This window comes from Streptomyces sp. NPDC093252 (assembly GCF_040683675.1).
In the GTDB taxonomy this organism is placed as follows: Bacteria; Actinomycetota; Actinomycetes; order Streptomycetales; family Streptomycetaceae; genus Streptomyces.
Map to the genome: position 1 here is coordinate 490,831 of NZ_JBFBEM010000003.1, position 57,671 is coordinate 548,501.

Annotated in this window: 46 protein-coding genes and 1 tRNA gene (1 of these 47 running past the window's edge); 25 read left to right on the top strand and 22 right to left on the bottom strand. The window is 72.9% G+C overall.

Annotation, left to right across the window (positions count from 1 at the left end):
• The first annotated feature begins 69 nt into the window (after positions 1-69).
• Together AB0O01_RS08235 and AB0O01_RS08240 are read left to right on the top strand one after the other, a co-directional pair.
• The gene (locus AB0O01_RS08235; protein ID WP_365311651.1) at positions 70-1,014 is read left to right on the top strand and encodes a glucosyl-3-phosphoglycerate synthase; all 945 of its coding nucleotides are present in this window, start codon (positions 70-72) and stop codon (positions 1,012-1,014) included.
• A gap of 95 nt (positions 1,015-1,109) precedes the next feature.
• Complete coding sequence (locus AB0O01_RS08240) at positions 1,110-2,501, top strand: trehalose-6-phosphate synthase (RefSeq protein ID WP_365311652.1); 1,392 nt, start codon at positions 1,110-1,112, stop codon at positions 2,499-2,501.
• A 376-nt stretch (positions 2,502-2,877) separates the two neighbouring features.
• On the opposite strand, the gene otsB is transcribed toward AB0O01_RS08240, so the two are convergent.
• Genes otsB through AB0O01_RS08255 form a run of 3 tightly spaced genes read right to left on the bottom strand, consistent with a single transcriptional unit; the run spans position 2,878 to position 5,342 of the window.
• The gene (otsB, locus tag AB0O01_RS08245) at positions 2,878-3,747 is read right to left on the bottom strand and encodes a trehalose-phosphatase (protein WP_365311653.1); all 870 of its coding nucleotides are present in this window, start codon (positions 3,745-3,747) and stop codon (positions 2,878-2,880) included.
• A gap of 29 nt (positions 3,748-3,776) precedes the next feature.
• Positions 3,777-4,073, bottom strand: coding sequence for a DUF3263 domain-containing protein (locus tag AB0O01_RS08250; RefSeq protein ID WP_365311654.1), 297 nt, complete (start codon positions 4,071-4,073; stop codon positions 3,777-3,779).
• A 39-nt stretch (positions 4,074-4,112) separates the two neighbouring features.
• Positions 4,113-5,342 carry an extracellular solute-binding protein gene (locus AB0O01_RS08255; protein WP_365311793.1) on the bottom strand — a complete coding sequence of 410 codons (1,230 nt, stop codon included), beginning with the start codon at positions 5,340-5,342 and terminating at the stop codon, positions 4,113-4,115.
• Positions 5,343-5,565: 223 nt separating this feature from the next.
• On the opposite strand from AB0O01_RS08255, the gene AB0O01_RS08260 reads away from it, so the two are divergent.
• The 3 genes from AB0O01_RS08260 to AB0O01_RS08270 all read left to right on the top strand — a co-directional run bounded on the left by AB0O01_RS08260 (position 5,566) and on the right by AB0O01_RS08270 (position 9,057).
• On the top strand, positions 5,566-6,534 hold the full coding sequence (locus AB0O01_RS08260; protein ID WP_365311655.1) for an ROK family protein: 969 nt from the start codon (positions 5,566-5,568) through the stop codon (positions 6,532-6,534).
• Positions 6,534-7,748 carry an N-acetylglucosamine-6-phosphate deacetylase gene (gene nagA / locus AB0O01_RS08265; RefSeq protein ID WP_365311656.1) on the top strand — a complete coding sequence of 405 codons (1,215 nt, stop codon included), beginning with the start codon at positions 6,534-6,536 and terminating at the stop codon, positions 7,746-7,748. Before AB0O01_RS08260 ends, nagA begins: the two co-directional genes overlap by 1 nt.
• A 346-nt stretch (positions 7,749-8,094) precedes the next feature.
• Positions 8,095-9,057, top strand: a complete 963-nt coding sequence (locus AB0O01_RS08270; protein ID WP_365311657.1) for a 1-phosphofructokinase family hexose kinase — start codon at positions 8,095-8,097, stop codon at positions 9,055-9,057.
• On the opposite strand, the gene AB0O01_RS08275 is transcribed toward AB0O01_RS08270, so the two are convergent.
• Both AB0O01_RS08275 and cdgB read right to left on the bottom strand, forming a co-directional pair.
• Positions 9,047-10,003: a carbohydrate-binding protein gene (locus AB0O01_RS08275; protein ID WP_365311658.1), complete on the bottom strand. Its 957-nt coding sequence runs from the start codon at positions 10,001-10,003 to the stop codon at positions 9,047-9,049. The two genes, AB0O01_RS08270 and AB0O01_RS08275, sit on opposite strands and share 11 nt — an antisense overlap.
• Positions 10,004-10,133: 130 nt before the next feature.
• A complete protein-coding gene (gene cdgB, locus AB0O01_RS08280; protein ID WP_365311659.1) occupies positions 10,134-11,810 on the bottom strand; it encodes a diguanylate cyclase CdgB in 1,677 nt (558 codons plus the stop codon).
• A gap of 566 nt (positions 11,811-12,376) precedes the next feature.
• On the opposite strand from cdgB, the gene AB0O01_RS08285 reads away from it, so the two are divergent.
• Entirely contained in the window at positions 12,377-12,895 is a 519-nt protein-coding gene (locus tag AB0O01_RS08285; RefSeq protein WP_365311794.1) for a flavin reductase family protein, read from the top strand.
• A gap of 198 nt (positions 12,896-13,093) precedes the next feature.
• Here AB0O01_RS08285 and arfB read toward each other — a convergent pair whose 3' ends face one another.
• Positions 13,094-13,531, bottom strand: a complete 438-nt coding sequence (gene arfB / locus AB0O01_RS08290; RefSeq protein WP_365311660.1) for an alternative ribosome rescue aminoacyl-tRNA hydrolase ArfB — start codon at positions 13,529-13,531, stop codon at positions 13,094-13,096.
• 263 nt (positions 13,532-13,794) lie between these two features.
• Between arfB and AB0O01_RS08295 the strand changes: the two genes are divergently transcribed.
• Both AB0O01_RS08295 and AB0O01_RS08300 read left to right on the top strand, forming a co-directional pair.
• Positions 13,795-14,370, top strand: a complete 576-nt coding sequence (locus tag AB0O01_RS08295; RefSeq protein WP_365311661.1) for a TerD family protein — start codon at positions 13,795-13,797, stop codon at positions 14,368-14,370.
• A 225-nt stretch (positions 14,371-14,595) separates the two neighbouring features.
• A complete protein-coding gene (locus tag AB0O01_RS08300) occupies positions 14,596-15,219 on the top strand; it encodes a helix-turn-helix domain-containing protein (protein ID WP_365311662.1) in 624 nt (207 codons plus the stop codon).
• A gap of 107 nt (positions 15,220-15,326) precedes the next feature.
• Here AB0O01_RS08300 and AB0O01_RS08305 read toward each other — a convergent pair whose 3' ends face one another.
• The gene (locus AB0O01_RS08305; RefSeq protein WP_365311795.1) at positions 15,327-16,685 is read right to left on the bottom strand and encodes a M1 family metallopeptidase; all 1,359 of its coding nucleotides are present in this window, start codon (positions 16,683-16,685) and stop codon (positions 15,327-15,329) included.
• Between the two features lie 80 nt (positions 16,686-16,765).
• Between AB0O01_RS08305 and AB0O01_RS08310 the strand changes: the two genes are divergently transcribed.
• Positions 16,766-17,266 (top strand): hypothetical protein, encoded by a 501-nt coding sequence (locus AB0O01_RS08310; protein ID WP_365311663.1) that lies wholly within the window; start codon positions 16,766-16,768, stop codon positions 17,264-17,266.
• 24 nt (positions 17,267-17,290) lie between these two features.
• On the opposite strand, the gene AB0O01_RS08315 is transcribed toward AB0O01_RS08310, so the two are convergent.
• Positions 17,291-18,016 (bottom strand): pentapeptide repeat-containing protein, encoded by a 726-nt coding sequence (locus tag AB0O01_RS08315; RefSeq protein ID WP_365311664.1) that lies wholly within the window; start codon positions 18,014-18,016, stop codon positions 17,291-17,293.
• Between the two features lie 278 nt (positions 18,017-18,294).
• Between AB0O01_RS08315 and AB0O01_RS08320 the strand changes: the two genes are divergently transcribed.
• The 3 genes from AB0O01_RS08320 (at position 18,295) to AB0O01_RS08330 (ending at position 22,301) form a co-directional block, all read left to right on the top strand.
• The gene (locus AB0O01_RS08320; protein ID WP_365311665.1) at positions 18,295-19,488 is read left to right on the top strand and encodes an NAD(P)-binding protein; all 1,194 of its coding nucleotides are present in this window, start codon (positions 18,295-18,297) and stop codon (positions 19,486-19,488) included.
• Between the two features lie 202 nt (positions 19,489-19,690).
• A complete protein-coding gene (locus tag AB0O01_RS08325; RefSeq protein WP_365311666.1) occupies positions 19,691-20,671 on the top strand; it encodes a zinc-binding dehydrogenase in 981 nt (326 codons plus the stop codon).
• 124 nt (positions 20,672-20,795) lie between these two features.
• The gene (locus AB0O01_RS08330; RefSeq protein ID WP_365311667.1) at positions 20,796-22,301 is read left to right on the top strand and encodes an MFS transporter; all 1,506 of its coding nucleotides are present in this window, start codon (positions 20,796-20,798) and stop codon (positions 22,299-22,301) included.
• A gap of 373 nt (positions 22,302-22,674) precedes the next feature.
• On the opposite strand, the gene AB0O01_RS08335 is transcribed toward AB0O01_RS08330, so the two are convergent.
• Positions 22,675-24,102, bottom strand: coding sequence for an FAD-dependent oxidoreductase (locus AB0O01_RS08335; RefSeq protein WP_365311668.1), 1,428 nt, complete (start codon positions 24,100-24,102; stop codon positions 22,675-22,677).
• Positions 24,103-24,220: 118 nt separating this feature from the next.
• Here AB0O01_RS08335 and AB0O01_RS08340 point away from each other — a divergent pair, with 118 nt between their 5' ends.
• Complete coding sequence (locus AB0O01_RS08340; RefSeq protein ID WP_365311669.1) at positions 24,221-24,655, top strand: aminoglycoside phosphotransferase family protein; 435 nt, start codon at positions 24,221-24,223, stop codon at positions 24,653-24,655.
• Positions 24,656-24,805: 150 nt separating this feature from the next.
• The gene (locus tag AB0O01_RS08345; RefSeq protein ID WP_365311670.1) at positions 24,806-26,341 is read left to right on the top strand and encodes a carboxylesterase family protein; all 1,536 of its coding nucleotides are present in this window, start codon (positions 24,806-24,808) and stop codon (positions 26,339-26,341) included.
• 87 nt (positions 26,342-26,428) lie between these two features.
• Here the strand turns inward: AB0O01_RS08345 and AB0O01_RS08350 are convergent, their stop codons facing one another.
• The gene (locus tag AB0O01_RS08350) at positions 26,429-29,821 is read right to left on the bottom strand and encodes a tetratricopeptide repeat protein (RefSeq protein WP_365311671.1); all 3,393 of its coding nucleotides are present in this window, start codon (positions 29,819-29,821) and stop codon (positions 26,429-26,431) included.
• A 216-nt stretch (positions 29,822-30,037) separates the two neighbouring features.
• On the opposite strand from AB0O01_RS08350, the gene AB0O01_RS08355 reads away from it, so the two are divergent.
• Entirely contained in the window at positions 30,038-32,242 is a 2,205-nt protein-coding gene (locus AB0O01_RS08355; RefSeq protein WP_365311672.1) for a tetratricopeptide repeat protein, read from the top strand.
• Positions 32,243-33,019: 777 nt separating this feature from the next.
• Here the strand turns inward: AB0O01_RS08355 and AB0O01_RS08360 are convergent.
• A complete protein-coding gene (locus AB0O01_RS08360; RefSeq protein WP_365311673.1) occupies positions 33,020-34,237 on the bottom strand; it encodes a hypothetical protein in 1,218 nt (405 codons plus the stop codon).
• Between the two features lie 369 nt (positions 34,238-34,606).
• On the opposite strand from AB0O01_RS08360, the gene AB0O01_RS08365 reads away from it, so the two are divergent.
• The gene (locus AB0O01_RS08365) at positions 34,607-34,870 is read left to right on the top strand and encodes a hypothetical protein (protein ID WP_365311674.1); all 264 of its coding nucleotides are present in this window, start codon (positions 34,607-34,609) and stop codon (positions 34,868-34,870) included.
• Positions 34,871-34,991: 121 nt separating this feature from the next.
• On the opposite strand, the gene AB0O01_RS08370 is transcribed toward AB0O01_RS08365, so the two are convergent.
• Positions 34,992-35,429 carry a hypothetical protein gene (locus AB0O01_RS08370; RefSeq protein WP_365311675.1) on the bottom strand — a complete coding sequence of 146 codons (438 nt, stop codon included), beginning with the start codon at positions 35,427-35,429 and terminating at the stop codon, positions 34,992-34,994.
• 1,198 nt (positions 35,430-36,627) lie between these two features.
• On the opposite strand from AB0O01_RS08370, the gene AB0O01_RS08375 reads away from it, so the two are divergent.
• Positions 36,628-36,951, top strand: a complete 324-nt coding sequence (locus AB0O01_RS08375; protein WP_365311676.1) for a hypothetical protein — start codon at positions 36,628-36,630, stop codon at positions 36,949-36,951.
• A 455-nt stretch (positions 36,952-37,406) separates the two neighbouring features.
• Here the strand turns inward: AB0O01_RS08375 and AB0O01_RS08380 are convergent, their stop codons facing one another.
• A complete protein-coding gene (locus AB0O01_RS08380; protein WP_365311677.1) occupies positions 37,407-37,736 on the bottom strand; it encodes a thioredoxin domain-containing protein in 330 nt (109 codons plus the stop codon).
• Between the two features lie 42 nt (positions 37,737-37,778).
• Complete coding sequence (locus AB0O01_RS08385) at positions 37,779-39,797, bottom strand: alkyl sulfatase dimerization domain-containing protein (protein WP_365311678.1); 2,019 nt, start codon at positions 39,795-39,797, stop codon at positions 37,779-37,781.
• Between the two features lie 730 nt (positions 39,798-40,527).
• Here AB0O01_RS08385 and AB0O01_RS08390 point away from each other — a divergent pair.
• The 4 genes from AB0O01_RS08390 to AB0O01_RS08405 all read left to right on the top strand — a co-directional run bounded on the left by AB0O01_RS08390 (position 40,528) and on the right by AB0O01_RS08405 (position 44,556).
• Positions 40,528-41,112, top strand: coding sequence for a sigma-70 family RNA polymerase sigma factor (locus AB0O01_RS08390; RefSeq protein ID WP_365311679.1), 585 nt, complete (start codon positions 40,528-40,530; stop codon positions 41,110-41,112).
• Between the two features lie 38 nt (positions 41,113-41,150).
• Positions 41,151-41,933, top strand: coding sequence for an anti-sigma factor (locus AB0O01_RS08395; RefSeq protein ID WP_365311796.1), 783 nt, complete (start codon positions 41,151-41,153; stop codon positions 41,931-41,933).
• A gap of 232 nt (positions 41,934-42,165) precedes the next feature.
• On the top strand, positions 42,166-43,767 hold the full coding sequence (locus AB0O01_RS08400; protein WP_365311797.1) for a sulfite oxidase: 1,602 nt from the start codon (positions 42,166-42,168) through the stop codon (positions 43,765-43,767).
• A gap of 111 nt (positions 43,768-43,878) precedes the next feature.
• A complete protein-coding gene (locus tag AB0O01_RS08405; RefSeq protein ID WP_365311680.1) occupies positions 43,879-44,556 on the top strand; it encodes a fasciclin domain-containing protein in 678 nt (225 codons plus the stop codon).
• 274 nt (positions 44,557-44,830) lie between these two features.
• Here AB0O01_RS08405 and AB0O01_RS08410 read toward each other — a convergent pair whose 3' ends face one another.
• Positions 44,831-46,159 (bottom strand): cation:proton antiporter, encoded by a 1,329-nt coding sequence (locus tag AB0O01_RS08410; RefSeq protein ID WP_365311681.1) that lies wholly within the window; start codon positions 46,157-46,159, stop codon positions 44,831-44,833.
• A gap of 384 nt (positions 46,160-46,543) precedes the next feature.
• Positions 46,544-46,617, bottom strand: a tRNA-Thr gene (locus tag AB0O01_RS08415).
• 216 nt (positions 46,618-46,833) lie between these two features.
• On the opposite strand from AB0O01_RS08415, the gene ugpC reads away from it, so the two are divergent.
• From ugpC to AB0O01_RS08430, 3 genes are all read left to right on the top strand, one after another.
• Entirely contained in the window at positions 46,834-47,922 is a 1,089-nt protein-coding gene (ugpC, locus tag AB0O01_RS08420) for a sn-glycerol-3-phosphate ABC transporter ATP-binding protein UgpC (RefSeq protein WP_365311682.1), read from the top strand.
• A gap of 268 nt (positions 47,923-48,190) precedes the next feature.
• Positions 48,191-48,646 (top strand): hypothetical protein, encoded by a 456-nt coding sequence (locus AB0O01_RS08425; protein ID WP_365311798.1) that lies wholly within the window; start codon positions 48,191-48,193, stop codon positions 48,644-48,646.
• A 156-nt stretch (positions 48,647-48,802) separates the two neighbouring features.
• Positions 48,803-49,552: a nucleotidyltransferase family protein gene (locus AB0O01_RS08430; RefSeq protein ID WP_365311683.1), complete on the top strand. Its 750-nt coding sequence runs from the start codon at positions 48,803-48,805 to the stop codon at positions 49,550-49,552.
• A gap of 242 nt (positions 49,553-49,794) precedes the next feature.
• On the opposite strand, the gene AB0O01_RS08435 is transcribed toward AB0O01_RS08430, so the two are convergent.
• The 6 genes from AB0O01_RS08435 to AB0O01_RS08460 form a co-directional block, all read right to left on the bottom strand.
• Positions 49,795-51,597: a DoxX family membrane protein gene (locus AB0O01_RS08435; RefSeq protein ID WP_365311684.1), complete on the bottom strand. Its 1,803-nt coding sequence runs from the start codon at positions 51,595-51,597 to the stop codon at positions 49,795-49,797.
• A gap of 141 nt (positions 51,598-51,738) precedes the next feature.
• Entirely contained in the window at positions 51,739-52,683 is a 945-nt protein-coding gene (gene rlmB, locus AB0O01_RS08440; protein WP_365311685.1) for a 23S rRNA (guanosine(2251)-2'-O)-methyltransferase RlmB, read from the bottom strand.
• A 128-nt stretch (positions 52,684-52,811) separates the two neighbouring features.
• Positions 52,812-54,212, bottom strand: coding sequence for a cysteine--tRNA ligase (gene cysS / locus AB0O01_RS08445; protein ID WP_365311686.1), 1,401 nt, complete (start codon positions 54,210-54,212; stop codon positions 52,812-52,814).
• Positions 54,213-54,321: 109 nt separating this feature from the next.
• Positions 54,322-54,819, bottom strand: coding sequence for a 2-C-methyl-D-erythritol 2,4-cyclodiphosphate synthase (gene ispF / locus AB0O01_RS08450; RefSeq protein ID WP_365311687.1), 498 nt, complete (start codon positions 54,817-54,819; stop codon positions 54,322-54,324).
• On the bottom strand, positions 54,809-55,561 hold the full coding sequence (gene ispD, locus AB0O01_RS08455; RefSeq protein ID WP_365311688.1) for a 2-C-methyl-D-erythritol 4-phosphate cytidylyltransferase: 753 nt from the start codon (positions 55,559-55,561) through the stop codon (positions 54,809-54,811). The genes ispF and ispD overlap by 11 nt, the downstream gene beginning before the upstream one ends.
• Before the next feature lie 322 nt (positions 55,562-55,883).
• Positions 55,884-56,366 (bottom strand): CarD family transcriptional regulator, encoded by a 483-nt coding sequence (locus AB0O01_RS08460; protein WP_003953493.1) that lies wholly within the window; start codon positions 56,364-56,366, stop codon positions 55,884-55,886.
• Positions 56,367-57,102: 736 nt separating this feature from the next.
• On the opposite strand from AB0O01_RS08460, the gene AB0O01_RS08465 reads away from it, so the two are divergent.
• Positions 57,103-57,671 carry the 5' portion of a DUF461 domain-containing protein gene (locus AB0O01_RS08465; protein WP_365311689.1) on the top strand. Its footprint extends 100 nt past the window's final position, so 569 of the gene's 669 nt are visible here — the first part of the coding sequence; its start codon is at positions 57,103-57,105; the stop codon falls past the right edge of the window.

The following is a 57,671-nucleotide window of genomic DNA, read 5'->3' on the forward strand; positions in this document are numbered from 1 at the left end:
ACCGCGAGATGGATCACATACGGGTACGAGACACTCCCGAGTGGTCCGAACAGTGAGGAGCCGCAGACCGTGGTGGAAGAAGTCGAGCGCTGGCTGATGACCCGCACCTGGTCCCTGTCCGACCGCCCGCTCCATCGCATCATGGCCGCCAAGCGCGCCACCGGCCAGTCGGTCAGCGTGGTGCTGCCCGCGCTGAACGAGGAGGCGACCGTCGGCGACATCGTCACGGTCATCCGCCATGACCTGATGGAGCGGGTCCCGCTCGTCGACGAGATCGTCGTCGTGGACTCCGGCTCCACCGACCGCACCGCCGAGGTGGCCGCCGCCGCGGGCGCCCGGGTGGTGCACCGGGACTCGATCCTGCCCCGGATCCCGGCCGTCCCCGGCAAGGGCGAGGTGCTGTGGCGGTCGCTGCTGGTCACCGGCGGTGACATCGTCTGCTTCATCGACGCCGACCTGAGGGACTTCTCGTCGGACTTCGTCTCCGGCATCGTCGGCCCGCTGCTGACCGAGCCGGGGGTGGATCTCGTCAAGGGGATGTACGACCGTCCGCTCGCCGGGGCGGCCGGGCAGGGCGGCCGGGTGACCGAGCTGATGGCCCGCCCGCTGCTGAATCTGCACTGGCCGCAGCTCGCCGGTTTCGTCCAGCCGCTGGGCGGCGAGTACGCGGCCCGCCGCTCGCTGCTGGAGCAGTTGCCCTTCCCGGTCGGGTACGGGGTCGAGCTGGGCATGCTGGTGGACTCGCTGCACCTGGTCGGCCTGGACGCGCTGGCGCAGGTCGACGTGGGGGTGCGCAAGCACCGGCACCAGGACGGGCAGGCGCTCGGCCGGATGGCCGCCGCGATCTACCGCACCGCGCAGCTCAGGCTGGCCCGCGGGCATCTGGTGCGGCCGTCGATCACCCAGTTCGAGCGGGGTGAGGACGGCTTCGAGGCGCGGACGTACTCGGTGGACACCGAGGAGCGCCCGCCGATGGCGGAGATCGCCGAGTACGCGGCCCGGAAGGTGGCCTGAGCAACGACGATGTGACGGGGTGGCCGTATACGGCGGGTGGGCATGTGCCGGAACCGTACGTTTGAGCGTTTACAGCGCGGGCTAGGTTGAGGCGTATGGCCGCAACCTCTCCCGGCGCCGCGCGCGTACTGGTCGCTTCCAACCGGGGTCCCGTGACGTACGCCGTGCGCGGTGACGGGACCCTCGACGCCCGGCGCGGAGGCGGGGGGCTGGTCTCCGGGCTCTCCGCGATCGGGCCCGAGGCCGACGCCCTGTGGGTGTGCTCCGCGCTCGGCGACGGCGACCGTGAGGCGGTCCGGCGCGGGGTGGGCGAGCCGGGCGTGCGGATGCTGGACATCCCGGCGGACATCCACGCCGACGCGTACAACGGCATCGCGAACTCGGTCCTCTGGTTCGTCCACCACATGCTCTACCAGACCCCGCTGGAGCCGCTCTTCGACGCGGAGTTCCGGCGCCAGTGGGCGTCGTACGAGACGTACAACCGCGCCTTCGCCGGGGCGCTGGCCGAGGAGGCGGCGGAGGGCGCGGCGGTTCTCGTCCAGGACTACCACCTGAGCCTGGTCCCGGGGATGCTGCGGGCCCTGCGGCCCGATCTCCGCATCGGCCACTTCTCCCACACCCCCTGGGCGCCGCCCGAGTACTTCCGGATGCTCCCCGACGACATCGCCGGGCAACTGCTGCGCGGGATGCTCGGCGCGGACCGGCTGGGCTTTCTCACCCGGCGCTGGGCGGACGCGTTCACGGCGTGCTGCGAGGCGTTCGCGGGGGGCACGGGCGGGACCGGGATCGGGGTGCACGGGCTCGGCGCCGACGGGGACTTCCTGCGGCGGCGCTCGCACGAGCCGGATGTCGCCGAGCGGATGGCGGTGCTGCGAGAGCGGATCGGCGGGACGGACCGGCGGACGATCGTCCGGGTGGACCGCACCGAGCTGTCCAAGAACATCGTGCGGGGGCTGCTGGCGTACCGGCAGTTGCTGGACGACCACCCACAGTGGCGGGAGCGGGTGGTGCACATCGCCTTCGCGTACCCCTCCCGGCAGGACCTCGCGGTGTACCGGGAGTACATGGCCGAGGTGCGGCGGCTGGCGGAGGAGATCAACGCGGAGTACGGGACGGCGGGGTGGACGCCGGTGCTGCTGCATCTGGAGGACGACTTCGCGCGCTCCCTCGCCGCCTACCGGCTGGCGGACGTGGCCCTCGTCAACCCCATCCGGGACGGGATGAACCTGGTCGCCAAGGAGGTGCCGGTCGTCTCCGACGAGGGGTGCGCGCTGGTGCTGTCGCGGGAGGCGGGGGCGTGGGAGGAGCTGGGGGAGGACGCGGTGGGGGTGAATCCGTACGACGTGGTGGGGACCGCGGGGGCGTTGCACGCGGCGCTGTCGATGTCGGCGGGGGAGCGGGGGGAGCGGACGAAGCGGTTGGCTGCCGCGGGGACGGCGTTGCCGCCGGGGCGCTGGTTCTTGGACCAGCTACGGGCCCTGGGGTGACCGTCCCGGTGGTGCGGGTGCGGGTGCGTGGTCGCTTTTCGCGCAGTTCCTCCCCCAGAGGGGGTACCCCCAGCGCCCCTGAAGGGTGGGCAGGTGCGGGTGCGTGGGGGTGGGGGTCCTTCGCGCAGTTCCCCGCGCCCCTGAAGGGCTGGGTGGGCGAGTGCGGGTGCGTGGGGGCTGGTCGCGCAGTTCCCCGCGCCCCTGGGGGGGGTGGCCCTCCCGTCGGTCGGCAGGAGCGCCCCATAGGGGCGCGGGGAACTGCGCGAAAAGCGACCACCGACCCGCACCCGACAACGGCGCTGCCCCTTCCAGGGGCGCGGGGAACTGCGCGAAGAGCACCCACCGGGCCGCACCCGGCGACGGCGCCGCGGCGCGGTCAGCGCAGCGCGGCTGCCAGTGAGGTCAGCAGACGCACCACCCCCGGAGGGCCCCCCACCACCACATCCGCCCGCTCCCGCAGCCGCGGCACCTCATCGCTCCCGCTGCACACCAGCACCCCCGGCACCCCCTCCCCCCGCAGCGCCTCCACCGCCGCGTACGCCGGGAGGTCGCCGAGGTCGTCGCCCGCGTAGAGGACCGAGCCCGCGCCCGTCTCGCGGACGTGCTCCGTGAGGGCGACCCCCTTGTCCATGCCCGGGGGGCGCAGTTCCAGCACGAGACGGCCCGGCTCGACCATCAGGCCGTGCCGCGCGGCCAGCGCGAACAGCGGCTCGCGCAGGGTGTCGAACGCCGCCTGCGGATCCGGTGCCCGGCGGGTGTGCACCGCCAGCGCCCTGCCCTTGTCCTCGATCCACGCCCCCGTCCGCCCCACCACCCCCGGCAGTTCCTCCCGTACCGCCGCGACCCCCGGCGGCGGCTCCGGCGCCGTCACCTCCCCGGTCGCCGCGTCCCACCGCTCCGCCCCGTACGCGCCCAGGACGACCAGATGGTCCAGGCCCGGCACCCCCGCGAAACCCCCGTACCGCACCGCCACCTCCGCCGGGCGGCCGGTGATCACGGCGATGGAGGCGACCTCGGGGGCCAGCGCCACCAGCGCGGCGAGGGCGTCGGGGTGGGCCCGCGCCAGCGCCGGGTCGGAGACGATCGGCGCGAGCGTACCGTCGAAGTCGAGGCCGATCACCGCCCGCCCCGGCGCCGCCAGCAGCGCCCGCACCCCCTGCCGCCCGGCCTCGGTGACCGGCGTCGGAAGACCACCGGTGGCGGAATCGGTCGCGGAGTCGTTCGCGTCACTTTCGTGGCTGCCCATGGCACCCGAGCCTAGCCAGGCCCGGCCCCTCAGCGCTCCGCGCGCCGCGACTGGCGGACCCTTCTGAGCCGGTTGACCGTCACCGGGTCGTGGGCCAGGGCTCTGGGGTCGTCGAGGAGGGCGTTGAGGAGCTGGTAGTAGCGGACGGGGGCGAGGCCCAGTTCCTCGCGGATCGCCCGCTCCTTCGCGCCCGGCCCGGGAAAGCCGCGCCGCTCCAGGGCCAGCACCCGCCGCTCCCGGTCACCGAGCGACGCCTGCGCCCGGTCACCGGGCGACTCCTGCTCGGGCACATCCCCGTCCCCGGCCCTCTCCCCTTCCCTTTCCATGACCCCACCGTAGCCCCGGCCACCGACAACCGGTCGTCGCTAGCGGCTCTCCGCTCTCAGGGCCGTCGACTGGAGTTGCTCCAGGACCGCCGCGGGGTTGCCGCCGGGGGCGACCGCGGTGCCGATCTCCGTCTTGACCTCGGCGCTCACCGTCGCCCAGGACGTCCGGCTGACCGGATACAGCTCGGAGAGGGGGAGTTCGTCGAGGAAGGGCCTGAGGTCGGCGTCCTCCTTCGCGGCGGTCATGATCTCGGACGCCGAGTCGGTCACCGGCAGCAGGTCGTAGCGGCGGGAGAAGTCGAGGACATTGCGCTCGCTGTAGACGAAGTTGAGGAACTCGCCGATCTGGTCCCGGTGGCCCCGCTCCTTGAAGGCCATCATCCAGTCGGCGACCCCCATGATGGCCTCGCTCGCGCCCTCGACGCCGGGCATCGGGACCATGCCGAACTCCACGTCCTTGGCGGCGGCCATCTTCATCAGGGACGGATGCCCGTTGAGCATGCCGACCTCGCCGTTGGCGAACGCCTCGAAGGCGTCCGCGCGGTTCAGCTTCCCCGGTGCGACCGGCCCGGTCAGACCCTCGCCGACGAGTTCGTCGCGCAGCCAGGTGATCGTCTCGACGTTCTCGGGGGAGTCGATGGCGTAGGAGCCGTTGGTGTCCACATAGCCGGCGCCTCCGCTGAGCAGCCACTGCATGGTCTCGGCCTGGGCCTCCTCCGCGCCGAGCGGCAGCGCGAACGGGTACTTCACGCCCCCCGCCTTCAGCTCCCCGGCGGCGGTGGCCAGTTCCTCCCAGGTGGTGGGCGGGGTGAGACCGGCGTCCTGGAAGAGGGACTCGTTGTAGAAGAGCAGCCGCGTGGAGGCGGCGAACGGCATCCCGTACTGCACCCCGTGCACCTGCCCGGCGAGGGCGAACTGGTCGGCGAAGTCCGCCTGGACGGGTATGGAGAGCAGGTCACCGGCCTGGTAGAGCAGATCCTGATCGGCGTAGTCGGCGTACGCGCCTATCTGCGCCAGGTCCGGCGGGTCCCCGGCGTCGACCATCTCCTTGACCTCGCGGTCGACGTCGGTCCAGGCGTGCACCCGGACATCGACGGTGACCCCCGGATGATCGGCCTCGTAGCGCTCGACCAGGCCGTCCCAGTACTCCTCGGAACCGTTGCCGGAGCTGTCGCCGTAGTCGGCGGCGACCAGGGTCAGGGTCACCTCGTCGGGGCCCCCGACCCCGCACCCGCCCAGGACCGCCGTCAGGCCCGCCACGGACACCATCGCGATCATTGCCGTTCTGCGCTGCCGCACTGTCGTGGTTCCACCCTGTCGTCTAGTGGCCCGTACCTGCGTGGCCGGGAACCTGCCGCGGCGCGTCCGGTCCCTGGTGCGTACCGTGTGCCGCTCGTGCCGTTCGCCGGCCGTACGGATTGTGGTCGTCACGATTTTGGTCGTCCCGTTGACGAAATCAAGGTCTACACCACGTGAATGGACTAGACCTCTTATGGGTCAACGGGTCACACTGTCCCACGTGAGACACGTCATCGCCCTCGATGTGGGCGGCACCGGGATGAAAGCCGCCCTGGTCGGGGCGGACGGCACGCTCCTGCACACCACGCGCCGGGCGACCGGACGCGAGCGCGGACCGGACGCGGTCGTCGAGACCATTCTCGATTTCGCCGCCGCGCTGCGCGCGCACGGGGAGGAACGGTTCGGCGAGCCCGCCGTGGCCGCCGGTGTCGCCGTGCCCGGGATCATCGACGAGGCCGAGGGCGTCGCCGCCTACGCGGCCAACCTCGGCTGGCGTGACGTACCGCTGCGCGCGCTGCTCACCGACCGGCTCGGGGTGCCCGTCGCCCTCGGGCACGATGTGCGCGCCGGCGGTCTCGCCGAGGGGCGGATCGGTGCCGGGCGGGGCGCCGACCGCTTTCTGTTCATACCGCTGGGCACCGGCATAGCGGGCGCCATCGGCATCGACGGCCGGGTGGAGGCGGGCGCCCACGGCTTCGCCGGGGAGATCGGCCATGTCGTGGTCCGGCCCGGCGGGACCCTCTGCCCCTGCGGGCAGCGCGGCTGTCTGGAGCGGTACGCGTCCGCGTCCGCCGTCAGCGAGGCATGGGCCGGGGCGGCCGGTGACCCGGAGGCCGACGCCGCCGACTGCGCCAAGGCCGTCGAGGCGGGCGACCCGCGCGCGCTGGCCGTCTGGCGGGAGGCGGTGGACGCGCTGGCCGACGGCCTGGTCACCGCCCTCACCCTGCTGGACCCGCGCACCCTGATCGTCGGCGGCGGGCTGGCCGAGGCGGGGGAAACGCTGTTCACACCGCTGCGGGACGCCGTCCGGCAGCGGGTCACCTTCCAGAAACTGCCGTCGATCGTCCCGGCGGCCCTGGGCGACTCGGCCGGCTGCCTGGGCGCCGGGCTGCTGGCCTGGGATCTGCTCACCGCAACTGACCTCAAGGAGGAATCGGCCTGATGGCAATCGCCCCAGGGACGCGGGGAACTGCGCGCACGTCCCCCGCCGGCCCGCAGCCGCCGCACCACGTCCAGGTCCTCACCGGCGCGCGGGTCGTCCTGCCGTCCGGCGTGGTGGACGCCGGTGAGGTGACCGTCGAGGGCGACCGCATCGCCGCCCACGCCCCCGCCGGCGCTCCGCGCGCCGACGCCGCGGGCCACTGGCTGGTGCCCGGCTTCGTCGACCTCCACAACCACGGCGGTGGCGGCGCCTCCTTCACCTCCGGCACGGTCGAGGACGTCCTGACGGGCATCCACACCCACCGGCTGCACGGCACCACCACCCTGGTCGCCTCCACCGTCACCGGGGAGCTGGACTTCCTCGCCCACCGGGCCGGGCTGCTGGCGGAGCTGGCCGAGCAGGGCGACATCGCCGGGATCCACTTCGAGGGGCCGTTCATCTCCCCGTGCCGCAAGGGCGCCCACGCGGAGGACCTGCTGCGCGACCCCGACCCGGCGGATGTCCGCAAGCTGATCGACGCGGCCCGCGGCCACGCGAAGATGGTCACCCTGGCCACCGAACTGCCGGGCGGGCTGGACTCCGTACGGCTGCTGGCCGAGCACGGGGTGATCGCGGCCGTCGGGCACACCGACGCGACCTATGAGCAGACCGTCGAGGCGATCGACGCGGGCGCGACCGTCGCCACCCATCTCTTCAACGCCATGCCGGTCCTCGGCCACCGCTCCCCCGGCCCGATCGCGGCGCTGCTCGAAGACCCCCGGGTCACGGTCGAGCTGATCAACGACGGCACCCATCTCCACCCGGCCGCCCTGGAACTGGCGTTCCATCACGCGGGCGCCGACCGGGTCGCCTTCATCACCGACGCGATGGACGCGGCCGGTTTCGGCGACGGCCGCTACATGCTGGGCCCGCTGGCGGTCGAGGTCAGCGAGGGCGTGGCCCGGCTGGTGGAGGGGGGCTCGATCGCCGGGTCCACCCTCACCCTGGACCGGGCCTTCAAGCGGGCGGTCACCGTGGACCGGCTCCCGGTCGGCGCGGCCGTCCAGGCCCTGTCCGCCAACCCGGCCCGGCTCCTGGGCCTCTCGGACAGCATCGGCTCACTGGAGCCCGGCAAGTACGCCGACCTGGTGCTGCTGGACGAGGAGTTCGAGGTCCGCGGGGTGATGCGACGCGGCGAGTGGATCGTGGACCCCGCCCTGCCGCAGTCACCGTAGGGACCGGCCTCCGGCCACTTCCGGGGGCCTCGGCAACGGCAGGGGCCCCCGACAACCCGGCGACTTCGGCAGCCCCGTCAGCCGTCCTCGCTCCGGTGGCCCCGGTCACTCCGGTGCGCCTACGGGTCGCGCAACACCGGTCGCCCAGCAAGCCCCCGCGCCGGCCCAGCAACCCCGGCGGGCCTCACGCGGCCCGCCAGCTCCGCCCGCCCCAACACCCCGGCTCCGGCCGGAAAATTCCTGGTGGCGGCGGCTGTCGCGGGGCTGGGCCGGTGGGCGGGTTTTTGGCATGATCGAGTCAGCGGCGCAGATGGCTCGCGCATGTTCCCGGGGGAGGTCGGGCCTGGTGATTCTCACGGTCACCCTCAACACCGCGCTCGATCTCACCTACCGGGTCCGCGCGCTGCGTCCGCACGGGTCGCACCGGGTGTCGGAGGTGGTCGAACGGCCGGGCGGCAAAGGGGTGAACGTGGCCCGGGTGCTGGCCGCGCTCGGTCATGAGGCGACGGTCACCGGTTTCGCGGGCGGGGCGACCGGCCGCCAGGTGCGGGACGCGCTCACCGCGGTCCCCGGGGTGAGCGACGCGCTCGTCCCCGTCTCCGCCGCCACCCGCCGGACCGTCGCCGTCGTCGACGAGACCACCGGCGACACCACCCAGCTCAACGAACCCGGCCCGACCGTCACCGCCCAGGAGTGGACCGCGTTCCAGGAGATGTACCGGGAGTTGGTCGCGGCGGCGTCGGCGGTGGCGCTGTGCGGCAGCCTGCCCCCGGGCGTTCCGGTGGGCGCGTATGCCGCGCTGGTGCGCACCGCACGGGCCGCGGGGGTGCCGGTGCTGCTGGACACGGGCGGGGAGCCGCTGCGGCGGGGGGTCGCCGCCCGCCCGGACGTCGTCAAGCCGAACGCCGATGAGCTGGCCGAGCTGACCGGCTCCCACGATCCGCTGCGCGCCACCCAGGACGCCCGGCGCCGGGGCGCCCGTGCCGTCGTCGCCTCGCTGGGGCCGGACGGGCTGCTGGCGGTGACCCCGGAGGGCCGCTGGCGGGCCACGACGCCCGTGCGGCTGCCCGGCAATCCGACCGGCGCGGGCGACTCGGTGGTGGCGGGGCTGCTGTCGGGGCTGGTGGAGCAACTGCCCTGGCACGACCGCCTGATCCGGGCGGCGGCCCTGGCCGCGGCGACCGTACGGTCCCCGGTGGCGGGCGAGTTCGACCGGCGGACGTATGACGAACTGCGGGGGCGGGTGGCGGTGAGCGGGGAGGCCGGCGCGGCCCGACCGGGACCGGTCCGCCCCGCCGTCAGCTCTTGACCTGGCCCTTCTTCAGCCAGAGCTGGTCCAGCAGCACATCGCACTTGTCGCCGTCGTTGCAGGACACGGAGAGGGTGTTGGTGCCCTTGTTGAGGGTGGGCCAGGCGTAGGTCTCGGTCCAGGCCTTGGCGGGGTCGTCGGAGCCGGTGAAGTTGGAGAGGTTGAGCTTGCTGCCGAAGGGCTTGCCGTTGACGGTGAGGGTCATCGACTGGTCGTCACCGGCCGCGCTGTAGCGGGCGAAGACCGTGTAGGTGCCGTTCTCCGGGATGCCGTTGACGGTCCAGGTGACGGAGGAGCCGACCTGGTTGAGGCCGCCGACGTACACCCCGCCCTTGGCCTGGGCACCGCCGACCTCGGTGGCGGTCGCGGCCGTCCCGGCGAACTGGAGCGTCTGGGCGTCGGCCAGCGGCAGTTCCTCCTCGGCGGCGGCGCTGTCCTCGGCGGAGGGGGTCGGCCCGTCGGACTCCTGCTGCTGGGTGGGGGTGGAGTCGGCGGCGGTGTCACCGCCCGGCTCCTCGTCGTCCCCTCCCATCATGGCCACGCCGATACCGATGACGACCGCGGCGACCACCGCGAGCGCGCCGATCAGCAGGCCCTTGGTGTTGGGACCGCGCCCCCGGCCGCCCCCGCCCCCGCCGCGCGCGGGCTGCTGCGGCGCGGTCGGCGCTCCGGCGCCGGGGAAGGTCTCGGGCGCCGCGTAGTGGGCGCTGGGCTGTCCGTACGCCCCCTGCTGCGGCGGCACCCCGCCGCCGCCGTACGACGGCGGTCCGGCCGGGGCCTGCTGGCCGTACTGGCGCTCGCCGACCGTGCGCACTCTGTTGACCGAGTTCGGGTAGCCGTAGCCGCCGGACGGGGGCTGGGCGCCGTTGGCCTGCCCGTCGGCGTAGAGGTAGCCGAACGGGTCGTCGTCCTCGGGCGTGCTCGCGCCGTTGTTGCCGGGCGTCATCCCTTGGTACTCCTCAACAGATGCGGAAGGAACGAAAGACAGCGGTGTACAGGGCTAAGAATGGCGAGCCTACCCCGATCGTGTGGCCCGAACGGGTGACTCGTCCCGCATCACACCACTGACCTGCGGCTCATCCCGCGCGCCGGTGCTGTTTGGGACGAGATCGTTTCTCGACGTACATCCGCTCGTCGGCGGACTTCAGGACTTCGTCGGCCGTCATCCCGCAGTGGGCCCAGCCGATGCCGAAGCTGGCGCCGACCCGTACGGCCCGGCCCTCGGCCCGGATGGGCTGGATGATCTCATTGCGCAACCGTACGGCGAGATCCTGTGCGTCGGCCCGGCCGAGTCCGTCGGCGAGGATCACGAACTCGTCGCCGCCGAGCCGGGCGACGGTGTCGCCGTCGCGGACCTGGCGGGACAGGCGCCGGGCGACCTCGATGAGCACCGCGTCGCCCGCGTTGTGCCCGAAGCGGTCGTTGATGGACTTGAAGCCGTCGAGGTCGCAGAAGAGCACCGCGAGGCCCTTGGTGCCGTCGTCGTGCTCGCCCTCCGGGGCGGCGGTGTGCACATGGTGGTCGTAGCCGTCGAAGCTGTCGGGGACCTCGCCGGGGGTGTCCGGGCGGTAGTCGAAGCCGTGGCCGTTGGCGTCGAAGGCGGGGTGGCCGTAGGCGGCGTCCATGGCGTCGACGGCGCCGGGGTGGGCGGCCTGGGGGCGGGCGCAGAGCCGGGAGGCGAGCCGGGAGCGCAGTTCGGCGGAGTTCGGCAGGCCGGTGAGGGAGTCGTGGGAGGCGCGGTGGGCGAGCTGGAGTTCGCGCCGCTTGCGTTCCTCTATGTCCTCGACATGGGTGAGCAGGAACCGGGGGCCGTCGGCGGCGTCGGCCACCACCGAGTTGCGCAGCGAGACCCAGACATAGGTGCCGTCCCGGCGGATCAGGCGCAGTTCGGCCCGGCCGCCCTCGGCGGAGGTGCGCAGCAGGGTGCCGATGTCCTCGGGGTGGACCAGGTCGGAGAAGGAGTAGCGGCGCATCGAGGAGGCCGGGCGGCCGAGCAGCCGGCAGAGCGCGTCATTGCTGCGCAGTATGCGTCCGTGCTGGTCACCGCCCATTTCGGCGATGGCCATCCCGGACGGGGCGTATTCGAACGCCTGGCGGAAGCTCTCCTCGCTGGCGCGCAGCGCCTGCTGGTCGCGCTCCAGTCTGACCAGTGCCCGCTGCATATTCGCGCGTAGACGGGCGTTGCTGAGGGCGATGGCCGCCTGGAAGGCGTACATCTGGAGCGCCTCGCGGCCCCAGGCGCCGGGGCGGCGGCCGTTGCGCGGCCGGTCCACGGACAGGACGCCGATCAGTTCGCCGGAGGCGGCGCCCTGCTGGGCGGTGGGGGCGTACATCGGGGCGAAGAGCCGGTCGGCGGGGTGCCACTCGTCCGCGAAGCGGGGGGCGGGGCCCTCGGTGTGCCACTGGGGGACGTCGTCGTCGTCGAGGACCCAGCCCTCGGTGTGCGATATGAAGATCAGGTCGCCCCAGGTCTCGCCCATGCCCAGCCGGCGTTCCCAGGAGGCGCGGGAGCCGACCCGGCCGGTGATCAGGGCCTCGGCGGCGGGGTTCCCGGAGAAGGCGGCGACGACCAGATCGCCGTCCGGCCGGACCAGGTTCACACACGCCAGCTCGTACCCGAGGGCGTTCACGACCCCGTCCGAGACGGTCTGAAGGGTGTCGGCCAGGCTCCGGGCCGTGTTCATGTCGGCCATGACCTGGTGCAGTTGCCGCAGGGATGCAAGACGGACGTAGGGCTCCGACTCGGTCTCCATGCTCGCCTCCCCCCGAGATCTCGCAGCGCGTCAGACGTAATCAGCGAATCAAGGGTTGTCCCCGGGCCACCCCGCGTTCTCCGTGTACTCCTGCGTGCTCCTGCTCCGCTGTACCCGGCGCACTCGGCGTCTCCCGGTGTGTCCCGTCAGCCTCCGGTGTCCTCCTTCAGCCTCCCCGCCACTGAATCACAGCGCGCTGCCCACTCGGTACACAGGGTCAACAATTAGTCGGTCTTGTGACTCAAGTCACAGCGAAACCTGAACAATTGCGTGAGGTTTCCCTCGTTTCCCTGTGCTTTTACTGAACGCAAACTTTGTAACTTGTGCGCCCCTGACGGAATGCGCGGAGCGGTTCCGGAACCGGGTCCTAGGACCTCCTCCCGGTCCGGCCTCGGACGGAGGTCCGATGCGCGGGCCCCAGGGCGGAGACTAGCGTCCGGGGTGTGCAGAACTCCGCCCCTCCCGCCGCCCCGGCCGCCTCCGCCCCCGCCTCCGCGCCGGTCCCCGCCGGCCGGACCGCCCCGCCCGCACCCCGCGCCGGGGGTGCCGCCGGGCATGCTGAGGGGGTGAGCAACGACGAGTTCCGCGCCGCCCTGTCCCGACTCGCCGCCGGTGTGGTCCTGGTGACCGCGCAGGAGCCCTCGCTGGACCCGGACGACCCGCGGGCGCCGAACGGCGAGGACGTGGGCATGACCGCGACCGCCTTCATGTCCGTCTCCCTGGACCCGCCGCTGGTCCTGGTGAGCCTGCGCGAGGGCTCCCGCATGGACGACCTGCTCGACGAGCAGCCCCTGTGGGCGGTGTCCGTGCTCACCGAGAGCCAGCGCCACATCGCCGGGCGGTTCGCCATGAAGGGCCGGATCAGCGACCGCCTGCTCTTCGAGGACATCCCCTACACCCGGGGCGCCCGCACCGGCGCCCCGCTGGTCGGCGGCGCACTGGCCACCCTGGAGTGCCGCACGCAGCAGCGCGTCCCGGCCGGGGACCACACGCTGGTCATCGGCCGGGTCCTGACGGCACAGGTGCCGAGCGCAGAGGGCAGCCCGCTGGCGTACTTCCGGGGGCGGTACCGGCAGTTGGGCTGAGCCCGCAGGGGCCCGGCCGGGCGGTCGCTTCCGCGAACCGGGCGGGTGGTCGCTTCCGCGAACCGGGGGGCGGCGGGGGCGGGAGGGGTGGTGGCGGGCCCGGCAGGGGGTGAGGGGGCCGAGGAGGCCGGCAGGGGGGTGAGGGGCCGAGGAGGTCGGCAGGGGGTTCAGGTGCCCGCGCCGACCGGCCCGCCCCCGCTATCCCCAGTCCCGGCCGCTGCGTCCGCGCTTGGTCTGGGAGCGCTGCTTCTTCTGCTGGAGACGGCGTTCGTTGATCCCGCGCGGGATGCGGGTGGGGCGGCGCGGCTTGGGCGGGGGCGCGGTGGCCTCGGCGAGCAGCGCGGCGAGGCGGACGGCGGCGGCCTCGCGGTTGCGCCACTGCGAGCGGTGCTCGGAGGACCGTACGGAGATCACCCCGTCGACCAGGCGGGGCGCGAGGCGTTCCAGGGCGCGGCGCTTCCAGACCTCGGGGAGGGCCTCGGTGGCGGCGAGATCGAACCGGAGTTCGACCTGCGAGTCGGTGGTGTTGACGTGCTGGCCGCCCGGCCCCGAGGACCTGGAGAAACGCCACAGCAGCTCGGCCTCGGGGAGCGGGACGGAGCCACGGATGAAGTGGGGACCGGACATGACAGCCATGGTCCCGGGCCGGGCGTGTCCGCGTCACCCGAATATCGAAGGCGGGGCCGACGGGGGTCGGCGTGGGGGCGGCGTGGGGGCGGCAGGGGGGCGGCGGGGGTCGAAGGAGGCCGAAGGAGGCCCGAAGGTAAAGAAAGTAAAGCCACCCGGGTGGCGGGGGAACCTGTGACACCCCTCTTCGCGTTCATAGGGGTAGCTGTAGCTTCGTTCCGTACGAAGCCTCAGAGGCATAGCGCACGTATCGAGGGAAGGAACTCCCGACCATGGCTGTAAGCCTGTCCAAGGGTGGCAACGTCTCGCTGACCAAGGAGGCTCCGGGCCTGACCGCCGTCACCGTGGGCCTCGGCTGGGACGTCCGCACCACCACCGGCACCGACTTCGACCTCGACGCCTCCGCGATTGCGGTCAACCCGCAGGGCAAGGTCTACTCGGACGCCCACTTCGTCTTCTTCAACAACAAGCAGACCCCGGACAACACGATCGTCCACACGGGCGACAACCGCACGGGCGAGGGCGAGGGCGACGACGAGCAGATCAACGTCAACCTGGCGGCCCTCCCGGCCGATGTCGAGAAGATCGTCTTCCCGGTCTCGATCTACGACGCCGAGAACCGCTCGCAGAACTTCGGCCAGGTCCGCAACGCGTACATCCGGATCCTCAACCAGGCCGGTGGCGCGGAGATCGCCCGCTACGACCTGTCCGAGGACGCGGCGACGGAGACCGCGATGGTCTTCGGCGAGCTGTACCGCAACGGCGCGGAGTGGAAGTTCCGCGCGGTGGGCCAGGGCTACGCGTCCGGCCTCGCGGGCATCGCGCAGGACTTCGGGGTGAACGTCTAAGGACGGCCCCCCGAGGCGGCGCGGCACGCGCCTCTCGTCTCCGGCCCGGTCCGGAGCTTCACGAAGACCCCCCGACGGGTGTCGGGGGGTCTTCGTGTGCCGTCCGGTCCGCTCCGGGCCCCCGGCGGCCCCTTCGCCGGGCGGGAACACCCCCGCCGCCGCACCCCGCCCCCCGCGACTCCGCCTTGCGCGGTGCCCCGGGGACCATGCCCTACCGTGTCCCGCATGGTCGGGTCGTCCTTGTTGTGGGAGCGCAAGCGTGAGCGCACGCGGCAGGCTGTCATCGACGCCGCCGTGGACCTGTTCCGGCGCCATGGGTACGAGGGCACCACCGTCGCCGACATCGCCGCCGCCGCGGAGATCGGCACCCGGACCTTCTTCAGCTACTTCGCCAGCAAGGAGGATGTGCTCTTCCCGGAGAACGACGCCCGGGTCGCCGCCGTCCTCGCCGCGATCGAGACCCGCCGTCCGGACGAACGCCCCGTCGACATCCTGCTGCGGGCCCTGCGTGAGGCGAACGGGTCCGGCACCGAGCTGGCCGGTCCGACCACCCTGCTGCGGCTCCGGCTAGCCCGTACCGTCCCGGCGGTCCGGGGCAAGGCGCTCCAGATGCAGGCCGACGCGAGCACGGCCATCGCCCGGCGGCTCCGGGCGGCCTTCCCCGACCGGCTGGACGCCGTCCGGGCCGCGGCGCTGGTCGGCGCGTTCCTCGGGGCGGTCACCGGCGCCCTTCAGGTCCTGCTCGACGAACCGGGGGCACTGGACGACCCCGGGCGCCTCCAGCGGCGGATGCGGGAGGCCACCGAGAGCGCGCTGCGGCCGTGGGTCACGGCCACCGGGAGCGGTTGAGCGGCCCGCGGCGGTGCTCAGGGGCGGTCCGGCTTCCCCTCTCACCCAGGTAACCGGTCGGCTTCCCCTCCCCCCATTAGCCAGTCGGCTTGCCCTTCCCCCCCTCATCAGGCAGTCGGCTTCCCCTCCCCCAGCAGCCAGTTCTCCCAGAGGGGGGTGAGGTTCTTGCCGGGGGCCTTCGACTCCACCCAGGTCATGAAGTCCCGGGTGCTCGCGGTGGACTCGCGGTGGGTGGCGGGCCAGTCCCTCAGGAGGGCCTCGAAGGCGGGCTCGCCGAGCGCCTCCCGGATCTTGTGCACCACCATCGCCCCCCGGTCGTACACCGGGCGCCCGGAGATGTGCGCGGCGTCGGGCGGGTCGCCGGGCGGGAAGCTCCAGACGGCCCGGTTCTCGGCGGGGTCGGGGTAGTAGGTGCCGGAGTAGAGGGCGTCGAAGGTCTGCTGGGCCGTCAGGCCGCCCTGGTCCTCCTCCCACAGCCACTCCGCGTAGGTGGCGAAGCCCTCGTTGAGCCACATGTCCCGCCAGGTCTTCGGGGTGACCGAGTTGCCGTACCACTGGTGGGCGAGTTCATGGACGAGGAGGCGGACGGTGGGGGCGCCGGGGAAGACCGGGCGGTTCTGGGTCTCCAGGGCGTAGCCCAGGGCCCCCGCCCGGTCGACCACGGCCCCGGTGGAGGAGAAGGGGTACGGGCCGAAACGGCCTTGCGCCCAGCCCAGCACCTCCGGCAGTTGGGCCAGCACCGCACGGCTCGGCGCGGCCTCCGCCGGGTCCACGGCGGTGTGGACCGGCAGACCGTCCTCGGTCGAGGTCCGGCTCACCCGGTAGCGGCCGATCGCCACCGTCGCCAGATACGACGCCATCTGCTCGGTGGTCCGCCAGGTGAAGGTGGTGCGGCCGTCGGCCGTGCGCTGTCCGGCCGGCTCGCCGTTGGAGACCGCCGTGAGCCCCTCCGGCACGGTCACCGCGATGTCGTACGCCGCCTTGTCGGAGGGGTGGTGGTTGCCGGGGAACCAGGCCATCGAGCCCACCGGCTGGCCCAGCGCCAGCGCCCCGTCCGGGGTGGGCAGCCAGCCCTCCTTGGAGCCGTCCGGGTCCGTGATCGTGCGCGGCCGGCCCGCGTACGCCACCGCCACCCGGAAGTCGGCGCCCCCGGTCAGGCCGCCCGGCGGGTGGACCGTCAGCTCCTGGCCCTCGCGCTCCCAGCGGGCCTGCTCGCCGTCCACCTCCACGGTCTCGACCGTCAGGCCCTCCAGGTCCAGGTTGAAGGCGGAGAGGTCCTCGGCGGCCCTCGCCGTGAGCAGGGCCCGGCCGGTGAGGCGGCGGTCGCCGGGGGTGTAGGTGAGGTCGAGGGCGTAGTGGGTGACGTCGTAGCCGCCGTTGCCGGCCCGTGGGAAGTACGGGTCGCCGACGCCCGCCCCGCCCACGGCACCCGGCGCCCCGTCGGCCGTAGCGCAGCCAGCGGTCAGCGCGAGGCCGAGAACGAGGACAAGAGCCTTGAATCGGGGCACGTCTCTGATCCTAGGTCTGCCGTGACACCATCACCTCCGTGCTCGACATCGGCTACGCGCTCTCCAACCGCTTCCCGGACCCGCCCCAGACCGACTACCGCCGCGCCGATGTGCACGCGCTGCGGCACGATCTGTTCTGCGGCGATGTCTACCTCGCCGACACCGCGACGGACCGGGAGCTGTCCACAGCCTGGGGATGGGTGCCCGTGCTCGACTTCGCCTGGGCCCTGTGCGACATCGTCGAACGGATCGACCGCGACCCGGCCGGCTCCCGCGCCGCCCGCCCCCAGCACGCCGAGCTGGACTTCACCGAGTCCACCGACCGGATGTTCTTCGAGCGCCGCTTCGGCTGGGTGGACATCGACGCCGACTGGATGCCGGGCGACGAGCACCCGCTCAGCTTCGCCCACACCGAACTGCGCCGCGAGGCCCGTGACTTTCTGCACGATCTGCTGGCCGATCTGATCGACCTCCACGACGACCTCGGCGAGAACCCCGCGATCTGGACCCTCCAGGCCCGCTTCCCCCGGGTCTCGTAGACACCGGGCCGTCCCCCTACCCCCCTACCCCACCACCCTGATCCCCAGCTCCGCCGCCAGGACCGGTGCCAGTTCCAGGAGCTGGCCCGGGGAGACCACCGCGCCCGCCAGCCGGTCCACCCCGCGCGCGATGTCCAGCGAGACCGCGCCCCGCAGATCCACGTCCGTGAGCGTCGCCGCGCTGAAGTCCGCGCCCTTCAGCGTGCAGTCCACGAACTCCACCCGCTCCAGTCGGGCCCCGCCGAAATCCGGCTCGACCAGCACACACCCCTCGAACACCACATCCTTCAGCCGCCCCGAGCGGAAGTTGGCGTAGTCGATCTTCCCGCCCCGGATCAGCACCCGCTCCAGCACCGCCCCGTGCAACTGCACCCCGCCGAGCCGCGCCTCCCGCACCTCCACATCCCGCAGCGTCGCGTCCGCGAGGTTGGTGCCCACCCCGCGCGGCGCCTCGATCACCGAGTCCAGGAAGCGGGCGCGGTGCAGCCGGGTCTCGTCCAGCGCGCACCCCGTCAGCGCGCAGTCCATGAACCGCGCCCCGCCGCCGTCCGCCCCGCCGAAGTCGCCGTCCCGGAACGCCATCCCGTCGTAGTCGCCGTCCGGCTCCAGGCTCCCGCCCGCGAACGGGTCCAGGGCGGGCAGCCGCAGCTCCGGCCGCCGCGCCGGTCTCACCCGCGCCTCCCGCGTCTCCCGCGCCTCCTGTCCCTCGCCGCCCTCGCCCGCCGTCCGTCCCGCCGCTCGCCTCACCATCCCCCCATCCTGCACCCCACCACTGACAATCCCCCTGACCTGCGAAAACACCTGCGGCAGCGACTGCGAGGACACCGACCCCCGGCCCCGATGTCACATTCCCGCCGACTCCAGCGGTCGTACCCGAGAAACCCAACGCGAGCCCCATCCAAGGTCCATCGAGGCCCCATCCAAGGTCCATCCGAGCCCCATCCGCGCCCCATCCAGGACCCGCCCGAGTCACTCCAAGCCACCCCAAGCCACCGCAAGCCGTCCCAAGCCACCCCAAGGAGACGCCCATGCACCGCATCACCGTCATCGGCGGCGGATTCGCCGGGCTGACCGCCGCGATCAGTGCCGCCGAGGCGGGCGCCGAGGTCACCGTCCACGAGGCGCACCACACCCTCGGCGGCCGGGCCCGGACCACCGACGGCCCCTACCGGACGAACGACGGCCCGCACGCCCTCTACCACGGCGGCCCCCACTGGACCTGGCTGAGCCGCCGCGATCTGATCGGCCCCCTCGCCCCGGTCCCGGCCCGGGAGGCGGCCCGGTTCCGGCTGCGCCACCACGGCCGGCTGCGCCGGACCCCGCCCCTCGCCCTGCTCCGGCTGCTGCGCCACGGCACCCACCGGGCGCCCGTCGACATCGACTTCCTCACCTGGGCCACCGCGCGCGTCGGTGCGGAGGGCGCCCGTGCCGCCGCGCACTACGCGGCCGTCGCCCTCTTCCACCACGACCCCGGCGCGCTGTCCGCCGCGTTCGTGCAGGAGCGGCTGCGCCGGGCGGCCAAGCTGCCGCCGGAGGCGCACTACCCGCGCGGCGGCTGGGCCACGACCATCGACCGGATGGCGGCCCGCGCCTGGAACCTCGGCGTCCGGGTGGAGACCCTCTCCCGGGTCGACACCCTGCCCACCGGCACCCCCGTCGTCGTGGCGACCTCGCTGGCCGCCGCCCGCCGACTCCTCGGGGACTCGTCGCTGACCTGGCCGGGCGGCCGTACGGCCCTGCTCGACCTGGCCGTACGGACCCGCCGCGGCGACCCCTTCGTACTGTCCGATCTGGACGCGCCGGGCTGGCTGGAACGGTTCACCGCGCAGGACCCCACCCTCGCCCCGGCCGGCGAGCAGCTCATCCAGGGCCAGATCCCGATCGCCCCGCACGAGTCCCGCGCCGATGGCGTCGCCCGCGCCGAGCGGTTGCTCGACCTGGCCTTCGAGGGCTGGCGCGAGCGGGTGACCTGGCGGCGCGAGGCGGTCGCGCACGGCCGTACCGGCGCGGTGGACCTGCCCGGCACGAGCTGGCGCGACCGGCCCGCGGTGGACCGGGGCGACGGGGTCTTTCTGGCGGGCGACGAGGTGGCGGCGCCGGGGGTGCTGTCGGAGGTGTCGTTCACCAGCGCGCTGACGGCGGTGTCGCTGGCGCTGGGCCGGGACGGGACCGTACGCCGCCCGCGGCCCCGGGGCGACCGGCTTGACCTCAAGCGGACTTGAGGGCGGAGAGTCACGAGGGACGGCGGCGGGGGCGTCCGGCCGCACGGAACCCCGCCGACACCCTCGGCACCGGGCACCACCGCCGAGCACCACCACGCGTCACTGGCGGGGAGTCCGGCGGGACGCCCCCCACCACCGTCGCACCACCGCTCACCGGCACGCACCCGTGCCTGCCCGTCCACGCAGCCCCGGGGGGACCCTCATGCACGCCATCCGCCTCCACGCCTTCGGCCCCGCCGAGAACCTCACCCTTGAGCGGCTCCCCGACCCGGTGCCCGGCCCCGGACAGGTGCGGATCGCCGTCGCCGCGGCCGGGGTCCACCTCCTGGACACCGCCCTGCGCGCGGGCCTGCGGGGCCCGCTGCCCGAGCCGCCCGTGCTGCCCACCGTCCCCGGCCGGGAGGTCGCCGGGACCGTGGACGCGCTCGGCGAGGGGGTCGCCGGGGGGTGGCTGGGCAAGCGGGTCGTCGCCCACCTCGGGTTCGCCCCCGGCGGCTACGCGGAACTCGCCGTCACGGAGGCCGGACGCCTCCACGCGATCCCGGCCGGGCTCGACCCCGCCCAGGCCGTCGCCATGATCGGCACGGGCCGTACGGCGCTGGGCATCCTCCAGTTCGCCGAGCTGGGCCCCGGGTCGGTGGTCCTGGTCCCGGCCGCCGCGGGCGGCATCGGCACACTGATCGTGCAGTACGCGAAGAACGCCGGGGCGACCGTGATCGGGCTCGCCGGGGGCCCGGAGAAGACGGCCCGGGTGGCGGCGAACGGGGCCGACCTCGCCGTCGACTACCGGCGCCCCGACTGGTCCGCCGAGGTGCTCGCCCGTCTCGGCGGCCCCCGGGTCACCCATGTCTTCGACGGCGTCGGCGGCGAGGCCGCCCGCACCGCCCTCACCCTGCTCGCCCCCGGTGGGCAGCACCTGGTCTTCGGCTGGTCCGGCGAGGGACTGCACGACGGGGAGCCGTATCTCGTCGAAGGGGTCTCCGAGCAGGTGCTCGGCCCGGTGATGATGAAGCGGGCGGGCGGCGTGAACCCGGTGCGCGCCCTGGAGCTGCGCGCCCTCGCCGAGGCCGCCGCGGGCGGTCTCGTCCCCGCCGTCCAGCGCTTCCCGCTCGCCGCGGCGGCGGAGGCCCACCGCGCGCTGGAGACCCGGGGCACGACGGGGAAGGTCGTACTGGAGCCCTGACCGCGCCGCGGAAGGACACCCCATCCCGCCCGTCCCGCGAGCCCCCGACAAAGCCTGGGCAAAGCCGCCGGGGAGGGTCACCGTCCCGGATGCGGGTGGGGGGCATCCATGGTCGACTGAGCGGGTGAGTGGCACCCGGACAAACCGGACAGGTGAGCCCGCCGCGCAGCACGACCCCCGCCGCTGGTGGGGGCTGGTGATCATCGGCCTCGCCCAGCTCATGGTGGTCCTGGACGCCACCATCGTGAGCATCGCGCTCCCCTCAGCCCAGGCCGATCTGGGGATGTCCAACGGCAACCGGCAGTGGGTCATCACCGCGTACACCCTGGCCTTCGGCGGTCTGCTGCTGCTCGGCGGGCGGATCGCCGACCTGGTGGGCCGCAGACGGACCTTCGTGATCGGACTGATCGGCTTCGCCGGGGCGTCGGCGCTCGGCGGGGCCGCCGTCAGTTCCGGCATGCTCTTCGGCGCCCGCGCGCTCCAGGGCGTCTTCGCCGCCGTCCTCGCGCCCTCGGCGCTGTCCCTGCTGACGACGACCTTCACGGACCCCCGGGAGCGGGGCAAGGCGTTCGGCATCTACGGGGCCATCGCGGGCAGCGGCTCGGCGATCGGCTTCATCGTCGGCGGAGTGCTCACCGAGTACCTGGACTGGCGCTGGTGCCTGTACGTCAATGTGCCGATCGCGGTCGTCGCGGTGTTCGGCGCGCTGTCGCTGCTGCACGAGCAGCCCGGCCAGCCCGGCGCCCGGCTGGACATCCCCGGCGCGATCCTCGGCTGCGGCGGCCTGGTGGCCGTCGTGTACGGCTTCAGCGAGGCCGAGTCGCGCGGCTGGACCGACTCCCTGGTCCTCGGGCTGTTCGCGGGCGGGGTCGCGCTGCTGGCGGCGTTCGTGTGGTGGCAGACCAGGGCGCCCCGGCCGCTGCTGCCGCTGCACATCATCAAGGACCGCAACCGGGCCGGCTGCTTCCTCACCATGACCCTGGCCACCATCGGCCTGTTCGGTCTCTTCCTCTTCCTGACCTACTACCTCCAGGTCATCCTGGGCTACTCCCCGGTCAAGACCGGTCTGGGCTTCCTGCCGCTGACGGTGGCCATCATCATCGGCTCGACCCAGATCTCGGCCCGGCTCCTCCAGCATGTGGCGCCGCGCGCCCTGATGGTGCCGGGCATGCTGCTGGCCGCGGGCGGGATGCTGCTGCTGACCCGGATCACGGTCCACTCCGACTACGCCAGCGAGATCCTCCCGGCGCTGACGCTGATGGGCCTGGGCATGGGCCTGACCTTCATGCCGGTGTTCGCGACGGCCACCGCGGGGGTCGCCCCGCAGGACTCCGGGGTGACCTCGGCGACCGTCAACACCTCCCAGCAGGTCGGCGGTTCCATCGGCACCGCCCTGCTGAACACCATCGCCACCACCAGCACCACGGCCTACATCACCGCCCATCTCCTCAACCCCGCCGACCGCGCCCGGGTCGTCGCCGAGGGCACGGTCCACGGCTACACCACCGCGATCTGGTGGGCGGCCGGGGTGATGGTCCTGGCGGGCCTGGTGGCCGGTCTGATGGTGACGGCGAAGGCCCCGAAGTACGAGTCGAGGACCAGCAGCCCGGTCCCGGAATCAGTGCGCTGAGCCTCCGGCGAGGTCGCCGGTCACCGGTGGCCGGTCGTGCGGGAGGGCGCCCCCCGTCCGGCGGACTGAAGGCGCCCTCCCGCATCCCGGCGATGCCTCAGCAACGCCTCAGCGATGGCGGTGCGGGACGCCTGTTCGGGCAGGCCGAGCAGCGGCACGCTCGGGGCGGCGCCGGAGGTCGAGCCGCCCGCCGCGCACGGCCGACCGGCCGTCGAAGTACCGGCCGCAGCCGTCGGCCGCCGGAGTACCGGCCGCAGCCGTTGGTCCGGGAGGCGTTGCAGAGGGCGGGTACCGCAGTGGTGGTGGCGCCGGTGGCGAGTGGCGAGGAGCCCGCCGGACCCGGAGTCGGACCCCGACCCGGACCCGGAGCCGGTCAGTCCCGCCCCGCCACCCGGTCCGCGATCCGGGCCAGCCGGGAGGAGCGCGCGGCCGATGCCGTGGACTCCCGCCGGTCGGCCGCGCGGTAGGTGGCGTACATGCCCTGGACGCCCAGCCAGCGCAGCGGCTCCGGCTCCCACTTGCGGACCCGGTGCCCGACCCACGGCAGCTCGGTGAGCGGGGTCCGCCCGCCCTGCCCCGCGTCCTGCTGGACGAGATCCCGCAGGGTGCGGGCGGCGAGATTGGCGGTGGCGACACCCGAGCCGACGTAACCGCCCGCCCAGCCCAGCCCCGTCGACCGGTCCAGGGTGACGGTCGCGCACCAGTCGCGCGGCACGCCCAGCACCCCCGACCAGGCGTGCGCGACCCGGACCGGGGCCAGCGCCGGGAACATCCGCACCAGGATCTCGCGCAGCGCCGTGATCGTCGCCGCCTGGGTCCGGCCGTCGTTGTCGGTGCGCGAGCCGAAGCGGTACGGCACTCCGCGCCCGCCGAGCGCGATCCGCCCGTCGGCCGTGCGCTGGGCGTACATATAGGCGTGGGCCAGGTCGCCGACGGTCTCCCGTCCGTCCCAGCCGACGGCGGCCCACTGGTCGTCGGTGAGCGGCTCGGTGGCGATCATCGAGGAGTTCATGGGCAGCCAGGTGCGCCGCTGGCCCTTGAGGGAGGCCGTGAAGCCCTCGGTGCAGCGCAGCACGTACGACGCCCGGACGGTGCCGTACGGGGTGACCGCGTGCCGGGGCCGGATCTCGGTGACCGGCGTCGACTCATGGATGATCACGCCGAGCGCCTCGACGGCCGCCGCGAGCCCGGTGACCAGCTTCACCGGGTGGATCCGGGCGCCGTGCGGGGTCCAGGACGAGCCGACGGCATCGCTCACCCGTACCCGGGCGGCCGTCTCCTTGGCCCCGTACAGCTCGCGGTCCTGCTCCCCGTACGACAGCTCGTGCGCGTGATGGGCCTTCAGCCGGGCGAGTTGCGCCGGACTGCACGCCACCTCCAGCACACCCCCCTGATGGATGTCGGCGTCGATGCCCTCCGCCGCCGAGACCCGCACCACCTCCCCCACGGTGTCGTTCATGGCCCGCTGGAGCCGTACGGCGGCGTCCTTGCCGTGCAGCCTCGCGTACCGGTCGCGGCCCGCGACGCCGTTGTAGAGCCAGCCGCCGTTGCGGCCGGAGGCCCCGTAGCCGCAGAACTTCTGCTCCAGCACGGTGATCCGCAGGAAGGGCGCGGCCCGCTTGAGGTAGTAGGCCGTCCACAGCCCGGTGTACCCGCCGCCGACGATCACCACATCCGCCTCGGCGTCACCGGGCAGCGGCTCCCGGGGCGGGGGGAAGCCGTCCTGGGCGTACCAGAAGGAGACACCGCCGTTCACGACACCGCCGTTCACAACACCGCTGTTCCCGACACTGCTGCTCATGGCGGGGACGGTAACCCGTGTCCAGGGCACCTGTCTCCTTCGGATTTCGTGTTTTTCGGCGCCGGGACCCGGCGAAATGATGGTGAGAGACGGGGTGGACATCCGTAGGGTCCGGGCTGTGACCGAGATCCCGGAGCAACTGGCCACCGCCCAGGCCCTGCACAACGGCGACGCCGGACGCGCCTTCCTGGCCCGCCTCCCCGCCCTGGCGGCACACACCCTGGCCCACTGGAACCTCCGCCCCGACGGCCCCCCGATGAGCGGGATGACGGCGCTGGTCCTCCCGGTCGTCCAGGCGCCGCCCCACGCCACCCCCGCCGTCCTCAAGCTCCCGTTCCGCGACGAGGAGACCGCGGCCGAACCGGCGGCGCTGCGCGCCTGGGACGGCGACGGCGCGGTCTGCCTCCTGGCCCACGACCCGGCGACCGGCGCCCTGCTCCTGGAACGCCTCGACCCCACCCGCACCCTCGCCGACCTCCCCGACCCCCACGAGGCGGTCACCGTCATCGCCCGCCTCCCCAAGCCCCTCTCCGGCGACCCCGAGTGGGGGTAGGAGGAAGGCGTGTGGAGTGCCCGGTAACGGACGCGGGCACGGGCACCTGCGCGGGTAGGGGTACAGGCACCGGTCCAGGTCCAGGTCCAGATCCAGTTCCAGGTACAGCCACCGACACGGACACACCCCCACCCCCGCGAAGGAATCCCCATGAACGCGAGCACGCCCCCGCCCCCCATCGCCAGGACCTCCGCCGGTGTCGTGCGCGGGCGGAGCGAAAGCGGTGGTCTGGCCGTGTTCCGGGGGGTCCCGTTCGCCGGGGCGCCGGTGGGTGAGGCACGGTTCGGGGCGCCGCGGCCCGTGGTCGCCTGGGACGGGGTCCGGGACGCCCTCGACTTCGGCCCGATGCCCCCGCAGACCCCGCTGGGCCCGCCCTTCCCGGTCCCGCCGCCGACCTCGTACGACTGGCTGACGGTGAATGTGTGGACCCCGGCGCCCGATCCGGCGGCCCGGCGTCCGGTGCTGGTGTGGGTCTACGGCGGGGGCTACGCGGCGGGCTTCTCCGCTGGGTACGACGCCGGGCGGCTGGCCCGGCAGCGGGGGACGGTCGTCGTCACCTTCAACTACCGGGTGGGGATGGAGGGCTTCCCCCGGTTCCCCGACGCCCCCGCCAACCGGGGGCTGCTCGACCAGGTGGCGGCCCTGCGCTGGGTGCGGGAGAACATCGCCGCGTTCGGGGGCGACCCGGACCGGGTGACCGTCTTCGGGGAGTCGGCGGGCGCCGGTTCGGTCGCCGCGCTGCTGGCCATGCCGAGCGCGCGGGGCCTCTTCCACGGGGCCATCGCCCAGAGCGTGCCGGGGACGTACTTCTCCCCAAGCCTCGCCGCCGACATCACCTCCGCCCTGGTGGCCCCCCTCGGCCTCCCCCCGACGGCGGCGGCCCTGGCCTCGCAGGATCCCCATGAACTCGCGCGGTCGGCCGCCGCGCTGCTGCCCGCCATGAGGGAACACCGGGACCGCTGGGGGGTGGTGGCGCACACCGTCACCCCGTTCTCCCCGGTGGTGGACGGCGAGGTGCTGCCGCAGGCGCCCTGGCAGGCACTGCGGGAGGGCGCGGCGCGGGACGTCCCGCTGATCGTCGGGCACAACCGGGACGAGTTCCGGCTGTTCCACGTCCTGAGCGGCGGCGGCCCGGACCGGACCACGCCCGAGCAGACCCGTACGGCCCTGGAACTCTTCGGACCGGGCCCGGCCCCCGAGTCCGCCTACCGCGCGGCCTTCCCCGACGCCTCCGACGACGACCTGTGCGTCCTCGTCCAGTCCGACTGGACCTTCCGCATGCCCACCCTCCATCTGGCCGAGGCCCAGGTGACCGGGGGCGGCCGGGCCCATGTCTACGAGCTGACCTGGCCGGCCCCGGCGGACGGCGGCGCCCTGGGCGCCTGCCACGGCCTGGACGTCCCCCTGACCTTCGGCACGTACGACGGCATCGCGGAACTCTTCGGGCTGCGGCCCACACCGGAGGCGGAGGCGGTCTCGGAGCAGTTCCGCTCGGCGTGGACGGCGTTCGCGGAGGAGGGCACGCCGGGCTGGCAGCCGTACGACCTCCGGTCGCGTCAGGTCCGGATCCTGGACACGCGGGGGAGGACGGCGGGGGATCCGGAGGGGGTGGCCCGGGGGTTGTGGGAGGGGCATGTGTTCGGGGTGCTGGGGCTCGCGGGGGGCGCGGAGGCCGCGGGGGGCTGACCTTCCCGTCCGGCGGGGCCGCGCTGTGGGTGGCAGGCGGGGTCGCCCGTGACCGGCCGACGGACGGGCAGGCGGGCGGGTCGGGGGTCAGGTGTCCGGATGGGCTGCCGCCAGTTCCCGGAGACGGCGGCGGATCGCGTCCGTCGTGCGGTGGTCCTGGGCCTCGGCCGTGGTGAGGGCGGTGCGCAGCTCGGCGTGGGCCGCGGCGGGGTCGCCCGCGGCCGCGAGCACCTCGGCCAGCACGAGCTGCGCCTCCACCGCCTCGTCCAGGGCCCGGGTCCGCACGGCCGTCTCCACCGAGGACCGCAGGTGTTCCTCGGCGGCGGCGAACCGTCCCGCTTCGAACTCGCTCTGGCCGATCCCGCGCAGCGCCTGGATCTGCTGGTGGGCGGCGCCGATGTCCTGGGCGACCCGAAGGCCCTCGGTGAGCAGGCCGACCGCCTCGTCGCGGTCGCCCTGACGGCGGTGGGCCTCACCCATGCTGATCAGGGTGTCCGCCTGGCTCTTGCGGTCGGCGAGGGACTGGTACACCGGGAGCGCCTCCCGGCACAGGGCCAGCGCCCCGGCGGTGTCCCCGAGTTCGCTCAGGACATCGGCGAGGCTGAGCCGGGCCGTGGCCTGCTCGTACCGGTTGCCGATGGTGTCCAGCAGGGACACCGCCTCCTCGAACGCCTCCCGGGCCCGGTCGAGCTGGCGGGTACGGAAGAGCCGGTCACCGATGTTGTTCAGGGCGATCCCGGCCGACCTCCGGTCCCCGGTCCGCGCGAATCCGTCCCGGGCGCTCTCGAAGTGGGCGAGGGCCCCGTCGTTGTCGCCGAGGTGGAGCCGGGCGACGCCCATGTTGTTGTGGAGGCGGGCCTGGTACCAGATGTCCCCGGAGGCGACCTTGATGGCGTAGGCCCGCTGGAAGTGGTCGAACGCGGAGGCGTGTTCACCGCGGTGCCACTCCATCGCCCCGACCGCGCGCAGCGCCTCCGCCTCGGCGTCGCGGTCACCGGTGTCGCGGGCGATCAGCAGCGCCCGGCGTCCCGCCTCGGCGGCCTCCGGGTACTGGCCGGTGCTGGCGAGCGCGTCCGACAGGTCGAGCAGGGCGCGACCGAGATCCTCCGGTCGGTACCCCGTCCCCTCCCCCGTCCGCTCCGCGTGCGCGACGGCCAGTTGGAGCACGTCCACCGTCTCCTGCCAGTAGCACTCCGCGTTGAGGAATCCCGCGAGGCAGAAGGCGACCCGGGCGGCGGGGGCCTGGTGGCCCTGCGCGTCGGCGAAGCGCACGGCCGCCAGCATGTTCTCCCGCTCGTCGGCCAGCCACGACCGGGCGGAGGGGGCGTCGGGCCAGTCGGGGCCGTGGGGCGGCCCGGCGGCGGTGGGTTCCTCGGTGGTCCGCAGCCGCCGTGGGAACGCGAGGCGGTCGGCCCGCTCGACCGCCTGGACGTAGAACCCGATCAGCCGCCGGGCGATCTCGTCCCGCGTCCCGTCGTCGTCCTCGGACTGCGCCAGCCGGTGCGCGTACTCCCGCAGCAGGTCGTGGTACTGGTACCGGTCCGCCACCGGCTCGCGCAGCAGATGGCAGCCGAGCAGGCTCTCCAGCAGCCGCTCGGTCGCGTCCGGGGGCAGGCCGAGGATCGCGGCGGCGACGGGGACGGTGAAGTCCGACCCCGGGTGCAGGCTCAGATGGCGGAAGGCGACGCGCTGCGGCCTGGTCAGGGTGCGGTAGGAGAGGTCGAAGGCCCGTGCCATGTCGTGGTCGGCGGTGTCGTGGATCTCGCCGAGCCGGCCGGGGGTGCGGGCCAGCCGTCCGTGCAGGGTGGCGAGCGTCCAGGCGGTGCGGGTCTGGAACCGGTTGGCGACCAGCTCGATGGCCAGCGGCAGCAGCCCGCACAGTTGGACGATCTCGGCGACCGCCGCGAGGTCGTGGGTGCGCTGCTCACCGGCGAACCGGCGGAACAGCGTGATCGCGTCCCCCGTCGGCAGCACGTCCAGGGGCACCGAGCGGGCGGCGGGCAGTCCCGTGAGGTGGCGGCGGCTGGTGAGGATGAACAGCGACCCGGTGGGGCCCGGGAGCAGGGGCCGGACCTGCCCGGCGTCGGCCACGTCGTCGAGGATGACGATCGCGCGGCGCTCGGCCAGCAGGCTGCGCCACAGGTCGGCCTGCTCGTCGAGGGCGACGGGGACGTGCGCGGCGGGCACGCCGAGGACGCGCAGCAGTGTGGTGAGCGCCGCACCGGGTGGGAGCGGCTCCTGGAGCGGGGAGTGCGCGCGCAGGTCGAGGTAGATCTGGCCGTCGGGGAAGCGGTCCGCGAGCTGGGCCGCGGTGTGCACGGCGATGGCGGTCTTCCCGACCCCGGCCATGCCGTGGACGGTCTCCAGCAGGACCACCGAGCCGTCCGTCCCGTCCAGCGAGTCGATGAGCGCGTGCAGTTCCGCGTTCCGGCCGATGAGCGGCTGCTGGCTGGGGAGGTTGCGCGGCGCGTGGTCCCGGACCGGCCCGGCCGGGCGGACGACGACGGCGGCGGCGACCGCCACCGGCTCGCGCCCGGCAACCGTGACGGCGCCCGCCGTCGCCTCACGCCCGGCAGCCGTGAAGACGCCCGCCGTCGCCTCACGCCCGGCAGCCGTGAAGACGCCCGCCACCGGCTCACGTCCGACCACCCCGACGGCGCCCGCCGCAGGCTCACGCCCGGCCGCCGTGGCCGGTCCCACCAGGTCGGTCAGGGCCACCGTGGCGGGCCCCACCAGGTCCGTCAGGGGCACATGGTTGAGCACCCCCCGGTTGATCCGCTCCAGCGCGGGGCCGGGACGGGCCCCGTAGTCGCGCAGCAGGGCGCGGCGGGCCTGCTCGTAGACGCGCAGGGCGTCGGTGTGGCGGCCGTTGCCGTAGAGGGCGAGCATGAGCTGACCCAGCAGCGTCTCGTCATGGGGATGGTGTGAGGCGAGGTCGGACAGCTCGGCCACCATGCCCCGGTACCGGCCCAGCCGCAGTTCGGCCGCGATCCGGGTGATGGTGGCGGACAGCCGGCGTTCGGCGAGGGTGCGCCGCGTGGTCTCGGCCCAGACACCGGGCAGTCCGGCCAGCGCGTCGCCCGCCCAGAGCGCGTCGGCGGCGCGGAAGAGATCCACCGCCCGCGGGTCGTCGCTGCCCCCGGCGACCTGCACGAGCCCCTGGAAGCGGTGCCAGTCCACGCGCTCGGAGTCGGCTTCGAGGGTGTAGGTGCGGGCGCGGCTGACGATGTGCGGGGCGCCGCGGGTGTCGTCGGCCTTGCCCAGCCGTTTGCGCAGCCGGGAGATGTAGGTGTGCGTGTTCTCGCGGGCGTTGGGCGGCGGTTCGCCGTCCCACATGCGTTCCGCGAGCGCGTCCAGCGCCATCGGGCGCCCGATGTCCAGGGCGAGGGCGGCCAGCAGGGCCCGCTCCTTCACCGATCCGAGTTCCAGGCGCGCGCCCTCGACCCACAGCGCCACCGGCCCGAGTAAATGGATATCCACCAGCGCCCCTCCTCGCTGGTCCGACCCTGATTCTGAGCATGACACGCAGCGGGGGACCCCACCAGGGCCCCCACCCCTGCCCGGCAGCATCTGTCCGAATTGCCGTCCCTCACCGGGCCGCGCGCCGCCGCGCCCTTCATCCGGCGATTGTTCGGGGTAGACCGCAGGAGACCGCATGTGACAGAGGCTGACCGAGGTCGCCACTCAGGGAGGACGATGAGTGAGTCGCCGCAGGGCACGCATCGCAACAGCATCGGTGGCGAGGCCCGGTTGAGCGGGCTCACCATCCAGGCCAGGGACATCACGGGCGGTGTCCATGTGCACGCCGCACCCCGGCCGGTTCCCCGTCAGCACCCACCGGTTCCCGGCCATTTCATGGACCGGCGGACAGACCTCGAAGCCCTGGACCGGCTGCTGGACCGGCACGGGGGAGCGGACACGGGCGGGCCGCTGATCGTGGTCGACGGCCCGGCGGGCATGGGCAAGACGACCCTGGTCTCCCGGTGGCTGGCCGGGCGCGCGGCCGACTTCCCCGGCGGGCTGCTCTACGCGGACCTGCGCGGCCACACCGAGGAGGGCCCCGCCGCGCCGGGCGAGGTGCTGGGCCGCTTCCTGCGCTCGCTGGGCGCGACCTCGGTACCCGCCGACCTCACCGACCAGCAGGCGCTGTGGCGCTCGCAGTCGGCGGGGCTGAGGGCCGCGGTGATCCTCGACAACGCGTTCACCGCCGCGCAGGTGCGCGCCCTGCTGCCGGCCGGGCCGGGCGGGGCGGTGGTGGTGACCAGCCGGCGCCGGCTGACCGGCCTCGTCCTGGACGGGGCGCACTTCCACCACCTGGCCGGGCTCGACGCGGCGCACGGGGTGGCACTGCTCACCCGGGGCATCGGCGCCGACCGGGTGGCGAGCGAACTGCCCGCCGTGGAACGGGTCGTGAGCCTGTGCGCCGGGCTGCCGCTGGCCGTCTGCCTCGCCGCCGCGCGGCTCGCGGCCCGCCCCGGACAGCCCGTCGCGGCACTCGCCGACGCGCTGGCCCCCGGCGCGGAGGGGCTGGCGGCACTGGACATCGAAGGGGAGACCACGGTGAGCAAGGCACTGGACGCCTCGTACGCGGTGCTCAGCGACGGCTCCGCCCTGCTCTACCGGAGACTCGGCCCCCTGCCGCTGCCCGCCTTCGACCTCCTGACCGCGGCGGCGGCCTGCGCCGAGTCCCCGCGCTGGGCGGCCCGCGGGCTGGACGAACTCACCGAGGCCAACCTGGTGGAGAACACCGGTCCCGACACCTACCGCTTCCACGACCTGGTCCGCGTCCACGCCCGCGAGCGGGGCACGGGGGACGGCCAGGCGGCCAACGACGAGACCCTGCGCCGGGTCTGCGACTGGCACCTGCGGGTCACGACCGCCGCCGAACAGCGCCTGACCCCCGCCCAGTTCGTCCTCCCCCGCGACTACACGCACACCTTCACCGCGGCCGAACCGTTCACCGACGACGCCGGCGCCCTCGCCTGGCTGGACGCCAAGCGGCACGACCTCATGACGCTGACCCGTACCGCGGCCTCGCGCGGCTGGCACCGGCCCGCCTGGCAACTGGTCGACGCCATGTGGCCGCTGTTCCTGCGGCTGCGCCACTACGACCTGTGGATCGAGGCCCACCGCATCGGCCTGGCCGCCGCCCGCGCCGACGGCCATCCGGAGGCCGTACGGCAGATGCTCAACTCCGGCGCCATCGGCCTGAACTCCGCGGGCCACCGGGACGAGTCCGTCGCCTGGTACGAGGAGTCCCTGGCCGCCGCCCGCGCCGCGGGTGACGACAGGGACGCCGGCCAGGCACTGCTGGGCCTGGGCCGCTGCCACCGCGAGGCGGGCCGCCCGGAGGAGGCCGTGCCCTATCTCGAACAGGCCATCGCGACCTGGGAGGACTGCGGCTACCCGCGCGGAGTCGCCCTCGCCCGCACCGCGCTGGGCGAGATCGCCCTCGACCTGGGCCGCACCACCACCGCCGAGGCCGCGTTCACCCGGGCCCACAGGGAACTGCTCGCCCTGAACGACCCGCACGACGCGGCCCGCGCCCTCGCCTACCTCGGCCGGACCCAGTTCCTCGCGGGCGACCACACCTCCGGCACCGCCCGGATGGAGGAGGCGCTCGCCGTCTTCACCTCCTCCGGGGCGGTGCACTGGCAGGCCCGCACACTGGAAATGCTGGGCCACAGCGCCCACGAACGCGCCGACCACACCAGGGCCCGAACCCTCTGGACCGAGTCCCTGACCCGCTACGAGATCACCAGTCCGGGCGACGCGCGGCGATTGCGGGTACTGCTGGGGCGGGGGCCTGGGCCGGGACAGGGATCGGGTCAGGGACAGGGACCGGGTCAGGGACAGGGACCGGGTCAGGGGCAGGCGCCGGACGGGCACGACCCGCAGTGACCCCACCCACGCCGGACCCCGCCGCGAGGTAGCCGTCCGTCAGCGCGGCCAGGCTCCCGCCCGCCACCAGCCAGGCGTGCAGACACGAGGGCAGCAGCGGATGCCCGGTCACGGCGGGGGCCAGCAGCACCGGCCGGCTCTCGCGGGGCGTACGGACCGCCCAGCCGCCCCCCACCAGCGGAACCGCGACGACGACGGCAGCGGGACACCGCGCGGCCGTCACCGCCAGCCGATGCAGCGCCGTACGAACGGACCGCGGCCGACTCCCTGTCACCACATCGGCGACCCCTGACCGCCACCCACCCGAGCCTCCCGGGTCCCCCGGATCCCCCAGATCCCCCAGATCTCCCGGATCTCCCGGATCTCCCGGATCCAGATCGGCATCCACGACGAAGTGCTCGTCGAACACCGCGCGCCGGTCATCCGGGCGGCCGGACCGCGCGAGCAGCAGAAGACACCGCCCGTCGGCCCGAACGCGCAACAGCAGAGGGGACAGAGGGGACTCCTCTCCGCGCCAGAGGGCACCGCGAGCCCCACAGGGGGAGCAGCAGGACGCCGACGGAGACGACTCCCCTCCACAGCAGGACGTCCCGCCCCCGAGGCCCGCCCCAAAGGCCCCCGCCGCCCGCTCCAGCGCCGAGAACCCGGAGCCGAGTGCCTCGACACCCGAACCGAGCACCCCGACACCCGAACCGACTCCCCCGGCATCCGAGCCGACTCCCCCGGAAGGGGACCGCCTCCCCGGCGCCGTCCACGCCTGGACGGTGACGAAGGCGGTCATGCCGCGCCCCGCCGGGTCCCCGTGAGCGCCCCCAGGGAGGGCGGCTCCGGCAGCAGGCCGGTCACCGGGCGGTGGGCGGGCTCACTCAGCCCCATCACCCGGTACATCAGCCGTCGCATGTTCCCGGCGAAGCGCCCCGGTTCGGAGGTGATCCGCGCGGCGATGGCCGCCCGCTCCTCCGTGCGCCGCTCGCCGGCCGCGTACTTCAACTGCTCCAGCAGCGGGTGGCTCGCGGACAGGGCGGGCGCGAACTCCGCGAGGGCGGCGGCGGGTGACGCCGGGTTGATCTCCCCCTCGGGGGAGCCGGTCATCAGCAGTGCCGCCTTGGTGAGCGTCCCGTACAGGGTGACGGAGCCGTGGTCGCCGATGATCCAGTCCGCCGCGATCAGCACACTCCGCCAGTCCGCCTCGGGGGGTACGAGCGCGATCCCCGCCTGCCGGCAGCGCGGGAGCCACGCCCGTACCTGCCAAGCGCTGTGCCGGGACCAGACGTTGGGGTGCATGAGCAGGGCGGTGCGATGGGTGTCGCCGGGCAGTTCGAACATCAGCCGCGGCAGAAGGGCCTCGAAGCGCGCGAAGGTGGACTGGGGTCCCCAGGTGGAGACCGGCACCACCAGCTTCTGCCCCGGCTTCAGCCCGAGTGCGCGCCGGTAGGCGCGGCGCAGCGGCAGACTCGCCACGATCCGGTCGTGCACCGGGTCACCGACGACCTCGGCGTACGGCAGTGCCTCCGGGCAGAGCCGGGCCAGCTCCGCCAGCTCCGCCTCGTGGGGCAGCACCACCGCGGCCGGGGCGCGCCCGGCCGGGAGCAGGTCGCTGCGGCGCATGCCCGCGACGCCGTTGGTGTCCGCGTCCCGCAGCCCGGTCACCCGCTTCAGATACCCGGCGCCGTGCGGCATGGTGATCAGCGGCGCCCGCAGGTGCTCGACCCCGCCCCGCCCGGCGGCGAGCGCGAGATCGAACTCCGTGCGCACGGCGTCCTGCCAGGGCAGCACGGAGCAGCCCAGCCGCGCGAGAAAGGCAGGTACCTCGCGCCCGAAGACGTGCGGCGGCGCGGTGAACACCACCTGGACCCGGAAGTCCCCTTCCAACTGCGACAGCACGTCGATGAGCCGCTTCGCGTAGGTGACCGTGTGGGCCACCGCGAGCACGGTCCTCCGCTCGACAACCGTCCGATACTGGCGCGCTACCGCCCCTGATCGTGATTCCATCATCCCCAACGCCGACACGACGTCCCCCAGTCATCTCCCTGCGCGGGCCACCCCGCTGCCTCCGGGGACATGCCCGACACCCCGGACGAAACCCTTGCCGGGCCCTTGCAGGAAGCTTGCAGATCCCTGACGGAGCCCTGAGGGAACGGGGAGAGGGGTTTCACCGGCCCCCCTTCGCAGGCCCGAAGGAGACATGACGATCGTCTCCGCCCGCCCGCCTTCCCCGCCGGGCAGGGGCAGCAGCCACTCACCACCAGCACCCTCAACGTCCCCGAACTCGCCCTGCACAGCCGGAATTTACATTCAAGCTCCCTGTGTATATAAGATGATCTTCGGCACACCGATCACCAGCCTGAAGGGGCTCCTGGGCTCGTGCACAACTCCGCAGCAGGCACTTCCTTCGGGCTCGGCATAGCCCTGGCGGGGGCAGTGGTCCTGGTAACCACGGTCGGCGTCCAGGACGCCTCCGCGGCCACACCCCCGGTCGTCCGCCCCGCCACCCTCAGCACGCCATCGCCGACGGCCACCACACCCCCACCGCAGCCCATCACCTGGCGCATCACCCCACGCCCGGCCCCGCCGGTCATCCGCATCCCCGACCGGTCGATCTCACCGTACAAGTGCATCCTGATCTGATGGCCAGGGCAGGCGCCTGACCCCAGATGCACCTCGCGGGGGGCGGCAGCAGTCGCCGGACCACACCGGATACACGGCCAACCGCCCACCCACCCGGCAGCCGCGCTCGAAGGTCTACGGCCTACGTCGACGCCCCGCCATGCCGCCGTTCGCACCCGTCGTACCGCACGTGCAGACGACGCAGTTCTCGCAACGCGGCAACGGGAAACGGGTGCTCGACCCACTTCGCCCGGTAGCCGTCCTTCCCATGGAGCCGGATCACCGCATCAGCGGCCTCCAGGACAACGTGCCCGAGAAGGCCGAGGGGCTGGGTGGAGGCCCAGGAGAGTGTGCCCGCCCGATCCGGCGCGTCGACGCTGGTGAGCAGGTCGGGAAACCGGTAGATCGCGATGTCGACGTCCGAGCCACTCCGCCGCAGAACCCATCGCGCCTCGGCCGGCTCAAGATCGAAAGAGAAACGCCGAACGGCGTTGTCATCGCCATACAGCCCCGCGACCCCCTGAAGCACATCCGCAAGGGCGTCCGTGCCGTAGCTGGCGAAGTCCTTCCACTCCGCCACACCGTCCGCGATCCGGCAGGTCGCCCACCCGGAACCCCCGAGTTCCCAACCGAACTCAAGCCGACCCATCCCGCCACCCCCTGCCGATGCCCTCTCCCGGAGACGGTACAGGGGCACTGCGCACGCCCCTTCCGCGGGCCGACCTGTCGGGCCAGCCTCCCTGGAGAACCTCAGATCACCACAACCACAGCTCCGGGAGCGCAGGATGGGCGGAGCCACCATGTCCGGCAGTTCGCCTGGCCGCCGCGCATCCAACGCACGCTGCCGCCTGCCCGGCTACGCGCAGCCGAACCATGCGCTTGAAAGACCCTGACGGGACACCACCCTCCACAACGCCTTCCGCAAGAATGGAGCAGGCAGCCAAAGGGGAGTCCAGCAGCAAGCACACAGGTCACAAATTGCCCTATATGCCAGCAAGGTCGGAGTTTGGCAAAGTGAGTAAAATCCTCACCCGCCACTAGCAACAGCACAGGTCGGCTCCTGTGGTCCCCGCGCATGCGGGGGTGGTCCCGGCAACCACGCAATGAACTGCGTTTCGTTTTCGTGGTCCCCGCGCATGCGGGGGCGGTCCCGAACTCACCGCGCGCGGGCATGTCAACGTAGGCGCCCTCCCGAACTCCCAGGCCACCGAAAGCGACCAACCCGCTCCTCGACTCCTTGGAGGCGCCCCCGCACCCACACCACCCCCGAAGCCCCGTCCCGCCCGACTCGCCGGCCCCGTGTACTGGGTCACCCCCACGCCACCTCGCCGACGGCGGGCTGGGCCGAGACCGGTCATCGTCGCCGGTGCGCCGCACACCACCTGTGGGTGACCATGAATCGGCCACCTTTCGCTTCCGCTCCCTCCCGCTCAGGGGCCGGGTCCTCCACCCTGGGCGAACTCTCCGTGACGGTGGCCTTGTTGACTGTGAGGGAAGCGACCAGGGAGGCGGACCGCCATCCGCGTGCCCCTGCCGAAATGCCGATTGTCCTACGACATGCCCCGCACCGGGAATGCGCACCCCCGCAGGCGGCGACAGCAGGCCCAGGGGTGTGCATGTGCCCACGTGGACATATCACCGACAGTGAACGAGCCCCCGCCCCGAGTGGGGTGGAACTGAGCGAGCCCGCCCGACAGGAACAGCCGTCGCGGATGGTGTGACACGGGCAGCCTGCCGTGCAGGACCGGACTCGGCTCGAAGCGCCCAAGGAGAGAAACATGGCAACTCTACGTGTCGGTTCGGGAAAGACCGTTCCCGGTGAGGGCTGGCGGCTCTATGGCCAGGAAGGGGTGTACATCGACGTGGACACCTCTAACGCCTACTTCGCCGGAACCCCCGTCTACCACGCCTCGATCTACTCCACCGGCGGCAGCCAGCTCTGGACCCATGGTGCCCACGGCATCTACCAGGTGACGGCCAGCGGCTTCCGCCTCTACCTGCGCTGGGTCGACGACGCGAAGCGCAACGGCCGCCAGCTCACTCCCGAGACGTGCCGCGAACTGGGCTTCTACGTCGCCTGGAGCGGCATCGACGAGCCGTAGGCACGCGCCGGAGAGGTCCGGCGCGGCGGGGTGCGGCCCGGTTCCGGTCCCGGGACCGGGCCGCACCCTTGCCGCGCGGCGTCCCCGGCCCTCCAGTGCGTGAGGGGAACGGCATCCGTCCGCCCATCAGGGCCGACGGATGCCGTTCCCCGCCTCCGCCGTACTGGTGATCACCGGCTCGCCATCCGGCCCAGGCACCGAATCGCCTTCGGGACGTCCGTCGTCGGAGCCCTTCCTCGCGGTCGGGACCCCGGCCCCCGATGGCCCGTTGGGCGGGTGATCCATTCCGTATCTCTCGTGATTCCCGGAGACGACGCGATGCGCCTTGCCGCCCGTATCACCGCAGGTCCTGTCCTGGTGCTCGGGGCCCTGACCGGCCCGGCCGGGAGCGCGAACGCCGCCGCGCAGCGACGGTGGACGCCGTCGGACCGGGCCCGCCGGAGCGTTCGTCTCCGTCAGACGCCGTTGGCGTGCAGCCATTCGACGAGGTGGGCCTTGGACCATGGTCCGATCTTGGTGCCGATGACCTTGCCGTCCTTGAAGAGGAGATGGGTGGGGACGGCGGTGACGTTGAAGCGGGGCGGGGTGAGGGGGTTGCGGTCGACGTTGAGGTTGCCGACGGTCAGCCGTCCGGAGTGCTCGGCGGCGATCTCGTTCAAGGGCTGCTCGATCATCTTGCAGGGGCCGGACCATTCGGCCAGGAAGGACACCAGGACCGGGCCCTTCGCCTTGAGGACCTGGGTGTCGAAGGTGGTGTCGGCGAGGGTGATGACGGTGCCGCTCACGGGGGGCTCCTGGGTGTTGGTGGCGTTGGTGACGTCGGTGCGTCAGGGGGTGGTGAGGGGGAACCAGAAGTCGAAGGTGTCCAGGAGGGTGTTGAGGGTGTCGAGGGGGGTGATGGTCCCGGTGTCGATGGTGAGGTCGTCGCTGGTGAGGAGTTCGTCGGGGGTCTTGTTGCCGACGGCGAAGCCGTTGAGGCCGGTGCGGGTGATGGTGTAGGTGGCGTCGGCGTCGGACGGGACGGGGTGGGTGTCGTCGGCGGGGGTGTAGACGAGGACACCGTTGCGCAGGCGGAGCGTGCACCGGCCGGGGTCGCCGGTCACCCCGCCGGTGACGGTGAAGCCGATGGTGAGGGGTTGGGTCGCGGCCCGGGGGCCGTTGAGGCGGATGCCGAGGTAGTCGAAGAGCATCTCCAGCGGCATCGCGGCGAGCACGGCGGGCGTGATGAGCTGGACGCCGGGCAGGTCGGGCGGTGTGGTGGGGCGGTGGCGCAGCTCGAAGGCGGCGGCGAGGTAGAAGTTGCGCCAGGGGCCGCTCTCCGCCTGGTAGCCGAGCTGTTCGAGGACATCGGCCTCCAGCCTGCGGGCCTGGATGTTGCTCTCGTCGGTGAAGACGACATGGCTGAGGAGTTCGGCGGCGAAGCGGTAGTCGGCGGCGCCGGTGGCGGTGTCGTAGATCTTCTGCGCGGTGGCGATGACGCTGTCGGCGCCTCCCATGGCGTCGACGTAGCGGGGCCCGGACTCCTCGGGGGGCAGGGTGTGCAGATGGGCGGCGTTGCCGTCGTACCAGCCGAGGTAGCGCTGGTAGACGGCCTTCAGGTCGTGGTTGACGGTGCCGTAGTAGCCGCGGTTGAACCACTGGCCGGACAGGCTCTCGGGGACGCTCGCGTCGAGGTCCTCGGCGATCTCGGTCATGGTGCGGCCGTGGTTGGCCAGGCGCAGGGCCTGGTCGTGGAGGTAGCGGTAGAGGTCGGCCTGGCTGGTGAGGAAGGAGACGATGGCGTCGGGGGTGTCGTCGGTGTTCCAGCGGGGCCAGAAGTGGCTGGCGAAGAGGGTGTCGGAGCGGTCGCCGTACCAGTCGACGGCCTGGTTGAGGTACTCGGACCAGGCTTTGGCGTCGCGGACCTGGGCGCCGCGCAGGCTGTAGAGGTTGTGCAGGGTGGGGGTGGCGTTCTCCGCCATGCACAGGGCGTTGATGTCGGGGAGGTAGAAGTTCATCTCCGCGGGGGCCTCGGTGCCGGGGGTGAGCTGGAAGGAGATGTTGATCGCCCCGAAGGCGTGGACGGCGTCCCGGCGGGCGCGTTCCGGGGTGACATCGAAGGTCGGGGCCAGCATGCCGACGGCGCCGTCGGAGTTGTACTTGCCGAGCCCGGCGTCAACCTGCCCCTGTTCGGAGGCGTGCAGCAGCGTCCCGTACATGAACATCGCGCGGCGCTGCATGGCGTTGCCGGCGTAGACGTTCTCGCTGACGGCGTGTTCGAGGAAGCCGTCCGGGGCGATGATCTCGACATCGGGGCCGGGTATGCCGCCGGTCTCCGTGAACAGGCCGCCGACCCCGCCGTAGTGGTCGACGTGGGAGTGGGTGAACAGCACCGCCCGGATCGTGCGGTCGCGGCCCGGCCACACCCGGTGCTTGAGGTACAGCTCCAGTGCGGCGGCTGCGCACTCCTCGCTGACCAGGGGGTCCACGACGACGATGTCGCCGGTGGCGCGGGTGGGATCCTCCAGGAAGGTGATGTTGGACAGGTCCATGCCGCGGACCTGGTAGACCGCGTCCGGGACGACCTCGTACAGGCCCGCGTTCATGTTCAGGGTCGCGTTGCGCCACAGGCTCGGGTTGACCGTGTCGGGCGCCGTCTCGGCGTCGGTCAGGAACTGGTACTTCGCCAGTGACCACACGGTCCTGCCGTCCGCGTCCTGCACGGTGAAGCCCGGGTCCAGTCCTTCGATCAGCCCCTTCTGCGCCAGTGCAAGCTCGGGGTCGGCGTCGGACGGCGGGACCACCACCGCCGCGTTCAACGCGCTGGTGAGCGGGGTGGCGGGCTGCGGCTGGGCAATGATGGACATCGGCGACTCCTTTGTCGGACCGGATGGGCCGGACGGATCGAATGGGGCGGGTGAGGCGGGTGAGCGGATGGGGCAGGTGAGCGGAACAGATCTGACGGGTCTCACTCATCCGGGAGACCCGTCAGACCCGTCAGACCTGGCAGACCTGAGAGACCCGTCAGACCTGGCAGACCTGAGAGACCCGGCAGACCCGGCAGACCCGGCAGAGCTGACAGACCTGGCACACCGGTACCGCCGCAGGGCGGCTGGCGGCGCACCCCGCGGCCCTGCTCGGGCCGGCGGCATCGGCATCGTGACAGCCGGACAACACCCCCAACCAGGGCGCAGACCGGCCAACCGGTCATTTCCGGGAGATGGCGCCAGGAGGGCTGATCACCACAGCAAACCCCCTCGCCCGCTTACGTCACGTCCCCCGCCCCGCAGGGCACGTGGCCGGGATGCGTTCTGAGCGTCCTGCCCGGGTGGCGGGAATCAAGTGGAAGGCCGATCGCCGTCCAGCGCCACCAGGTATGCCGGCCGTCCGTGCGGTGACCTGGACGATGCCGCAGACTCGCGCCGCCGCACAGCGCATCCGCAGGAACGATGCCCGGACCGCTGTCTCGTCGGCGGTGAGTCGCGTACCGCGACGGCGCCACCGCGGGCGGGACATGACACGGCAATGACACGGACCAATCCGCCGGCCGCGCGGGCCCGGATTACGGCTGGAGATGTCCGGACCACGGAGGACCGTGTGGAAGAGGCCGTGTTCATCGGCAGGAATCCGTCGACCCGACCCGATCTGGAGGAGTTGGTGGCGCAGGTGGCCCTGGGGGACGAGGAGGCGTTCGCCGGGGTGTACGACGCCGTGGCCGGGCGGGTGCTGGGGGTGGCGCGGGCGGTGCTGCGGGACCGGGCCCAGTCCGAGGAGGTCGCCCAGGAGGTTCTGGTGGAGGTGTGGCGGACCGCGCCCCGCTACCGTCCCGACCGGGGCACCGCCCTCAACTGGATTCTGACCCTGGCCCACCGGCGGGCAGTGGACCGGGTGCGCTCGGCGGAGGCGGCGGCCGTACGGGACCACCGGGCGGCGTTGCTGGACCGGACGCCGGAGTACGACGAGGTGAGCGAGCAGGTCGAGGCCCGGCTGGAGCGGGAGCAGGTACGGCGCTGTCTGCGCACCCTGACCGAGGTGCAGCGGCAGGCGGTGACGCTGGCGTACTACCGGGGGCTGACGTACCGGCAGGTCGCCGAGGCGCTGAAGCTGCCGTTGGGGACGGCGAAGACCCGGCTGCGGGACGGGCTGATCCGGATGCGTGACTGCCTGGGGGTGTCGCTGTGACGACCGACGGAACGAACCCGCCCGCCCGTGCAGTGGACCTGTCGGCCGACGATCCGCACCGGCTCACCGGCGCCTACGCGCTGGACGCGCTGGACGGGGACGAGCGGGTCGGGTTCGAGCGGCATCTGACCGGATGCGTGCCGTGCGCGCAGGAGAGCGCGGAGTTGTCCGCCACGGCGGCCCGGCTGGGGCTGGCCGCCTCCGCCGTGCCCCGCCCGGAGATGCGGGCGCGGGTGCTGCGCCGGATCACCGCCGTCCGGCAGGAACCGCCGCGCCCGGCGGTGGTGCCGGTCCGTCCGGAGCGGGGGGCGGGGCGGGCCCGTGTGTCGGCGCGGTGGGCGCTGGCGGCCTGTCTCGCCGTCGCGACCGCCCTGGGGGGAACGGCCTGGTGGCAGTACGAGCGGGCCCGGGACGCCGAGAGCCGGGTGCAGGTCGCGGAGCGGGCGGCGGCGGAGGTGGCCGCCGTGCTGTCCGCGCCGGACGCGCGGGTCGCGGCCGGCACCCTTGGGGACAGCGGAGGCGACGGGGGTGACGGGGGGGACGGGGCGACGGGGAGTGTGGTGGTGTCCCGGTCCAGGGACCGGGCGGTGTTCGTGGCCGCCGGGCTGCCGCGTCCACCCGCCGGGAAGACCTATCAACTGTGGTTCGACGACGGGGGTGTGATGCGGGACGCGGGGCTGCTCGAACCGGGGCGGGCGGATCAGACGGTCCTGATGAGGGGAGCGGTCGGGCCGGCCTCGGGGATGGGCGTCACGGTCGAGCCCGAGGGCGGTTCGGCGCGGCCCACGTCCGCGCCGCTGGCGGTACTGGCGTTCGCCTAGCCGGAGGTTGGAGAGCAGTTCCAGGGGTGCGTGCCAAGCAGGTGGCGCGCACCCCTGGCCGTTGCGGTGACAGCGCCTGGCGGGCCTCGACCGAGCGGAATCGATGCGCTTGATCCGTAGCCGGTGGGCCTCGCGGATGGGTGGGTCGGGGGATTTCATCCGTTCGGGCGGCCGACCAATCCAGCGGGCGGCCCGGGGCCGGATTCCCCGTGTGAGGAACGACGAGACGGGCATCCGGGACCGGCGGCGGGCAGCAGCGGCGCCGTCGGCGCTCGGTGCGCTGAGCGGGTCGCTGGCCGGTCTCGCGGCCCTCGCCGTCGCCGAGTTGGTGTCCTCGGCGGTACGTCCGCAGGCCGGTCCCGTCATCGCGGTGGGCGGGGCGGCGATCGACCGTACGCCCACCGCGGTCAAGGACTGGGCGATCCGGAACTTCGGCACGAACGACAAACTGGTGCTCCAGGCCGGAATCCTCGCGGTGCTGGCGTTCCTCGCGCTGGGTCTGGGAATCGCGGCACTGCGGTTCCGCCGTACGGGCGTGGCGGGCGTGCTCGTGTTCGGGCTGGTGGGTGCGGTGGCCGCCGTCACCCGGCCCGACGCGAACGGCCCGCTCGACACGGTGCCGTCCCTGGCGGGGGCGGTCGCCGGAGCGGCCGTGCTGTACGCCTTGGTGGGCCGGCTCACCGCGGGGAGCCGGACTGCCTTACCCAGTGGCGGACGGCAACAGGAACCGAAGCGGGAGCCGGGCTGGGACCGGCGTGGTTTCGTCATCGCCGCGAGCGCCGCCGCGGTGGCCTCCGCCGGGGCCGGTGGCCTCGGCCGGGTCCTGAAGGGCTCGGCCGCCGAGAACGCCGCCGCCTCCCGTGAACGCGTGCTGCTGCCCGCCCCTGGCTCCCCCGCAACCCCCGTACCCAGGGGCGCCCGGCTACGGGTCCCCGGAATCAGCCCCTTCGTCACCCCCAACAACTCCTTCTACCGCGTCGACACCGCACTCGTCGTACCGAGGGTGGACGCCACCACGTGGCGGCTGCGCATCCACGGCCGGGGCGTCACCCGCCCGCTCACCCTCACCTACGACGACCTGCTCCGCCGCGAACTGGTCGAGCGGGACATCACCCTCACCTGCGTCTCCAACGAGGTCGGCGGCCCCTATGTCGGCAACGCCCGCTGGACCGGCGTACGGCTCGCCGAACTGCTCGCCGAGTGCGGCGCGCGGGCGCCCTCCCGGGGCGGTCCCGCCGACCAACTGGTGGCGCGTTCCGTGGACGGCATGACGCTGGGCAGCCCGGTCGAGGACGTCATGGACGGCCGGGACGCCCTGCTCGCCCTCGGCATGAACGGCGAACCCCTCCCCTTCGACCACGGCTTCCCCGTCCGCATGGTGGTGCCGGGCCTGTACGGGTTCGTCTCCGCCTGCAAATGGATCGAGGACATCGAACTGACCACGTTCGACGCCTACGACCCCTACTGGGTGCGGCGGGGATGGGCGCGCCGGGCGCCGGTCAAGACGCAGTCGCGGATCGACACACCCCGGCCCTTCGCCCGGCCGACGGCGGGCGAGGTCATGGTCGCCGGGGTCGCCTGGGCCCAGCACCGGGGCATCGACCGGGTCGAGGTCCGGGTGGACGACGGGCCGTGGCAGCGGGCCCGGCTCGCCGCCGAGGCGGGCCGGGACACCTGGCGCCAGTGGTCCCTCCCCTGGCAGGCCACCCCAGGCGCCCACACCCTCACCGTCCGCGCCACCGACCGCACCGGAACCGTGCAGACGCAACAGCGGACGAAGACCGTGCCCGACGGGGCCAGCGGATGGCACTCCGTGGTCGTCACCGTCGAATGACCCCATGAACCCACCGACCCACCGACCCACCAATCCGCCCCCTGCCCAACACCTTCCCTCCCTCCAAGACGCGGCACACGCCGCTCAATTCCCCACCCCAGGAGAATCACCATGAACACTCGCCACACCCGTTTCCGCCGCGCCGCCGTCGCCCTCGCCGCCGCGGCCGTACTCCCCCTCGCCCTGACCGCCTGCTCCGACACCGGCAGCGACTCCGCCGATTCCGGCTCCGGCTCCGGCTCCGCGTCGGAGGCATCCGCCCCCGCCTCCGCCGACAACGCCGGAACCGGCACCGAGGACGCCGCCGCCATGGACCAGCCGTTCGGCCCCGCCTGCTCGACCGTCCCCACGACCGGCGCGGGCTCCTTCGACGGCATGGCCCAGGACCCCGTCGCCACCGCCGCCTCCAACAACCCCGCCCTGTCCACCCTGGTGACCGCCGTCCAGAAGGCCGGGCTGGCCGACACCCTCAACAACGCCCAGAACATCACCGTGTTCGCACCGACCAACGACGCCTTCGCGAAGATCCCCCAGGCCGACCTGGACAAGGTCCTGGGCGACAAGGCGGCGCTGACGAAGATCCTCACCTACCACGTCGTCGGACAGAAGCTCGCCCCCGCCGACCTGGAGAAGGGCTCCTTCGACACCCTGGAGACCTCGAAGCTCACCACGTCCGGCTCGGGCGAGTCGTACACCGTCGGCGACTCCGCCCGCGTCGTCTGCGGCGGAGTCAAGACCGCCAACGCCAACGTCTACATCATCGACACCGTACTGATGCCCACCACCTGACCCGCACCGGCACCCGGCAACGGCCCGTCCCCTCGCCCGCTCCCGCCCCTCCATCCGGGGCCGACCGGGCGAACGGCGGGCCACGGGCGGCCTCACTCAACCCGTATGAGGACAAGGGCATATGGACGGACTTCTTCGACGCCGTGATCCTTCCGGAACGGGAGGGTGCGGCGGTCAGCGCTCGTCCCCTGCGGTGGCCGGCCACCGGTGACCGACCAGGACCAGGAGAGTGGCTCACCCCAGGAGCCTCAGGTGCTCAGGTGCCTCAGGTGCCTCAGGTCGAAGGCTTCCGCCTGGCTCTCCCGGCAGCTCGCGTATCCGGCCGGTCACCGACCGTGAGCGCGTTCTCCCGCAGATCCGGCTCGGCGCGGAGCGCGCTCGCGAACCAGTCGCCGTAGCGGTCTCCCAGGAACGGGGCCGACGCGCCGTGCAGCAGAACGCTCAGGCTCACGGTCACGGCGACGACATCACTCAGCAGCGCCACCCCGGCCAGGTGCTCCTCGAAGGCGAGCAGGCCGAACACCAGGGAGGCGAGCCCGCGTGGGCCGAACCAGCCGAGATAGGCGACGGAGGCCGGACGCAAGCCGGTGCCGATCAACGCGAGCGCGACCGGCAGCATCCGGATGACGGTCAGGCTGACCACCGCGTACACCACGACCCGCCACGACAGATGCTGGAGAGCCGGTCCCAGGATGACCGCGCCGAACACGAGGAAGCCCAGCGAGGCCAGCAGCAGACCCAGGCGCTCGGTGAACCTCGTACTCCGCCCCGGATCGTCCGGGCGCCCAGCGCCCATGCCCCCGTCGGCAGGCGCCCGGCGCAGCCGGATACCGAAGGCCAGGCCGCCAACCCAGGCACCGATGAAGCCGCTGCCCTCCACCACGACGCACAGCGCATACGCCACGACCGGAACGGCGAGCGCCAGGAACGGCCACCACTCCGTGCCGCTCCAGCCCCGGGCGGCCGACCGGCGCAGCACACTCGCCCCCGCCCAGCCGGCCGCGAGTCCGATCGCACCGCTGAGCAGCAGCGCACGCAGGAACGTCTCGACGACGCCCGGATGACCGTGACCTTCACCGGCCGCTGCCAGCGCCAGCACGAAGAACGGCAGCGCCAGGCCGTCGTTGAGACCGGATTCGACCGACAGACCGCCGCGGATCAGCGCCGGGACCCGTTCGTTGGAGACGGCTTGCTGGCCGAGCGCGGCATCGGTCGGCGCCAGGATGATGCCGACCAGCGCCAGCTCCCAGACGCTCAGACCGGGCAGCAGCGGCCAGGCCGCCAGCCACCCCAGAGCCATCGTGGCGGGCAGGCCCACCACCAGCAGCCGCAGCGGCAGGAAAATTTCCCGGCGCAGGTCCCGGGCCCGGATCGCCGCCGCGTCCGTGAAGAGAACAAGGACCAGCGCCCCCTCCAGCAGCGTTCGGGTGACCTCGGGGTCCTTGGCCCGGTCCAGCAGGTCCAGGCCGAGAGGACCGACCGCCAGGCCGCACAGCATGAACACCAACGGCCCGGAGATCACCGTCGTCGACAGCCGCCGCGAGAACGCCCCGTAGACGACGACCACGCCACCGGACACGACCACGGCCCACTGGCTGCTCATCCGCGCTCCTCACGGCCCGCACGGGTCATCGGCCCGGCAACCGACGACAGATGACGCACCCGCCGCCCCAGCCGCACCACCGAACGTCACACAGAGACATGAATCGTCACCCTACGTGCCTACAGGGTGCGTCCAAGGGACCTTGACACTGTCGCCGCCCAGAAGGCGGCGAAGACGCTCGTCGTCCATCGGCGTGGCCATCGGCTCACGCGGCGCGAGAAGGCAACGCTCGGGTCGTGAATCGGTCGGGTATCCCGCGTCCACCGGCATCGCGACCGCGGTGTCGAACGCGGTTCGCGGTCAGCGGTGTCTCGTCCCGGACGGGTCCGAGGCCGAGCACAGCGCCACCCAGGAAAGAAACCCAGGTCGACGAGGTGCGAGCGGAGCCCCCTGTCGGATTCGAACCGACGACCTTCGCTTTACAAGAGCGGCGCTCTGACCAACTGAGCTAAGGAGGCGTACGCGGGCGTGTGTCGCGCGTGCCCGTGCAGTGTACCCACCTCCCGCCCCGCCCCCGTCGAAAATTTCCGCGAAGTTCACAGGCCCCGGACTACTGACAGAACAGGTGAACGGAAGGTACCGTCCACATTCGGTCCACGTGTCGTGGGCCGCGTTCCACCTTCCACAACGGATCGTCCGGCACGTTCCTGCCGGTAGAAGGGGGCTTCACAGCCATGGCCACTGTTACGTTCGACAAGGCGACCCGGGTCTACCCGGGCTCCGACAAGCCCGCCGTCGACGCGCTGGAGATCGCGATCGAGGACGGCGAGTTCCTCGTCCTGGTCGGCCCGTCCGGTTGCGGCAAGTCCACCTCGCTCCGCATGCTCGCGGGGCTCGAGGATGTCAACGGCGGCGCCATCCGCATCGGTGACCGCGATGTCACCCACCTGCCGCCCAAGGACCGGGACATCGCCATGGTGTTCCAGAACTACGCGCTGTACCCGCACATGTCCGTCGCCGACAACATGGGCTTCGCCCTGAAGATCGCCGGCGTCAACAAGGCGGAGATCCGGTCCAAGGTTGAAGAGGCCGCGAAGATCCTCGACCTCACCGAGTACCTGGACCGCAAGCCGAAGGCGCTCTCCGGCGGTCAGCGCCAGCGTGTCGCCATGGGCCGCGCCATCGTCCGGGAGCCGCAGGTCTTCCTCATGGACGAGCCGCTGTCCAACCTCGACGCCAAGCTCCGCGTCTCCACCCGTACGCAGATCGCGTCCCTCCAGCGCCGCCTCGGCATCACCACCGTCTACGTCACCCACGACCAGGTCGAGGCCATGACGATGGGCGACCGGGTCGCCGTCCTCAACAAGGGCATCCTCCAGCAGGTCGACTCGCCGCGGAACATGTACGACCGCCCCGCCAACCTCTTCGTCGCCGGCTTCATCGGCTCCCCGGCCATGAACCTGGTCGAGGTCCCGATCGCCGACGGCGGGGTGAAGTTCGGCAACAGCGTCGTCCCGGTCGACCGTGACGCGCTCTCCGCCACCACCGACAAGTCCGTCACCGTCGGCGTCCGCCCCGAGCACTTCGACATCGCCAGCCCCGAGTCCGACGAGGGCCTCGCCGTCACCGTCAACGTCGTCGAGGAGCTGGGCGCCGACGCCTACGTCTACGGCACCGCCAAGCTCGGCGACACCTCCAAGGACCTCGTCGTCCGCGTCAACGGCCGTGACGTCCCGGCGAAGGGCAGCCAGCTCAACGTCGTCCCGCGCTCCGGCGAGACCCACGTCTTCTCCACCTCCACCGGCGCCCGGCTCTCCGACTGAGCCGCACTGACCCGCAGGTCAAACAGGGCCGCGTGCCACCACACCTGAGGTGGCACGCGCCGCACATTGACGGAAACGACCCCGCAAACCCCCTGCGGGGTCGTTTCCGTTCGCTCACACTGCCGACAAATACCCCGGCATACGAGACATTTCGAGGACCGTACGTCAACCCCGTACCCAAAAAGAGGCACCACTTCATCCCCCAAATTGGTGACTAAATGTCGCCAAATCATCACCGGGCGCTACCCTCACTCGCGTGAAGCACTCCGTGAAGCACTCCACCCACGAAGCGACGCGCCGCGGCCGGGGACCCGCCCGCCGCATCGGCCGCTCCCTCGCCCTTGTCCTGCCCGTCGTCCTGGTGCTCTCCGGGACCCTCGCGGTCACCCGTGTCAGTTGGTCGGGCGGCCCCGACGGCGGCGCGGTGCTCACCGCGTCCGACGCCTCCGTCTCCGACGCCAAGCCGGCCGCCCCCCGCGCACCCCACGAGATCCTGCGGGACAAGCTGCTCACCGAGGTCCAGGAGAAGGACCCGGGCGTCGCCCTGACCCACCTCCAGGAGGCCGTCAACGGCCGTCCCTCGCTCGCGCAGCACTGCGCCTCGATCGCCCGCGCCCTGGGCCGCGCCGCGGTCCAGATCTACGGCCCCACCCGCGCCCAGTCCTTCGCCCGCCCCGTCTGCGACACCGCCTACGCCACCGGCGTCATCGCCGCCCACGGCTGAGCTGCCCCCGACCCAGCCCCAGCAGGGCACGCAGCAACGACACGGCGTCACAGCGGCCCCCACCCCCGCTGTGACGCACACCCGCTCACCCACCTGCCCGCCCACCGACGCTCTGACGCAACCACCCCCTCCCGACCCTGCCCGTACAGTGCGGGCATGACCGCTCCCGGCCCCTCCGCCCGCCCCTCCGCCGCCCCCCGCCCCGTCCAGGCCGTCGTGCTGGCCGGGGGCCAGGGGTCCCGGCTGCGCCCCTACACCGACGACCGGCCCAAGCCGATGGTCGAGATCCCCGGGACGGGGACGCCGATCATCGGCCATCAGCTCGCCTGGCTCGCCGACGAGGGCGTCACCGACGTGGTGATCAGTTGCGGCCATCTCGCCGATGTCCTCGAACGATGGCTGGAGAGCGCCGCACTGCCCCTGCGGGTCACCACCGCCGTCGAGACCGAGCCGCTCGGCCGCGGCGGCGCCCTCAGGTTCGCGGCGGCCCGCCTCCCCCACCCCGACCGGCCCTGGTACGCCACCAACGGCGACATCTGGACCCGTTTCTCCCTGCGCGACATGGCCGACTTCCACGCCGAACGGGACGCCGTCGCCACCCTCGCCCTCGCCCGCCCCCGCATTCCCTGGGGCGCCGTCCAGACCGACGGCTTCGGGCACATCACCGACTTCATCGAAGCCCCGCCCACGCAGTACGAGATCAATGCCGGCGTTTATGTCTTCGCACCGGAGTTCGCCGGGATGCTGCCCGAACGGGGGGACCATGAGCGGACCACCTTTCCGCGTCTCGCGCGCGAACTCCGCCTCGCCGGGTTCCCCATTCCGCAGGGCGCCTATTGGCGGGCCATCGACACCGCGAAGGATTTGACCGAGGCCGCCAAAGAGCTTGCCGCACAGCGGCGTTGAGCGAAGAAGAGGGAGAGGGCGAGAGGGGGAAGGGGAGAGGGGGGAGGGGGGAAGAATGAGAAAACGGCTCCGCCTCTCCCGTTGGGGAAAGGCGGAGCCGTACTCGTCGTACTCGTCACGCAACCGTCTCGCCGACGTGCCGTCCGGCCGTCTCGCCGAGCGGGCTTACTGTCTCGCCGTCTTACCGTCTCGCCGTTTTGGTCAGCCGGAGGGCGGGTCCAGGAGGCCGCCCACCGGCCCCCCTACCCCAACAGGCCGCCCACCAGTCCGGGCTGGCCGGACGAGGAGGAGGTGCCCTCGTCGGGGGCGCCGCCGGGGGCTCCCGACGTGCTCTCGGGCGGGGCACCGGCGGGGCCGCCGGACGCGGGGCCGGTGGTGGTGCTCGGGGCCTGCTGCTCCGGCGTCGGCTGCTGGGCCGGGGCCTGCTCGCCGCCCGCGCCCTGCGTCTGGCTGGGCGCGCCCCCCGTCGTCGTACCGGTGTCCTGGGTGGCACCCGGCGTGGTGGCCGCGCCCGCGGTGGGCGCCGCCGAGGTGGCGCCCTGCGTCGGGGCCTCGGAGGCGGCGGACGGGGAACCGCTCGCCCGCCGCTCGCCGGACTCGCCCGGCAGCGGGGAACCCGGCAGTTCGTTGCGCGGGGCCTCGCCGGGACCGGGCACGACCACCCGGTCGGAGTCCCGGACCGCGCCGCCCAGCAGCGAACCGATGAGCAGGGTCAGGCCGACGACGATCGCCGTGACCAGCGCGCCCCGGCGCAGTACATAGCGGCGCAGGTCCCACAGGTCGGCGCGGGGGCCGAGCCGGCGCCAGGCGGCGCCCGCGAGCCGGCCGTCCACCGAGTAGACGGGGGCGCCCGCGATGATCAGCGGCGACCAGGCGGCGAGATAGATGATGTCGGGGGTGTCGTAGACCGGAACGCTCTTCCAGCTCACGGTGACCAGCAGCGCGGCGGAGAGCAGCGCCCCGCCGACCGCGGCGACCCGCTGCCAGCAGCCCAGCACCGTGAGCACGCCCACGATGACCTGGAGGAAGGCGATCACCAGACCGGAGCCGACCGGGTGCTCCAGGGCGAACTGGCGCAGGGGCTCGGCGACCTCCCAGGGGTGCAGGGTGTTGAGCCACTTGACCATGGAGCCGCGCTCGCCGCCGTCGAAGTAGACGGGGTCGCAGAGCTTGCCCATCCCGGCGTAGATGGAGATGAAGCCGAGGAAGACGCGCAGCGGGAGGAGGACGACGCCGAGGTTCATCCGGCGGCCGGGGTAGTACGCGTGCCGGGCGGCCTCGTCGCCGGACCGGCGGAGGCGGGTCCCGGCGGTGGACTCCGGGTCGTCGTAGTCGTCGTCCGCGAAGTCGTCGGCGAAGTCGGCTGCCCGGTCGTCGTGGCGGGCGTCCCCGGGGTAGCGGGAATCGGGGTGGCGGGGGTCGGGGTGGCGGGGGTCGTCGTGGGGGAGTTCGTCGTCGATGCTGCCGACCGTGCGCATCTGGGGCAGCAGCCGGGGGGTGTCGCCGCCGTGGGTGCGCTGGGCGCCGACCACGGGGGTCTCGACGGTCTGGGTCAGCCCGTCCTCGTCGTACGGACCGCCGGGGGCGGGGGCTTCCACGCGCTGGATGACCTGGGTGGAGCCGGTGTCGGTGAGGGGCTCGTCGGGGTGGCGGAGGCCCGCGGTGCGCACGGCCTGGAGCAGCCGGTGCGCGCCGGTGTCGTCGGGGGCCGAACGGCCGCTCCAGACGACGGGGCGGCGCCGGGACGCGGCGCCCGCCGCTCCGGCTCTGCCCGCGGGGGTGCCGGCGGGGATCCGGGCCGTGGCGCCGCCCGCGGGGCGGGGCCCGCGCGGCGGCTGGGCGCGCCGCGAGGAGGCGCCCAACTGCACGCGGAAGCTGGCGTGATTGACGATGACCTGGGCCGGATCGCTCGGCACCTTCACCATGCTCAGCGCGGGGGCGTCGTCGAGCCCGGAGCTGAATCCGGAGCCGGAGCCGAATCCGGAGCTGAACCCCGACGAGCGGTCTCCCGTGGGTGTGCGGGGTGTTCTGGTGTCCACACTCATCTAACCGAGTGACGTGTGTTTAGGACACTGCTTTGACCCGCCGGATCTGTCCGGACCCCGTCAAGCTTGTCGGGGACGCCGGATTCGACCCGGACGGGTGGGCGGACGCACGCGCGTTCAGGGCGGGTGCGTCCGGGCCTGTCAACTCCGGCGCCGCGCCGCCTCGTAGAGGACGATCCCGGTCGCGACCCCGGCGTTCAGCGACTCCGCGCCGCCCGGCATCGGGATCCGGACCCGGACGTCACAGGTCTCGCCGACCAGCCGGGACAGGCCCTTGCCCTCGCTGCCGACGACGATCACCACCGGCCCGTCCAGCGCCGCCAGCTCGCTCAGCTCGGCCTCGCCGTCGGCGGCCAGCCCGACCACCACGATCCCGGCCTTCTTGTACGCCTCCAGCGCCCGGGTCAGATTGGTCGCGCGCGCGACCGGCGTCCGGGCCGCCGCGCCCGCCGAGGTCTTCCACGCCCCGGCCGTCATCCCGGCCGCCCGCCGCTCCGGTACGACGACCCCGTGGCCCCCGAAGGCGGACACGGACCGGACGACGGCACCGAGGTTGCGGGGGTCGGTCACGCCGTCCAGGGCGACGATCAGCGGGTCCTGCCCGGCGTCGGCGGCCTCGGCGGCGAGGTCCTCGGGGTGCGCGTACTCGTAGGGCGGGACCTGGAGGACCAGGCCCTGGTGGTTGAGCCCGTTGGTCATCCGGTCCAGCTCGGGGCGCGGGGCCTCCATCAGGTGGATGCCGCCGCGTTCTCCGGCGAGCTGGAGGGCCTCGCGGACCCGCTCGTCGTTGTCGATGAACTGCTGCACATACAGCATCGTCGCGGGGACGCCCTCGCGCAGGGCCTCGACCACCGGGTTGCGGCCGACGACCAGCTCGGACGTGGACCGGCCGCCGCCCCGGCGCTGCGGGGTCCGGCCGCCGGCCGCGCGGCGGGCCTTGGACTGCGCGGCGCGCTGCTTGGCGTGTCCCTTGCGCATCTCGGCGGGCGGGGTGGGGCCCTTGCCTTCGAGGCCCCGGCGCCGCTGGCCGCCACTGCCGACCTGCGCGCCCTTCTTGCCGGACATGCGGCGGTTGTTAGCGGCCATGATCTACCTGCCTAGAAATGTGAGTACTGCGTTGCGTAGGTCTGTGGTGCAGTGTGCCGTCCGGACGGGCGGACGGCATCTGCGGGGGCGGCCTCCGGGCCCCGGGAGGCCCCGGGAGGCCGGGGGCCTCAGCGGGGGGCGAGGGTCCAGCGGGGGCCCTGCGGGCCGTCCTCGATGGCCAGGCCGGACTGGTTGAGGCGGTCGCGGATGGCGTCGGCGGTCGCCCAGTCCTTGCGCCCGCGCGCCGCCTCCCGCTGGTCGAGCACCAGCCGGACGAGGGTGTCCACGACGCCGTGCAGATCCTCGCCCCGGTCGGCCTCCCCGGCCCACTGGGCGTCCAGCGGGTCCAGGCCCAGCACCCCGAGCATGGCGCGGACCTCGGAGAGCCGGGCGACCGCGCTCTCCTTGTCGTCGGCGGCCAGCGCGCTGTTGCCCTGGCGGACGGTGTTGTGGACGACGGCGAGGGCCTGGGGGACGCCCAGGTCGTCGTCCATCGCCTCGGCGAAGGCGGGCGGCACCTCGGCGGCCGGTTCGACGGGACCCCCGGCCAACTCCACCACGCGCTGCACGAACCCCTCGATCCGGGCGAACGCGGACTCGGCCTCGCGCAGGGCCTCCTCGCTGTACTCGATGGTGGAGCGGTAGTGCGGGGTGCCCAGGTAGTAGCGGAGCACGATCGGGCGCCATGCCTTGACCATCTCGCTGACCAGCACCGAGTTGCCGAGCGACTTGGACATCTTCTCGCCGCTCATGGTGACCCAGGCGTTGTGCACCCAGTAGGCGGCGAAGTCGTCGCCGTAGCCGCGGGCCTGGGCGATCTCGTTCTCGTGGTGCGGGAAGATCAGGTCGATGCCGCCGCCGTGGATGTCGAAGGCGGGGCCCAGGTACTTGTGGGCCATCGCCGAGCACTCCAGGTGCCAGCCGGGACGGCCGCGGCCCCACGGGGTCTCCCAGCTCGGCTCGCCCGGCTTGACGGCCTTCCACATGGCGAAGTCGCGGGGGTCGCGCTTGCCGGTCTCGCCGTCCTCCGCGGGCTGGCGCAGCCCGTCCAGGTCCTGCCGGGAGAGGGAGAGGTAGCCGGGCAGGGAGCGGACGTCGAAGTAGACGTTGCCGTCGGCCTCGTAGGCGTGGCCGCGGTCGATCAGGCCGCGCATCATCTCGATCATCTCGGTGATGTGGCCGGTGGCGCGGGGCTCGTAGGTGGGGGGGAGGCAGCCGAGTGCCTCGTAGCCCGTGTTGAAGGCGCGTTCGTTCTCGTAGCCGATGGACCACCAGGGGCGGCCCTGTTCGGCGGACTTGCGGATGATCTTGTCGTCGATGTCGGTGACATTGCGGATGAACGTCACGTCATAGCCGCGGTGCTCGAACCAGCGGCGCAGGATGTCGAAGTTCAGGCCGGAGCGGATGTGCCCGATGTGCGGGGCCGCCTGCACGGTGGCACCACAGAGGTAGATCGAGACGCGGCCCGGTGTGAGCGGGGTGAAGTCACGGATCTGCCGGGCGCTGGTGTCGTACAGGCGAATAGTCACGGGTCCAGGGTAGTGGGCGGTGGATGGTGGGTGGCGCCGTACCGGGGAACGGTGGGCGGGTGGGGGGTCAAGGGGGCTCGGAGGGCGCTCGGAGGGGGATTCAGGGGGCTCAGGGGGTTCGGACGACCAGGGCGGTGGCCACGGCCATCAGGCCCTCGCCGCGGCCGGGGAAGCCGAGGCCGTCCGTGGTGGCGCCGGAGACCGAGACCGGGGCGCCGGCCGCCTCGGTGAGGAGCTTCTGGGCCTCGTCGCGGCGCTTGCCGATCTTCGGGCGGGGGCCCACCACCTGGACGGCGACATTGCCGATGGTGAAGCCCGCGGCGCGGACGATCCGGGCCGCCTCGGCCAGCAGGGTCACCCCGGAGGCGCCGGACCACTCGGGGCGGCCGGTGCCGAAGTGCCGGCCGAGGTCGCCGAGGCCGGCGGCGGAGAAGAGGGCGTTGCAGGCCGCGTGGGCGACGACATCGGCGTCGGAGTGCCCGGCCAGGCCGGGGCCCTCGTCCTCCCACTTCAGACCGGCGCACCACAGTTCGCGGCCGTCCTCGAAGGCGTGGATGTCGGTGCCGATGCCGACCTGGGGGAGGGGGAAGGGGGTGTCAGAAGCCATCGTTGAGCCTCCGGCGGGTGAGGACCGCCTCGGCGAGGACCAGGTCGAGCGGGCGGGTGACCTTGAACGCCTCCTCGTGGCCGGGGACGACCACGACGGTCAGGCCGAGCCGCTCGATCATGCTCGCGTCGTCGGTGACCTCGCCGGTGACGGTGTCATGGGCGCGGACCAGGGTCTCGCGGTCGAAGCCCTGCGGGGTCTGGACCGCGCGCAGCCGGGCCCGCTCGGGCGTGGCGACGACGGGTTCGGGGTCGCCGGGGGTGTCCGCGGGCACGACCTCCTTGACGGTGTCGGCGAGCGGCAGCGCCGGGACGACGGCCGGGGCACCGGCGCGGACCGCCTCGATCACCCCGTCCACGGTGTCCACCGGGACCAGGGGGCGGGCGGCGTCGTGGACCAGGACGACGCCGTAGCCGAGGGGCAGGGCGTCCAGGCCGAGCCGGACGGATTCCTGGCGGGTCGCGCCGCCGGGGACGACGAGGAAGTCGGTGCGGTCGGGCAGGGCGTGCGCGTCGAGCAGCGACTTGACCTCGGCGGCCCCGTCGGGCGGGGCGACGACGATCACCAGGGAGACATGGTTGGAGGCGGCCATCGCGCGCACGGCGTGGATCAGCATCGGGGTGCCGCCCAGCGCGCGGAGCGCCTTGGGCGCCCCCGGACCGAGCCGTACGCCCCGGCCGGCGGCCGGGATGACCGCGGCGGTACGGACTCCTGCGGGCGAAGGGCGCGAAACGTCAGACATCGGTTCCTGTCAGGTTTGTGTGCTCGGCCTAGTTGGGTATGGCCACATCGTGCCGGGCACGTGCCCCTGACCGGACCCTTCCGTGACCCCGGTCGAGGCGGTTGCCCGAGCCCGGCACGCACAGTACCGGGGGAGAAATCCTCCGGCGTACGGCGCGGGCGCTGGCGTTTGCGGCGATTGCGCTGCGGATCCGGTGGCATCCGCACGGGCCCTGCGCGGGTCCGGGTACGAACATGCCGCAGCGCCCGGCGACTGCAAAGACGTCATCGGGCACCGCGGCATTTCGGTGTACGGGTCGACCGAGCACGGCTCGGTTCCCGGGTCAGGAGGCGAGGACCTCGTCGAGCAGCGCCTCGGCCTTGTCCTCGTTGGTGTTCTCCGCGAGAGCCAGCTCGCTCACCAGGATCTGGCGGGCCTTGGCGAGCATCCGCTTCTCACCGGCGGACAGTCCACGCTCACGCTCGCGACGCCACAGGTCACGCACGACTTCCGCGACCTTGATGACATCGCCGGAGGCGAGCTTCTCCAGGTTTGCCTTGTAGCGACGGGACCAGTTCGTGGGCTCCTCGGCATACGGTGCGCGCAGCACCTCGAAGACCCGGTCCAGCCCGTCCTGACCGACCACATCACGCACGCCGACGAACTCCGCATTGTCCGCTGGCACACGTACCGTCAGGTCACCCTGGGCGACCTTCAGCACCAAGTAGGTCTTGTCCACGCCTTTGATCTGGCGAGTTTCGATGGCCTCGATCAGCGCGGCCCCGTGATGGGGATAGACCACGGTGTCGCCAACCTTGAACGTCATGTGACAGGTACCCCTTCCGTGGCTATCCAGGGTAACACGGAAACGGCGGGTTCTGAATGGCGTTTTCGCAGGTCAGGGCATATCTCGGGGCTTGACAACAGCGACCGGAACGTGCTTCGCCGGGCCCCCGGGACCAGGTATTCGCAGGTCGGAGGGGCTCTCCGGGACGAGAGAAACCCGCACGTTACACACATCCGACGGCCCCGCCAAGGGGTCGAACGTCCGCATATGTCCGCCTTCACCTGCTCGACTTCCGCTACTCCGTTCGGTACGGCGGGTCGTGTGCGAGACGATTCCGGAATTGATCACGGGGGGCGATACGAGGGCCGATACGGAGGCGGATACGGAGGCCGAAACGGGGCTGAAACGGGGTCTGATCCAGACACTCGTTGATCCATTTCCGGGATTCCTTCACAGGAATTTCGCGCCCGGGTCCCCCCGGATATGCGCGCCGGTATGTCCGGAGGGCTTATGTGAATGGCGGACGAGTTGCGGGCGACGGGCGCGTTACGGAAGTGGCGGATGGGACGCGCGATGTCTCACGATGTCTTGCGGTGTCTTGTGGTGTCCCGGGAAAGGGATCCGGGGGTGCGTCTTCGCGAGCGACCCGAAGGGGTTGGGGGGAGGGTCGGGTGCGGCGCGGCGGGAACGGCTCGGTAACCTGAGGCCGCTGACAGATCCTTAGGGCGGCAGCCACCAGGAATGCCGCCCCTGTGTTCAAGGAGTTGCCGCCGCCGTGAGCAGCAGCCTTCGACGCGGCGCCCTCGCCGCTTCCGCCCTCGCGTTCTCGATCGCCACGCTCGCCGCCTGCGGCGCCGGAAACAACGCGCAGACCCTCCAGATCGTGCCGGACAACGCGGCCACCAGCGTCGGCGACATCAAGATCCAGAACGCCATTGTCATCACCCAGCCCGAGGCCGACGCCTCCGGTCCGGCGGCCGTCTCGGCGACCCTCTTCAACACCGGCCGCTCGGCGCAGACCCTGGACTCCATCGCCGTCGAGGGCCACGGCAACGCCGAGATCACACCCGCGACCGGCAGCGGCCCGCTGACCGTGCCGGCCGGCGGTTCGGTGATCATCGGCGGTGAGGGCAACGCCTCCGCGGTGCTCGCCGAGGGCGAGGGCCTGGTCGACGGTGACGCCCAGCCGGTCACCTTCACCTTCAGCAGCACCGGCGACGTCGGCCTCCAGGCGTTCGTGGTCCCCGCCGAGAGCTTCTTCACCAACTGGGGCCCGAGCGCGGTCCCGACGCCGTCCCCGTCCACCTCGCCGAGCGACGGGGCGAGCGGTGCGGCGTCCGGGGA

Excerpts from the sequence above, each read along its gene's own strand:
- AB0O01_RS08240 (WP_365311652.1), top strand. The coding sequence starts at position 1,110 with ATGGCCGCAACCTCTCCCGGCGCCGCGCGCGTACTGGTCGCTTCCAAC.
- otsB (WP_365311653.1), bottom strand. The coding sequence starts at position 3,747 with ATGGGCAGCCACGAAAGTGACGCGAACGACTCCGCGACCGATTCCGCC.
- AB0O01_RS08250 (WP_365311654.1), bottom strand. The coding sequence starts at position 4,073 with ATGGAAAGGGAAGGGGAGAGGGCCGGGGACGGGGATGTGCCCGAGCAG.
- AB0O01_RS08255 (WP_365311793.1), bottom strand. The coding sequence starts at position 5,342 with ATGGTGTCCGTGGCGGGCCTGACGGCGGTCCTGGGCGGGTGCGGGGTC.
- AB0O01_RS08260 (WP_365311655.1), top strand. The coding sequence starts at position 5,566 with ATGGGTCAACGGGTCACACTGTCCCACGTGAGACACGTCATCGCCCTC.
- nagA (WP_365311656.1), top strand. The coding sequence starts at position 6,534 with ATGGCAATCGCCCCAGGGACGCGGGGAACTGCGCGCACGTCCCCCGCC.
- AB0O01_RS08275 (WP_365311658.1), bottom strand. The coding sequence starts at position 10,003 with ATGACGCCCGGCAACAACGGCGCGAGCACGCCCGAGGACGACGACCCG.
- cdgB (WP_365311659.1), bottom strand. The coding sequence starts at position 11,810 with ATGGAGACCGAGTCGGAGCCCTACGTCCGTCTTGCATCCCTGCGGCAA.
- arfB (WP_365311660.1), bottom strand. The coding sequence starts at position 13,531 with ATGGCTGTCATGTCCGGTCCCCACTTCATCCGTGGCTCCGTCCCGCTC.
- AB0O01_RS08295 (WP_365311661.1), top strand. The coding sequence starts at position 13,795 with ATGGCTGTAAGCCTGTCCAAGGGTGGCAACGTCTCGCTGACCAAGGAG.
- AB0O01_RS08300 (WP_365311662.1), top strand. The coding sequence starts at position 14,596 with ATGGTCGGGTCGTCCTTGTTGTGGGAGCGCAAGCGTGAGCGCACGCGG.
- AB0O01_RS08315 (WP_365311664.1), bottom strand. The coding sequence starts at position 18,016 with ATGGTGAGGCGAGCGGCGGGACGGACGGCGGGCGAGGGCGGCGAGGGA.
- AB0O01_RS08320 (WP_365311665.1), top strand. The coding sequence starts at position 18,295 with ATGCACCGCATCACCGTCATCGGCGGCGGATTCGCCGGGCTGACCGCC.
- AB0O01_RS08325 (WP_365311666.1), top strand. The coding sequence starts at position 19,691 with ATGCACGCCATCCGCCTCCACGCCTTCGGCCCCGCCGAGAACCTCACC.
- AB0O01_RS08335 (WP_365311668.1), bottom strand. The coding sequence starts at position 24,102 with ATGAGCAGCAGTGTCGGGAACAGCGGTGTTGTGAACGGCGGTGTCGTG.
- AB0O01_RS08345 (WP_365311670.1), top strand. The coding sequence starts at position 24,806 with ATGAACGCGAGCACGCCCCCGCCCCCCATCGCCAGGACCTCCGCCGGT.
- AB0O01_RS08355 (WP_365311672.1), top strand. The coding sequence starts at position 30,038 with ATGAGTGAGTCGCCGCAGGGCACGCATCGCAACAGCATCGGTGGCGAG.
- AB0O01_RS08360 (WP_365311673.1), bottom strand. The coding sequence starts at position 34,237 with ATGATGGAATCACGATCAGGGGCGGTAGCGCGCCAGTATCGGACGGTT.
- AB0O01_RS08375 (WP_365311676.1), top strand. The coding sequence starts at position 36,628 with ATGGCAACTCTACGTGTCGGTTCGGGAAAGACCGTTCCCGGTGAGGGC.
- AB0O01_RS08385 (WP_365311678.1), bottom strand. The coding sequence starts at position 39,797 with ATGTCCATCATTGCCCAGCCGCAGCCCGCCACCCCGCTCACCAGCGCG.
- AB0O01_RS08405 (WP_365311680.1), top strand. The coding sequence starts at position 43,879 with ATGAACACTCGCCACACCCGTTTCCGCCGCGCCGCCGTCGCCCTCGCC.
- AB0O01_RS08410 (WP_365311681.1), bottom strand. The coding sequence starts at position 46,159 with ATGAGCAGCCAGTGGGCCGTGGTCGTGTCCGGTGGCGTGGTCGTCGTC.
- ugpC (WP_365311682.1), top strand. The coding sequence starts at position 46,834 with ATGGCCACTGTTACGTTCGACAAGGCGACCCGGGTCTACCCGGGCTCC.
- AB0O01_RS08430 (WP_365311683.1), top strand. The coding sequence starts at position 48,803 with ATGACCGCTCCCGGCCCCTCCGCCCGCCCCTCCGCCGCCCCCCGCCCC.
- AB0O01_RS08435 (WP_365311684.1), bottom strand. The coding sequence starts at position 51,597 with ATGAGTGTGGACACCAGAACACCCCGCACACCCACGGGAGACCGCTCG.
- rlmB (WP_365311685.1), bottom strand. The coding sequence starts at position 52,683 with ATGGCCGCTAACAACCGCCGCATGTCCGGCAAGAAGGGCGCGCAGGTC.
- ispF (WP_365311687.1), bottom strand. The coding sequence starts at position 54,819 with ATGGCTTCTGACACCCCCTTCCCCCTCCCCCAGGTCGGCATCGGCACC.
- ispD (WP_365311688.1), bottom strand. The coding sequence starts at position 55,561 with ATGTCTGACGTTTCGCGCCCTTCGCCCGCAGGAGTCCGTACCGCCGCG.
- AB0O01_RS08460 (WP_003953493.1), bottom strand. The coding sequence starts at position 56,366 with ATGACGTTCAAGGTTGGCGACACCGTGGTCTATCCCCATCACGGGGCC.